At 37.2% G+C, this 57671-nt stretch carries 49 protein-coding genes (1 of these 49 running past the window's edge); 32 read left to right on the forward strand and 17 right to left on the reverse strand.

Annotated features, from left to right (window positions below; genetic code table 11):
* The 13 genes from KKD20_02965 to KKD20_03025 form a co-directional block, all read left to right on the forward strand.
* A partial coding sequence (locus KKD20_02965) for a hypothetical protein (GenBank protein MBU4332055.1) occupies positions 1 to 321 on the forward strand: 321 nt, incomplete at its 5' end.
* A gap of 48 nt (positions 322 to 369) precedes the next feature.
* Entirely contained in the window at positions 370 to 1218 is an 849-nt protein-coding gene (locus KKD20_02970; GenBank protein MBU4332056.1) for a hypothetical protein, read from the forward strand.
* A 65-nt stretch (positions 1219 to 1283) separates the two neighbouring features.
* The gene (locus KKD20_02975) at positions 1284 to 2141 is read left to right on the forward strand and encodes a class I SAM-dependent methyltransferase (GenBank protein ID MBU4332057.1); all 858 of its coding nucleotides are present in this window, start codon (positions 1284 to 1286) and stop codon (positions 2139 to 2141) included.
* A gap of 13 nt (positions 2142 to 2154) precedes the next feature.
* A complete protein-coding gene (locus tag KKD20_02980) occupies positions 2155 to 2928 on the forward strand; it encodes a polysaccharide deacetylase family protein (GenBank protein ID MBU4332058.1) in 774 nt (257 codons plus the stop codon).
* The gene (locus KKD20_02985) at positions 2903 to 4150 is read left to right on the forward strand and encodes a glycosyltransferase family 4 protein (GenBank protein MBU4332059.1); all 1248 of its coding nucleotides are present in this window, start codon (positions 2903 to 2905) and stop codon (positions 4148 to 4150) included. Before KKD20_02980 ends, KKD20_02985 begins: the two co-directional genes overlap by 26 nt.
* Complete coding sequence (locus KKD20_02990) at positions 4147 to 5592, forward strand: B12-binding domain-containing radical SAM protein (GenBank protein ID MBU4332060.1); 1446 nt, start codon at positions 4147 to 4149, stop codon at positions 5590 to 5592. The genes KKD20_02985 and KKD20_02990 overlap by 4 nt, the downstream gene beginning before the upstream one ends.
* Positions 5593 to 5695: 103 nt before the next feature.
* Positions 5696 to 7210: a B12-binding domain-containing radical SAM protein gene (locus KKD20_02995; GenBank protein ID MBU4332061.1), complete on the forward strand. Its 1515-nt coding sequence runs from the start codon at positions 5696 to 5698 to the stop codon at positions 7208 to 7210.
* Positions 7211 to 7266: 56 nt separating this feature from the next.
* Positions 7267 to 10125 carry a CotH kinase family protein gene (locus KKD20_03000; GenBank protein ID MBU4332062.1) on the forward strand — a complete coding sequence of 953 codons (2859 nt, stop codon included), beginning with the start codon at positions 7267 to 7269 and terminating at the stop codon, positions 10123 to 10125.
* Between the two features lies 1 nt (position 10126).
* Positions 10127 to 11821, forward strand: a complete 1695-nt coding sequence (locus KKD20_03005; protein MBU4332063.1) for a CotH kinase family protein — start codon at positions 10127 to 10129, stop codon at positions 11819 to 11821.
* A gap of 151 nt (positions 11822 to 11972) precedes the next feature.
* Complete coding sequence (locus tag KKD20_03010) at positions 11973 to 12746, forward strand: polyphosphate polymerase domain-containing protein (GenBank protein MBU4332064.1); 774 nt, start codon at positions 11973 to 11975, stop codon at positions 12744 to 12746.
* 19 nt (positions 12747 to 12765) lie between these two features.
* The gene (locus tag KKD20_03015) at positions 12766 to 13449 is read left to right on the forward strand and encodes a DUF4956 domain-containing protein (protein MBU4332065.1); all 684 of its coding nucleotides are present in this window, start codon (positions 12766 to 12768) and stop codon (positions 13447 to 13449) included.
* Positions 13450 to 13500: 51 nt separating this feature from the next.
* Positions 13501 to 15111: a glycosyltransferase family 39 protein gene (locus KKD20_03020; GenBank protein ID MBU4332066.1), complete on the forward strand. Its 1611-nt coding sequence runs from the start codon at positions 13501 to 13503 to the stop codon at positions 15109 to 15111.
* Positions 15112 to 15308: 197 nt separating this feature from the next.
* The gene (locus tag KKD20_03025; protein ID MBU4332067.1) at positions 15309 to 16691 is read left to right on the forward strand and encodes a B12-binding domain-containing radical SAM protein; all 1383 of its coding nucleotides are present in this window, start codon (positions 15309 to 15311) and stop codon (positions 16689 to 16691) included.
* Between the two features lie 20 nt (positions 16692 to 16711).
* Here the strand turns inward: KKD20_03025 and KKD20_03030 are convergent, their stop codons facing one another.
* Both KKD20_03030 and KKD20_03035 read right to left on the reverse strand, forming a co-directional pair.
* Positions 16712 to 17482 (reverse strand): class I SAM-dependent methyltransferase, encoded by a 771-nt coding sequence (locus KKD20_03030; GenBank protein MBU4332068.1) that lies wholly within the window; start codon positions 17480 to 17482, stop codon positions 16712 to 16714.
* 151 nt (positions 17483 to 17633) lie between these two features.
* Positions 17634 to 18638: a flippase-like domain-containing protein gene (locus KKD20_03035; protein ID MBU4332069.1), complete on the reverse strand. Its 1005-nt coding sequence runs from the start codon at positions 18636 to 18638 to the stop codon at positions 17634 to 17636.
* A 92-nt stretch (positions 18639 to 18730) separates the two neighbouring features.
* Between KKD20_03035 and KKD20_03040 the strand changes: the two genes are divergently transcribed.
* On the forward strand, positions 18731 to 19597 hold the full coding sequence (locus KKD20_03040; GenBank protein ID MBU4332070.1) for a class I SAM-dependent methyltransferase: 867 nt from the start codon (positions 18731 to 18733) through the stop codon (positions 19595 to 19597).
* Between the two features lie 2 nt (positions 19598 to 19599).
* Here the strand turns inward: KKD20_03040 and KKD20_03045 are convergent, their stop codons facing one another.
* Genes KKD20_03045 through KKD20_03055 form a run of 3 tightly spaced genes read right to left on the reverse strand, consistent with a single transcriptional unit; the run spans position 19600 to position 22757 of the window.
* On the reverse strand, positions 19600 to 20763 hold the full coding sequence (locus tag KKD20_03045) for a DegT/DnrJ/EryC1/StrS family aminotransferase (GenBank protein ID MBU4332071.1): 1164 nt from the start codon (positions 20761 to 20763) through the stop codon (positions 19600 to 19602).
* Positions 20764 to 20803: 40 nt separating this feature from the next.
* Entirely contained in the window at positions 20804 to 21574 is a 771-nt protein-coding gene (locus KKD20_03050) for a GNAT family N-acetyltransferase (GenBank protein MBU4332072.1), read from the reverse strand.
* Positions 21561 to 22757 carry a glycosyltransferase family 4 protein gene (locus KKD20_03055; GenBank protein ID MBU4332073.1) on the reverse strand — a complete coding sequence of 399 codons (1197 nt, stop codon included), beginning with the start codon at positions 22755 to 22757 and terminating at the stop codon, positions 21561 to 21563. The genes KKD20_03050 and KKD20_03055 overlap by 14 nt, the downstream gene beginning before the upstream one ends.
* A 153-nt stretch (positions 22758 to 22910) precedes the next feature.
* Between KKD20_03055 and KKD20_03060 the strand changes: the two genes are divergently transcribed.
* Both KKD20_03060 and KKD20_03065 read left to right on the forward strand, forming a co-directional pair.
* The gene (locus tag KKD20_03060; protein ID MBU4332074.1) at positions 22911 to 24326 is read left to right on the forward strand and encodes a B12-binding domain-containing radical SAM protein; all 1416 of its coding nucleotides are present in this window, start codon (positions 22911 to 22913) and stop codon (positions 24324 to 24326) included.
* Between the two features lie 4 nt (positions 24327 to 24330).
* Positions 24331 to 25743 carry a B12-binding domain-containing radical SAM protein gene (locus KKD20_03065; GenBank protein MBU4332075.1) on the forward strand — a complete coding sequence of 471 codons (1413 nt, stop codon included), beginning with the start codon at positions 24331 to 24333 and terminating at the stop codon, positions 25741 to 25743.
* Here the strand turns inward: KKD20_03065 and KKD20_03070 are convergent.
* The 6 genes from KKD20_03070 to KKD20_03095 form a co-directional block, all read right to left on the reverse strand.
* Positions 25740 to 26390 (reverse strand): class I SAM-dependent methyltransferase, encoded by a 651-nt coding sequence (locus KKD20_03070; protein ID MBU4332076.1) that lies wholly within the window; start codon positions 26388 to 26390, stop codon positions 25740 to 25742. The genes KKD20_03065 and KKD20_03070 overlap by 4 nt on opposite strands.
* On the reverse strand, positions 26374 to 27345 hold the full coding sequence (locus tag KKD20_03075) for a DUF362 domain-containing protein (GenBank protein MBU4332077.1): 972 nt from the start codon (positions 27343 to 27345) through the stop codon (positions 26374 to 26376). The genes KKD20_03070 and KKD20_03075 overlap by 17 nt, the downstream gene beginning before the upstream one ends.
* Positions 27346 to 27415: 70 nt before the next feature.
* Positions 27416 to 28492: a GNAT family N-acetyltransferase gene (locus KKD20_03080; GenBank protein ID MBU4332078.1), complete on the reverse strand. Its 1077-nt coding sequence runs from the start codon at positions 28490 to 28492 to the stop codon at positions 27416 to 27418.
* Between the two features lie 5 nt (positions 28493 to 28497).
* Complete coding sequence (locus KKD20_03085) at positions 28498 to 29352, reverse strand: glycosyltransferase family 2 protein (protein ID MBU4332079.1); 855 nt, start codon at positions 29350 to 29352, stop codon at positions 28498 to 28500.
* A complete protein-coding gene (locus tag KKD20_03090; protein ID MBU4332080.1) occupies positions 29349 to 30218 on the reverse strand; it encodes a DUF3473 domain-containing protein in 870 nt (289 codons plus the stop codon). Before KKD20_03090 ends, KKD20_03085 begins: the two co-directional genes overlap by 4 nt.
* Before the next feature lie 61 nt (positions 30219 to 30279).
* Positions 30280 to 31680, reverse strand: a complete 1401-nt coding sequence (locus KKD20_03095; protein MBU4332081.1) for a sugar transferase — start codon at positions 31678 to 31680, stop codon at positions 30280 to 30282.
* Positions 31681 to 31925: 245 nt separating this feature from the next.
* Between KKD20_03095 and KKD20_03100 the strand changes: the two genes are divergently transcribed.
* The 6 genes from KKD20_03100 (at position 31926) to KKD20_03125 (ending at position 39398) form a co-directional block, all read left to right on the forward strand.
* The gene (locus KKD20_03100) at positions 31926 to 34130 is read left to right on the forward strand and encodes an O-antigen ligase family protein (protein ID MBU4332082.1); all 2205 of its coding nucleotides are present in this window, start codon (positions 31926 to 31928) and stop codon (positions 34128 to 34130) included.
* A gap of 165 nt (positions 34131 to 34295) precedes the next feature.
* Positions 34296 to 36332 carry a S8 family serine peptidase gene (locus tag KKD20_03105; GenBank protein MBU4332083.1) on the forward strand — a complete coding sequence of 679 codons (2037 nt, stop codon included), beginning with the start codon at positions 34296 to 34298 and terminating at the stop codon, positions 36330 to 36332.
* A gap of 53 nt (positions 36333 to 36385) precedes the next feature.
* Positions 36386 to 36844 (forward strand): GtrA family protein, encoded by a 459-nt coding sequence (locus KKD20_03110; protein MBU4332084.1) that lies wholly within the window; start codon positions 36386 to 36388, stop codon positions 36842 to 36844.
* Positions 36845 to 37152: 308 nt separating this feature from the next.
* A complete protein-coding gene (locus tag KKD20_03115) occupies positions 37153 to 38214 on the forward strand; it encodes a GDP-mannose 4,6-dehydratase (protein MBU4332085.1) in 1062 nt (353 codons plus the stop codon).
* 2 nt (positions 38215 to 38216) lie between these two features.
* Entirely contained in the window at positions 38217 to 38948 is a 732-nt protein-coding gene (locus KKD20_03120) for a glycosyltransferase family 2 protein (protein ID MBU4332086.1), read from the forward strand.
* Between the two features lie 114 nt (positions 38949 to 39062).
* Complete coding sequence (locus tag KKD20_03125; GenBank protein MBU4332087.1) at positions 39063 to 39398, forward strand: DUF2304 family protein; 336 nt, start codon at positions 39063 to 39065, stop codon at positions 39396 to 39398.
* Between the two features lie 130 nt (positions 39399 to 39528).
* Here the strand turns inward: KKD20_03125 and proB are convergent, their stop codons facing one another.
* A complete protein-coding gene (gene proB / locus KKD20_03130; GenBank protein MBU4332088.1) occupies positions 39529 to 40293 on the reverse strand; it encodes a glutamate 5-kinase in 765 nt (254 codons plus the stop codon).
* A 106-nt stretch (positions 40294 to 40399) separates the two neighbouring features.
* On the opposite strand from proB, the gene KKD20_03135 reads away from it, so the two are divergent.
* The 8 genes from KKD20_03135 to KKD20_03170 all read left to right on the forward strand — a co-directional run bounded on the left by KKD20_03135 (position 40400) and on the right by KKD20_03170 (position 50859).
* Positions 40400 to 41503 carry a glycosyltransferase family 2 protein gene (locus KKD20_03135; protein MBU4332089.1) on the forward strand — a complete coding sequence of 368 codons (1104 nt, stop codon included), beginning with the start codon at positions 40400 to 40402 and terminating at the stop codon, positions 41501 to 41503.
* A 271-nt stretch (positions 41504 to 41774) separates the two neighbouring features.
* On the forward strand, positions 41775 to 42947 hold the full coding sequence (locus tag KKD20_03140; GenBank protein ID MBU4332090.1) for a glycosyltransferase family 4 protein: 1173 nt from the start codon (positions 41775 to 41777) through the stop codon (positions 42945 to 42947).
* Between the two features lie 55 nt (positions 42948 to 43002).
* The gene (locus KKD20_03145; protein MBU4332091.1) at positions 43003 to 45516 is read left to right on the forward strand and encodes a hypothetical protein; all 2514 of its coding nucleotides are present in this window, start codon (positions 43003 to 43005) and stop codon (positions 45514 to 45516) included.
* Between the two features lie 210 nt (positions 45517 to 45726).
* A complete protein-coding gene (locus tag KKD20_03150; GenBank protein MBU4332092.1) occupies positions 45727 to 46242 on the forward strand; it encodes a YfcE family phosphodiesterase in 516 nt (171 codons plus the stop codon).
* A gap of 35 nt (positions 46243 to 46277) precedes the next feature.
* On the forward strand, positions 46278 to 48323 hold the full coding sequence (locus tag KKD20_03155; protein MBU4332093.1) for a GDP-mannose 4,6-dehydratase: 2046 nt from the start codon (positions 46278 to 46280) through the stop codon (positions 48321 to 48323).
* 46 nt (positions 48324 to 48369) lie between these two features.
* Entirely contained in the window at positions 48370 to 49077 is a 708-nt protein-coding gene (locus tag KKD20_03160; GenBank protein ID MBU4332094.1) for a hypothetical protein, read from the forward strand.
* A 106-nt stretch (positions 49078 to 49183) separates the two neighbouring features.
* Positions 49184 to 50002: a sugar nucleotide-binding protein gene (locus KKD20_03165; protein MBU4332095.1), complete on the forward strand. Its 819-nt coding sequence runs from the start codon at positions 49184 to 49186 to the stop codon at positions 50000 to 50002.
* A 134-nt stretch (positions 50003 to 50136) separates the two neighbouring features.
* Positions 50137 to 50859 (forward strand): NTP transferase domain-containing protein, encoded by a 723-nt coding sequence (locus KKD20_03170; GenBank protein ID MBU4332096.1) that lies wholly within the window; start codon positions 50137 to 50139, stop codon positions 50857 to 50859.
* 261 nt (positions 50860 to 51120) lie between these two features.
* On the opposite strand, the gene KKD20_03175 is transcribed toward KKD20_03170, so the two are convergent.
* Complete coding sequence (locus tag KKD20_03175) at positions 51121 to 51789, reverse strand: hypothetical protein (GenBank protein ID MBU4332097.1); 669 nt, start codon at positions 51787 to 51789, stop codon at positions 51121 to 51123.
* On the reverse strand, positions 51764 to 51964 hold the full coding sequence (locus tag KKD20_03180) for a hypothetical protein (GenBank protein MBU4332098.1): 201 nt from the start codon (positions 51962 to 51964) through the stop codon (positions 51764 to 51766). The genes KKD20_03175 and KKD20_03180 overlap by 26 nt, the downstream gene beginning before the upstream one ends.
* An 80-nt stretch (positions 51965 to 52044) precedes the next feature.
* On the opposite strand from KKD20_03180, the gene KKD20_03185 reads away from it, so the two are divergent.
* Positions 52045 to 52899, forward strand: a complete 855-nt coding sequence (locus tag KKD20_03185) for a hypothetical protein (protein ID MBU4332099.1) — start codon at positions 52045 to 52047, stop codon at positions 52897 to 52899.
* A gap of 336 nt (positions 52900 to 53235) precedes the next feature.
* Here KKD20_03185 and KKD20_03190 read toward each other — a convergent pair whose 3' ends face one another.
* On the reverse strand, positions 53236 to 54810 hold the full coding sequence (locus tag KKD20_03190; protein ID MBU4332100.1) for a hypothetical protein: 1575 nt from the start codon (positions 54808 to 54810) through the stop codon (positions 53236 to 53238).
* Between the two features lie 221 nt (positions 54811 to 55031).
* On the opposite strand from KKD20_03190, the gene murA reads away from it, so the two are divergent.
* Positions 55032 to 56285, forward strand: coding sequence for a UDP-N-acetylglucosamine 1-carboxyvinyltransferase (gene murA, locus KKD20_03195; protein MBU4332101.1), 1254 nt, complete (start codon positions 55032 to 55034; stop codon positions 56283 to 56285).
* Between the two features lie 170 nt (positions 56286 to 56455).
* On the opposite strand, the gene KKD20_03200 is transcribed toward murA, so the two are convergent.
* Together KKD20_03200 and KKD20_03205 are read right to left on the reverse strand one after the other, a co-directional pair.
* Positions 56456 to 57319, reverse strand: coding sequence for a T9SS type A sorting domain-containing protein (locus KKD20_03200; GenBank protein ID MBU4332102.1), 864 nt, complete (start codon positions 57317 to 57319; stop codon positions 56456 to 56458).
* Positions 57320 to 57367: 48 nt separating this feature from the next.
* Positions 57368 to 57671, reverse strand: partial view of a HEAT repeat domain-containing protein gene (locus KKD20_03205; GenBank protein MBU4332103.1) — the 3' portion only. It continues 761 nt past the right edge of the window; only the last 304 of its 1065 coding nucleotides appear in the window; the start codon falls outside the window, past its right edge; its stop codon occupies positions 57368 to 57370.

Consider the following 57671-nt stretch of genomic DNA (forward strand, 5'->3'; position numbering starts at 1 on the left):
GATTATGATGACGCTAGAAAGGAGATTGCCGAAAAAGTCGGACCGGTTTCTGGCGTGAAAACAATTTTGGAATGGGGCAAGCCAAGATATCCAGGGATTTCTGATATTGATTTTTTTGTGGTGTTTGAGCAGGAGTCGCCGAGCATGTGCATCCCCCCTTCAGTCAAGTTGAGCCCGAAGACCCAGTATTTGATGAAGCATAAGTTTTTAGTGATTTCCGACAAGCATCTTGAGGATCTTTTGTATATGGCTCCTTGGATTACTTATAACAATCCAGAAAAATTGCCGGCAATATACAGCAAGGGAGAAGCGAATTTTTAAAAAATAAATTTAAGCGATGAAGAGGAGAGAATTTTAAATTTGATGTTTTTGTATGAACAAAATGAACAGATGGTTGATTTGGCTACGTGTTTTCACAACAAAAGTCTTCCTTTGCGGCATATCTTAGCGTTGCTGAATCTTGCTAAGCGAGTTGTACAGAAAGCCAATGAATATTGCGAACAAAAAATTGAAACAGATCTGGAGGCGCGGCTTGCTAAAATTATTAAGAATTGGTTTAAAACCGATATTAAAGAAATGCTCCCAGAGATTCTCTACTTGGTGGAGGAGGCGGCAAGAATTAGTTTTACTGCTCCTTTTTCCTTTGCTGATGCGATTAAAGATAAGGTAAGCTATGTTAAATTAGATGAGATTGTTGGTTCTTCAAAAAACAGAGTTAAGAATTCAAACAATAATGTATTTTTTACCTCTTTTGCTTATAATAAACTTTTTACCGATTTAGAACTGACTCCCAAGGAAGCGCTTGAGGCCTCGCTTAAGATGTATAAAAAATTTAAAATGCCGGGCAAAAAGGAGGAGATACCCTTATGGATCACCGTTCAACCATATCTTGCCTCGGTAAATCTTACTGCTTATTTTTGTTTAGAGGGCGGTTTGCTTGCCGACCGTTTTAGAAAAGATATTTTTTTCTCTGGCGACAAGTTTCCAGTTTTGGATTATCCGGTTATAGCAAAGCGAACCCGCCTCATCGCCGGATTGGTGGATCATTATATACCCAGAGAAGGCCAAGGCACGCAGGGCAAGGGCATACTTTTTGGCGCTAGTTTTTTTAATTATCTTTACCGAGACGAGACATTAAAGAGAAAATTGCTCATCCGTTATATTAAGCGGGAGTATTTTCAGAAATTAGTTATGCTTTTTAAAAACAATCAAAGATAAATTAAAATTATTTTAACGAATCTCGGAAATATTTTTTTCAAGATAATGTGCAAGGTTTTAAATTTATGAGTAATCAAGAAATTATTAAACGGTTTGATGATTGCGCCAAAGACTATTTAGAAAAGTATTATGGCGATAAAGTGTTGAATCATCAGGGTTATCCTCAAGCTGTTATTCGTCGCCAGTATCTGTTTGAAATGCTGACAACTAAAAGCGGTAATGTTTTAGACATTGGTTGCGGCGTTGGCAATATTGCTTATGATTTTTATCTTCTGGGATTTCGGGTTTGGGGAATAGATATTTCTTCAAAAATGGTAGAGGAGGCGCGCAAAAAGATTCCAGCAGAAACCCAGATTATGGTTGAAAGATTAAAAGACAGAATCGCTGGTGATTCTGTGAAAACTGGGGCGGTTAAGGCGATAATTCCGGAAAAAGAGCCCAGAGTTGAACCGAGTTTATTTTTTGATTGCGCTGACTTTTTGGAAAAAGAATATCCTAACGATTTTTTTGATTGCGTAATCGCCTTGGGATTCATAGAGTACGTAGATTCGCCAGAGTTGGTGATTGAAAAAATTTCCAGAATTGCCAAAAGCGGAGGCGAAGTTTTTATCACCGTTCCGCTTAATTCCTGTATTTATAAGAAGATTAAAAAACCCAAAAAGGAACAAGACAGTGGAAATTTTGCTTATCATTATTTTAGTTACAAGAAATTGGATGAACTTTGCGGAAAGTATGGCTTAATTAAGAAAGATTTTCATTTTTTTCATTTTTTTATTATCCCGCCGTTCATAGATAAAATTTTAAATAAAATAATTGGGGCTGATAAAGTCATAATTTTTAATCAAAGGTTTGAACGGTGGAGCAGAAGGGTTTCTAGCAGATTTTTAGCGGGCGGTTATTTAATCAAGGCGGTTAAAAAATAGCTCCCTTTAATTTATGGCTGACGATTTAGTAAAAAATATTACTTTTAGTTTTGATGACGGTAGCAGAGAAGATTTGAGATTGTTGGAGCTGCTAAACAGATACAACTTAAAAGGAACTTTTTATGTTCCCAAGAATTTTCGTTTACGGACATTGACTGATGCCGATGTGAAACTTATCGCCAGAACCCAGGAAATTGGCGGGCACACGCTTCATCATCAGACATTGACCGAGCTGTCACCCGCACAACAAAGAAAAGAAATATTTGATTCTAAGAAATATTTGGAAGAATTGACAGGCAAAAAAGTGGGCGTGATGAGCTACCCCAATGGTCCTTACAATGCAGATATTATTGAGCTTCTCAAAGAAGCGGGTTATCTCGGCGCCCGGACTGTTAAGCGAGGGCCGTTTAGCTCTCCGAACAGTTTTGAGCTCGCTGTCACTTTGCAATTTTATCCGTTTCCTTTGCGCAAGAAAGATAAAAACTCTTTTCTTTGGGGTCGGTATTTATTTGGCCCTCTTTGGTGGCATAGGGACCTAACAAAATACCTGCTGCCTATCTCATTTTTATCGTGGAAACGGTTGTCCAGAAACTCATTTGATTACATCAATAAACATGGAGGCACGCTCCATTTTTGGGGTCATGGTTGGGAGATTGAGAAATATGGATTTTGGCAAGAGGTTGAGGCGTTTTTGAAGTATGTTTCCGGAAGAGACGATGTTGAATATGTTACTAACGGCGAGCTTGTAAAAAAATTATTTTATGAAGATACTAATATTAATGGATAAACTTCCCCCAGAAGACAAGGGCGGTGCGGAAATCGTTTGTTTAAATTTGGCCTGGGAATATCAAAAACAAGGTAATGAAGTGGGAGTTATCACAACTACTCGCAAGAAGGAATCACAAGGAAATTCTCTGGACCGCGGAGTGAAGGTCCACCGGATTTATTCTAATTACCATAATCGTTGGCAGCCGTATGTCAGTTTGTATAATCCGTGGGTAGTTGCCAGGGTCAGGAAAATTTTGGCCAAAGAAAAACCAGATATTGTCCATGCCCATGTTGTTCATAAACATTTGTCGTATTACAGCTTGAAGATAGTAAAAGAAATGGACATACCATTGGTTATTACTTTGCATGATTGCCTATCAATTTGCTATAAAAAGTTCACTTGTTTTTATGACATTAAGGATTTGGATAATTCGCCTAATATTAATTATAAAGTCAAATCCTTAAAATGTTGGTGGTGCCAAAAATTAAGATATTTTCCTTTGCGCAATTTATTTGTCAGACGTTTTTTAAATACCTATCCTGATAAAGTCATAACAGTCAGTCAGGAGTTAAAAAAATTAGTGGAAGCCAATGGTATCAAAGTATCAGACACAATTCATAACGGTGTTGATGCGGATAATTTTAAGATTGATGATCAGGAAATTGAAAATTTTAAAAAACTTTTTTCTTTGAGCGGGAAGAAGATAGTACTTTGCGCTGGTAGGTTGAATGAAACAAAGGGTTGTAATCAGCTTTTAGCTGCGATGAGGCGGGTTGGTCAAAATTTGACGGATGTTGTTTTACTGTTGCTTGCGAAAAAAGATGAATACAGCGAATCTTTGGTTAAGCGGGCCGCGGAGTCGGGCGTTAAAATAATTCTCACCGGCTGGCTGAACGGCAAAGATTTAATTGCGGCATATCATGCGGCCGATCTGGTAGTGACGCCCTCCATTTGTTTTGATACTTTTGGTATGGTAAACATTGAGGCAATGGCTTCTGAAAAGCCAGCCATCACCTCATGTTTTGGCGGCGGCAAGGAGATTGTAATTGATAACCAATCGGGTTATATAGTTAATCCTTTTGATGTTAATATATTCACCAAGCGGCTTAAAGCGCTGCTAACCGATGCTGACAAGGCCAAGGAGATGGGCGAATGCGGCAGAAAGATTGTGCAAGAGAAATTTCTTTTAGAATACTCGGCGCAAAAATATTTAAATTTATTTAAAGAATTAACCTCATGACGGATGCGATTTTATTTTTCCCAAAGACCGGGCCCAATTCAACGGCTCATCTCCCGATGAGCTTGCTTATGGTTGCGGCCCCTTTAGTTGAGCATGGTTATGAGGTTAAAATCATTGACCAGCGGTTAGAGGATGACTGGCAAGAAAAGTTGGCATCTGCTCTTAACGGCGGCGTTCTATTGGTTGGTTTTTCTGTGCTAACAGGCAAACAAATACTCTACGGTTTGGAAGCTTCTAAGTTCATTAAAGAAAACAGCAATGCTAAGGTGGTTTGGGGCGGGGTCCACCCCTCTTTATTGCCAAGACAAACTCTTGAGAATCATTATATTGATTTTGTAATTATTGGTGAAGGCGAGCAGGTGTTTGAGCGCTTGTTAGAGAAATTGAAAAATAGTGATGCCAATTATTCAGATGTGGATGGCCTCGGATATAAAAAAGATAGTGAAATATACATCAACGAGCAAAAGGATTTTATTGACCTAAATGCTCTGCCGTCGATTCCTTATAATTTAGTTGAAGTTGAGAAATATGTTACCAAAAAATCATTCGCTTCGGGAAATCCTGGCCGAAATGTGGCTATTTATACCAGCCGCGGTTGTCCGCATCGTTGTGCGTTTTGCTACAACCTGAAATTTAACAAACGGCGCTGGCGAGGCAAGTCAGCCGAGAAGGTAATAATCGAGCTTGGACATTGGATAGACAGGTATAATATCAACGCTTTTGAAATTGAAGATGACGAATTTTTTGTTGATTTGAACCGCGTGCGTGAAATCTGCCTAAAAATCATTGAAAAAGGTTGGCAAATAGAAATATTTTCCAGCTCGCGGGTAAATTATTTAGAAAATATGGATGATGATTTTTTAAAATTGCTGTTTCGCGCTGGCTTCAAAACTTTGTCCTTCGGAGTAGAATCTGGCTCGCCAGAGATCCAAAAAGAAATTCATAAGGATATAACGAACGAACAGGTGTTCTCCGCAGTGAGGCGGTTGGGCAAAGCCGGCATCAATTCAAAATATTATTTTATGTGTGGTTTTCCCGGCGAGTCCATTGGGCAGTTGTACGAGACGATTGATTTGATTTACAAAATGAAGCAGGAGGACCGGCGCGTGCGCATTCCGCCTTGGCGCATTTATACGCCATATCATGGCACCGAGTTGTATGAGAAGAGTATTCTGTCTGGTTGGCACCCGCCCAAGAACCTCAAGGCCTGGGCAAATTATGATTTTGAAACAGCGAATATGCCCTGGCTGAACCGAAAAAAGAAAGTTATTATAAAAAACGCCGCTTGGATGTCAAAATATGTTGTTCTTGACAATAATGCCGGCGGCGGTATAAAATATAAACTGGGCCGGTTGTTTGGCAAGTGGATTGATTTCAGGTGGCGGCATCATTGGTTTTTCTTCGCGCCGGAAAGATCAATTCTATTGCTGGTAAAAGATTAGGTTAGTATAATGTTTGATTTTAAGCTAACCGCAGATTAAGGCGCTTGTTCCTCAATTAGGCTTTGTCTAAGTTTAACACGCCTCACATTTAATTTATAGCATTATGAAAGTTTTGCTGGTTAATCCGGCTCGCACCTATTATAAAGGTTCAAAGGGAGTGAGGTTAGGATTGCCTTTGGGTTTGATGTATATTGCCAGTGTTTTAGAGAAAAATTCCATTCCGGTAAAAATATTTGACACTCTTATTTCTGCTTCCACTAAAATTACAGAGCATTCAGACCATATTTATCACGGGGTGGGTGATGATTTTTTTAAAGAGGTTATTGTCAGGGAAAAACCGGATGTGGTAGGGATTACTAGTCCGTTTACGGCTCAGGTTGGGAATTCTTGCGAGGCGGCTAGACTAATTAAAGAAGTTGATCCCAATATTTTTGTGGTTATCGGCGGACCTCATTTTGCAGTTTTGGGCCAAGAATTTTTAAAAGAAAACAAAAATATTGACGCCGCTATGATTGGCGAGGGCGAATTGGTAATGCCGACACTGCTAGAAACAATAGAAAATAACCAACCTTTTAATGCGATTGATGGATTGATTTATCGCTCTATTAATGACAGCGGAGAATCAGTGGTGATTGCGAATAATCCGAAGCTTATAAATGATTTGGATAGTTTGCCATTCCCAGCTTATCATTTGATTGATATGGAAAGATACTTTGACTTTTTGAGAGAAGGTCTTTACGCTCGGCCGGGCCAACAAAAAAGGTCAATCTCAATGATTACGAGTCGGGGCTGTCCGTTTAATTGTGTTTTTTGTTCAATTCATTTGCATATGGGAAAAATTTGGCGCGCTCATTCGGCTGATTATGTAATTTCTCATATTGAGCGGGTGGTTAATAAATACGGGGTGGAGCACATATCGTTTGAAGATGATAATTTTACATCAAACTTCAAGAGATGCGAGAAGATCTTTGATTATTTATTAGAAAAAAAGATTAATATTACCTGGGATACTCCAAACGGAGTTCGGGCAGATACTCTAAATAAGGATTTGCTTAAAAAAATGAAAAAATCGGGCTGTACGGAGTTAGTAATCGGGACCGAGTCCGGAGATCAGGATACCTTGGATAATATTATTAAAAAAAATTTAAGATTAGAGAAAGTTGTTCAAGTTGCCCGATGGTGCAAGGAATTAAAGATTGAACTTAATTCTTTTTTCGTGATTGGTTTTCCCGGAGAAACTAAAGAGAAAATTCAGAAAACAATTGATTTTGCTTTTTTGCTTTATAAAAAATTTAACGTAAGACCGAATTTGATGACAGCTACTCCGTTAATCGGAACCGAACTACATAAGATAGTTGTCAGTAATGGATATCTAATAGAAGAGGTGACGGCTGAAAATTTAGCTTTGGCAACTCAACCAAGAGGTAAGCCCTTAATCAAGACCCCCGAGTTTTCTCCTGAAGATTTAAAGGAGTCTGACAGAGAATTGAAGACACGGTTAGCGAGATTAAATTTAGTCCGAAGATTAATAAACCCCAGGGAGTGGCTTAGGTTGTTGAGATTATTTTTAAGTAGGCCTTCAAGATTAATTTTGTATCTAAAAAAGCTTTGCGGTTGAAATTTGACTTTTAGCGGATAATTAGCTAAAATTATACAAAAGATTACTTAAAAAGAATGCCTAAACTGTTTAGAATATTTAAATATATTCCCGGAACCCAAAACAGGTTTTTTAAAAAACTTATTTTGGTTTTTTTCATTTTAGGTTTGATAGCTGTTATCTTTCTGACAATTTTTGTGGCCGAGTATAAGGATTTTAATGACGTAATAAAGGCCAAGGTTCCGAAGTTGTCTTGGCTGGCTGAGTCTTACAATCTTCTGGATGTTCTTTATTTTTATTCTTATTTTCAGGAAACAAAATTACCTAAATACGAGATAATTATAGAAGAAGAAAATTTAAAAGTCCTTAATGAAAATTTGCCCGATATTAGTGAAATAACTTTGAGCGAGGAGTATAAAAAGAATTCAGTACCAGCGATCTTAAAATATAATGGAGAGGATTTTGAAGTAAAGGTAAGATATCGGGGAGATTCGCAGGTTCATTGGGCATATCCTAAAAAGTCTTGGCGCGTGGAGTTAACAAATAAAACAATGGAAGACAAGGGTTTGATTAACGGTATGGAAAGTTTTAACTTGATTATAGGCGGGGACCGGTCTTTGGTCACAGAACAGCTAAGCTATTACCGATCCAAAAAATTAGGCTTAGCAGTGCCGCACAGCGAATTTGTTGATTTAGAAATTAATGGAAAATATCAAGGAGCATATTGGCTTCTGGAGACCTGGGATAAAACATTCCTAGAGAAAAATAAAGTGGCATCAGATATAAACCTTTATGGCGAGAATGTTGAACGTTATGAACAAAAAAATATCTTTGCCAGTACTGACAGATGGACAAAATATACTTCAGACGAGATGGCGCTTTTTGATAATTTTGCGGAAGTTGAGCAGTTATTGTACTTGTTAGAAATTCCAGACGAAGAATTTTATGAAAAAATTTCCGAACTGGTTGATTTGGACAGTTTCTATAAATGGAACACGATTACTTTATTAGTCGGTGGCGATGGTCAGAAATATTCTAATAACATTCGAATGTATTTTGACAATACGCAGGGCAAGTTCAATTTTATTCCTTGGGATATCAGCCAGGTAGAAAGGCCAGAGCTTTATGATGCTTATGTAAGCCCGATTATAGACCGGATTTTAAGCAATCCAAGGTTTTTACAAGAGAGAAATAATTATTTATGGGATTATGTAAAAAATGAAGAAAATTTAGAGGATGACTTGAAATATTACGATGAGCTTTTTGGTAAAGTTAAAATTTCCTTTCATAAAGATCATTTAAAACTTTATAGTAATTTATTTTTTGACAGACAAGTTAGCAACCGAAGAAAATTGTTGATTGAACAGGTTGAGAACATAAAAAATAAACTTTCCGAAGCCAAGGTTTCGGTGGAAGCGAGGATTGACACTGATTTTAACAGTAGTCGAAGAGTAGTGGCGGACTTAAATTTTTTAACTCAAAATTTTAATAGTTTAAACATAAAAAAAATTTCTTTTAGATGGGATGAGCCGGGAAGTTTTAAATTATATGATGATACCAATAATAATGGGATTTGGGACGATAAGGATCAGTTAGTCGGGAATTTTAAAAGAGATAATAAATGGCACGAAATTGATTTGAATAAAGAAATTTTTGCCAGGCGGGATTATGATGATTATAAGAAATTTAAACAGGATAAGTTTTATCAAGAGAACTTTTTTAATCCCGTTAACATCATTATTACGCCATACCGTCTTTTCATAGTTTCGCAAGTACCTAAATTTGTGCCAGAAAATTTTAAATTTAAAATAGAGAATTCTTTAACCGGCAAAGAGGCCGATTTGACTAAGCGCTTTATTGACCTGGCCACTTTTGCTAATTTTGAAGATATTTTTAAAAATAGAGAGCAATTTATTTTGGATAATCCGATTTTTAAGTTGAACGAAGAGGGGATAGTTTTACAAACTGGAATTTATCAAATTAACAAAGACATAATAATACCCAAGAATACAAGCTTGACAATTCAAGTCGGGACGATTTTGAACTTTGCTTCTTCTACCTCCATGGTCTCTTATAGTCCGGTTAATATTTCCGGTACTAAGAATAATCCTATTATTTTTACGGCTCAAGATAAAAACAGGCCTTGGGGCGTCCTTGGTTTGACATCCGGAGCGGACGGCAGTATTATTAATTATGCTATATTTGAACACGGAAGCGATGATTATATTAACGGAATCTATTTTTCCGGCATGGTTTCTAGTTATTTTGCCAAAACTGCGATTGACAACTCTACTTTCCAGTATGCCCAAGCTGATGACGGTTTAAACATCAAAAATTCTAGTTCTACTATATCCAATAGTTTTTTTCACCGCAATAGCGCTGATGGTCTAGATTTGGACTTTAGTAATTCTCGCGTGGAAAATAATCGTTTTATTGGCAATGGCAATGATGGTTTGGATCTCTCAAGTCATCAGCCATTTATTTTGAATAATTATATTGAGGGATCGGGCGATAAAGGAATTAGCATTGGCGAAGATTCAAAAGCGATTATTATTAATAATTTGATGAAAGACAATAAAATTGGCATTGAGATAAAAGACCTTTCCGAACCGCAAGTGATTAATTGTACTATTATTGGCAATGAGATTGGCATAAATTCATACCAAAAGAAGGCAATCTTTGGAGGCGGACATGGAAAAGTTTACAACTCTGTAATCTGGGCAAACGATGAGCAAATTACGTTTGACAATAAGTCCACAATCAGCATTAACCAAACTGACGTTGAGGGCGGTTACGAGGGTAATGGCAACCTGAATTTAGATCCAAAATTTGCTGATGATTTTAAAACTCAAAATAGCCAGATGAGGATTAATTTGGATTATTTAAAACAATATTTAGAGATTTTGCCCAAAGAATTATTTATGGGAATATATTAGTATGCGTTTGCGATTTAGATATTTTTTCAGATTAACAAAATTTATATTAGCGCCGCTCGTGGTGTTGTTTATGATTGCGGCGGCGGTTTTTGTTATAGAGGCCAAGGATTTGCGGAGCCAGCCCGTTTTTGCCCGACTGATTGCGTTTATAGATGCCAGAGGCATAAATAAGGTTTTAGATATTTTTTATCTTCATCATTCTTTTGAAAAGCGGAAATTGCCTACCTTCAAGCTTACTGTTGAGAAAGATTCCGAAAAAAAATTAGATGAGATGGCCCGGGCCGCGATTGCGGCGGATTTTCTCTTTGATGAAAATAAAGAATTTGTGCCGGCGACTCTTGTTTATAACGGTCAAAAATATCAAGTTGATATCCGTTATCGCGGGGACGGAGATATCCACTGGAAGTTCCCCAAAAAGTCCTGGAGGATTCGACTGAAAGGTGGCGAGCACATAATGGGTTTTAACAATTTTGATTTGATTGTGCCCCGGGACCGGGGATTTGTTCTGGAAAATTTGAATAACTACCGAGCCGGAAAGCTGGGATTGCCGTCTTTGCGGGACCAGTTCGTTGACCTTGAAGTTAATGGCAGTTTTCATGGCCCATATTGGCTGGTAGATCATGACTACAGTGAATCATTAGAGGTTAGCAAGCGGCCGGCTGATGTCAATACTTACGGCGGTTATGTGCGGGGAAGGCCTCAATGGGAAGATACAAATGATACGGGCCGGTGGCAGAAGTACAGCGAGGACAAGGTTTCGCAGTTTGATAATTATGCGGAAATGGATAAACTTCTCGACTTTCTCAAAAATACAGAAACAGAAGAATTCTATTTGAGGATTGGGGAGCTCGTGGACCTTAGAAGTATGTATGCTTGGCAAGTCCTGACGGAACTTTCTGGCAGTGATCATAATGGGTTTGGAAATAGCAGGTTATATTTTGATAACACTTTGGGTAAATTTAGTATTATCCCTTGGGACATAGAAGGCGGCGGGGCTCCACCTGACTATGCCTCCAATCTTTTGCTTGCCCGCATTTTTAAAAATCCTCAATTTTTACACGAGAAGAACGAATTACTGTGGAGCTATGTATCGGACGCGGCTAATTTGAAGGATGATTTGGCCCATTATGACGAATTATACAACGAAGTTAAGACATCCTTTTATAAAGACCGCAAGAAGCAGGTAAGCAGTTACCAGTTTGATAAAGAGGTTAGATACTGGAGAGATACCTTAGAAGCACAATTTGAGGTTGCTAAAGAACGGTTTGCTCGAGCCGAGGTGCTTATTGGGACGGGTGCTATAGAAGGGACGACACGTTTTGATGTCATAACAACGAATTATGCCGGTTTAGATTTTAGGGGAGTGTCATTTAAAAGTGATGCAAGCCGGGATTTTCAAGATTTAGCCTTATATTTTGACAGTAATTACAATGGTAATCTGGATTCTGCTGACGAATATATTGATAAATTTGAATTTGAGGATAATAGTTATCGCGTTCAATTTTCAAAAATTCTTTTTGCCGAAAGGAACTACCCGGATGATTATCGTGATTTTACAGCTTCCAAAGCAGAAATTTTACCGACCAGATACACTTTTTTTGTTGTTGGCGCGCCACTCGCGGCCTCTTTGACTTTTGATATCACTAATGTTTTTACCGGTGAACAAGCAACGAAGTTGACAAACCAGTTAAAATAAGCTAATGTGTGACATTAAAGCAATTATGAAAATACAAGAATAACGACGAATAGTTATTTTTATATTCTTGTATTCTTGTTATTTTCATAGCAGGTATCCCTCTATTTTTATAATTTCATAACTTCAATGCTTTAATGTTTTTTAATGAAACATGAAACCCACTCTTCATTTCCAAAGATTTGAATTTAAATATCCAATGCATAAGCCAACGGCCGAGAAGATAATTCCAGCCCTATTAAAATATATGAGCTGGGATCCTTTTGTTTCGGGAAGGGGAGATAAATCTTACTTGGTAAATAGTCTTTATTTTGACAATAGCGGTTATGGCTGTTATTTTGAGAAGGAGTCGGGCGAGAAGTTTAGGAAAAAATTTCGTTTACGAGTTTATGAGAGCGAAGTTAAAGATGATACGAACATTTTTGTAGAAATAAAGAGAAAAAATAACGCTTTGATAATAAAGGACAGAGTGCATTTGCCAGCTAAAGATGCGAGGAGGATTTTAGTGAATAATAAATTGAATAGCTATGTTGGGCAAATCAGCGACGATGACATGATGGTTTTAAAAGAATTTTTATGGACTAAGAATTATAATTGCATGATGCCCAGAATTATGGTAGCATATAGGAGGAAACCGTTAGTAGCCAAGACAGACAGGAATGTTCGGGTGACATTTGATTATGACATCCGCGCAAAATTAACAAACTGGTTTAATTGTAATAATTTTGCCTGGAAAGAGGTTTTGCCAGGCAGTTTAATTTTAGAGATAAAATATAATAATATCCTGCCTTTTTGGCTGCACGAGATTATCCAAAAATATCAACTGGAGCGGGTCGCTTTTTCAAAATATTGTAATGCGGTAAGGGCTTGTATGCCGCAGATTGACGATGGAAGCGGAAGGGACAGCGGAAACTATTTGGGTGTATAACTTTTAATAATAAAAAATTATGCTAGACAACTTGTTTGGATCGGGAGGAGCAACAACTTTATCCGTTGGAACAATTATTGTTAACATCACACTCACTTTTTTATTGACGTTTATTATCGCCCTGGTTTATAGAAAGACCCACAAAGGATTATCATATTCCCAATCATTTGTGTTTACTTTGGTGCTTTTGGGGGTATTAATTTGTGTAGTGATGATGGTAATTGGCAGCAGTGTAGCTCGGGCCTTTGGAGCCCTGGGCGCATTTTCTTTAATTCGTTTTAGAACGGCAGTTAAAGACACCAAGGATACGGCTTTTGTGTTTTTTGCGGTAGCTATCGGAATGGCGATTGGAACTAATAATTATCATATTGCCATAATTGGCGTGATAATTATTTCTTTTATCATATTAATTTTGTCCCGTATAAATTTTGGCTCAATCAGGAAATATGATTACATTCTAACTTTTATGAGCGATAGCGATAAGGTCGCTGATGGGGCCACAAAACCAATTTTTAGCAAGTATCTGAAAACAAGCAATCTTTTGAATGTCTCGGCAAAGGAACATGGCAAGATTTTGGAAATGACTTTTAATGTTAAATTTTTTAGCGAAGACGACAGGGACAACCTTCTTAAAGAACTCAATGCGATTGAAGGCGTGAGCGAGGTAAATTTAATTAGCGCTAAGAATGACATTGAGTATTGATAGATTAGGATTGTATTTTTGTAGGTTGGGATTAAATTATAATTTACTTTCATGAATATCTCATACAAAAGAAAAATAATCATCACTGCCCTGATTATTTTTTTATTGGCAGTGGCAGTGCGGTCAGCGCCGGTGGTTTATAAGAGGTACTCACATAAATTAAGTTATTATCATTTAGTTGCCGCGCGCAATCTGGCGGAAAGTGGAAAGTTTGCGGTTGAAAGCGAGAAGAATGTAGTTTTATCCAGCCACCGCATTGGGCAAGAAGGAGCAACGCCAAAAAATATCGCTCACGAGTACACGCCGGTTATCTACGGCTGGATTTTTAAACTCTTTGGTTTTGGCCAAACCTATCCGCTGTATATTAGCATGGCTCTTTACGCGCTTGGCAATGTTTTGCTTTTTTTCTTGATTCTAAAAATTTTCAATTATCGAGCGGCAATAATTTTTAGCATTATTGACATTTTATGCCCAATTATTATTGTCTGGTCAAACGTTGCCGGTTCTTATGATCTGGCAATGTTTTTTTTCATTTTGGCGCTATTTGCATATTTTTATCAAGAGAAAGCAAAGCCACATTTATTGGTAATTTCCGGTTTGCTTTTAGGGGTGGCGGCATTATGCAGAACTCCGTTTTTGTTTTCCGTTATTCCCCTCGCGTCATACGAGTTAATCCAAAATCGTTCGCTCCGCCGTTTTTTTATTTTTACCATCCCGTTTAGCCTGGTATTTTTAGGGCTTTTTGGTTTTAATTTTTTATTTAGCAGCCATAGCGGTGCGCCGGTTGGAGCCGTAAATTTTGACGGGCATTTATTTAGAGACCCTTATACTTTTCATTTTGAGAAAGAAAAGTATTTTCAACAAGTCGGGGCGTCCAATAATGCCGATATGATCGGCTACCTTAGAGCTTATGGCCAACATTTAAGCTTAAAACAGCAGTTATGGTTTAGAATTAGCTCTGCTCGTTACTATTTAATATATACTTTTAGATTGATTACTTTTGGCGGCGTTGTAATGGTTTTTTTAGCCGGACTGGGTTTTTATTACCTATTTAAAATTAAAAAAAATCTTTTTTGGTTGGCTTTAATTTGGTTGATATCATGTTTCGGCATTCACATATTAATTGGAACCTCAAACCACGATCATTTTTTGGAAGTTCGTTTTCCGGTAATTCTTTTAATGACTGGCGGTTTTCTGTTATTTTTTCAGTTCATTGAAAAACAAAAAATTCCAACCAAGACCGTAAATATTCTTTTTGTGCTGATTATGACCGTGGTCGTTTTACACTTGACAGAAGCAAACAAATGGTCGTTTCACGAGATGTATAGTAATTCAGAAAGTAGCCAGCTTAAAGAGGTTATTGACATTTTGAAAGAACATCGGGATGAAATGAGCGATAGCGATGTTGTTGCCGTTAGTTTTTCTGAAGTCGCGCCAATTATTTTTAATTATTATACTAATAAAAGTTTTGTTTATTTCGCGCCGGAGACAATCCAAGAATTAATCAAACAGAATAAATTGCAAGATGGTTTTGATTATTTTGGGGTAACTAAGATTGTTGGCTATAGTCCAGCTTTTTCAGATGAGATTATGAAAAATGCTCGAGTTGGAAATATTACTTCATATGTACCCGAAGAATGTACATTGTATTCGACGTATTAAATAAAAGAGGTTACGCACTTTGATTATTTTTGGCTAAAATTAGTCAATAATAAAATTATTCGAGGTGTTAATATTAGCAAAATTTTTAATACTGCGTAACTTCGGTAGATAAAAAAGCCATGGCTCGTATTGTACTAATAAACCCACAATTTAATTTACCAAGAAATACCTATGATGAATCTTTGAACATGGGTATTATGTCAATTGCAAGCTATCTTGACGCTCATGGTTTGGATACAAAAATTCTTGATCAGGCGCGGCAGCGGACATTTTGGGATAGCTTGGGTAGGGAGTTAGCAGATGCTGAATATGTTGGTTTATCGGTCATGACGACTCAAATTCCAAATGCTTTAAAAGTAACCAGAGAAATAAAAAAAAATAACCCAAATGTCAAAATTATTTGGGGTGGTATTCATCCAACGTTATTCCCCCGAGAAACAGTTGCCGAACCATTGATTGATTTTGTTGTTTATGGAGAAGGTGAAGTGCCATTACTTAAGCTCATACGCGGCGTTTCCATGGCAGAAATTAAAGGTTTGGGATATAAACATGATACTAAATGTATTACTAACCCCCCAGGCGAGCTGTTTGATCTTAACGAGCTGCCGGTGTATAATTGGAATTTATTGCCTCAAGAGATACTTGAAAAAATGTCGCTTGTTCCGTTGGCAATGAGTCGTGGTTGCCCCCACCGATGCGCCTTTTGCATAAACACCATTACCAAAAACAAATGGCGAAGCATGTCGTTGCCCAAAATTATTGAGAATTTGCGATTGGTTAAAAAATCCCCCTATCTTAGAGGTAAATATGCTTCGTTTTCATTTGAAGAAAATTTTTTTGTCAATAAAGAACGTGTCAAAGAGATATGTAAGGCGATTATTTCAGAGTCGCTTTTAGTAGAATGGGAGGCTCCTTGTCGGGCTGATTATATTCGTGAAGGGTTTGTTGATGATGAACTTTTAACCTTATTAAAAAGAGCCGGTTTACGGCGGATGGGCATTGGCGCCGAGTCGGGTTCAAATAGAGTACTTGCTCTTATTAAAAAAGATTTAACAGCCGAACAGACAATTTATGCCAATCAAAAATTAGCTGAACATGGAATCAGTCCTTATTATGGTTTTATGGTGGGTTTACCTGGTGAGACTTGGGATGATGTGATTGCTACGTTAAATCTTATCGATCGAATCAAAAAAGATAATCCCCAGGCAGAAATTATGGGACCCCAGCCATTTCGGTTATATCCGGGCTCAGAATTATATAATGAGTGTATTAATTTGGGCTGGAAGTCGCCGAAAAGCCTTAACGAATGGAAAAAAGTAATTAATGAGGAGCTTAATTATTTAAATATGAAAAATTATCCTTGGGTTAAAAATCCTGCAGTTATTGAAGCAATTGATGCATATGCCCGCTTTGGTTCAAATTCTTTCCGACAAGCCATGGCATTAGGTGTTAGCGCTCCCCGCATTTTTAAATTTTTGTTTGCTGTTATATGTAAAATTCGTTGGAAACTAAGGTTTTTTCGTTTCCCTTATGAATACCTTTTAGCGAAAAAATTAGTGACACTTTTTTCGCGAAATTAGTAGATAATATCAAAAAATCGTTATTTCTTTCTAAACACTATTTCTATCTTAGCAGCATTCAAATCGCGAGGATTTATATTTTCTAAACCCATTAAAATATCATCATGAATTTTAACCTTAATTTGAGCTGCCTGGCTTTTGATGCTTTTTATTTCAAAATCGTATTTTTGGGCTAACTTCCTGTAATGTGGCAGGAGCTTTCGATTCATAAAGCAAGTTTTTTGATCGTTCACTCTTTTCCATGTTTTTGGGGAGTATTGCAGATGACGAAATTTATTATTGAATAAGAATTTTAGAAGTGGCAGAGAGCTGAATGGGTAATACAGATGGTCAACAAAATCTACGACATGGTACATAGTACCACTATTTTTTAGCCATTGATTAAAATTTTTAAAAATTTGGTTTAAGTCTGGTATATGTTCAAGTGTTGTATGTGAGAATATGGTATCAATTTTCCCATTGTAGTCAGATAACAAATTTTTTTCATCAGCACCTTTTTTATAGATTTTTATTTTTCCAAAAAGTTCTTCCTTAACAATTTTATCAGGGAATAATTTTTCAATCTCAACTGCATACTGCGTGAGTTGCTTGGTTGCATTTTTGTCAATGCAGGGTTCTATGACAATAACTTTTTTGGCACCAGAATAGATGAGGTACAAAGCCGTATAGAGTTGATTACCAGCCCCAACTTCAATAACAGTTTTGTTCGGGACGGACAAGGCATTAACATATTGTTCAGCAATAGCTACAAAAGACTTGGCACTTTTTGGTTTAGCTATTTTTTTTTTCAAGAAATAAAATAATTTTGGATTAAATTTTTTTCTAATTAAACGATATATAAGGTCAGGTATCATTTTAGCCAAATATAAGATTAAATTTTTAAAAAATTGTTGGATAGAGAAGGACTGTAGAACCAGAAAGACACAAGTGAATAGTTTAGGACTAGGAGTCTGGCAATGAGACCGGGGAGCATGGTTTCTTTTTTAACATTATAACAGCATATATTATCAATGTCATTAGTGGAATAAATAGCAACATAACGACTCTTTGGCCGACGAGGAATGTACTAATATCTTCAGGAGCAATAGCAATTACTTTAAGAATAACAAACCAGCCAGCCTCAAAAATACCAATTCCACCAGGAGTAAAAGATATAAATAAGGCGAGCTGGGTGATAGGAATACTCATGATGACAACACCGAGAGGAATGTTGATATTAAAAGTTTTAAAAAGAAGATAAAAGAGTAAACCTCGAGAAAGAAATTTCACAAATGAAATAAGAACCAGTTTAATAGAGAAGGGCTTAGTAAAAACAATACTTTGGGTTTCATCAAGTAGTTTTGCAGTATCAATCCTTTTTTGCAAGAAAGGGATTTTTTTTATAACCCTTATAGCTAGTTTGTAAAGAATAAAAAGGAGATGACTGACATCTTTGTTAATAAAAATGATAAAAACGATAAGTAACGCAATAGCCAAACAAGAAAGCGCCAGTGCTAAGCCCAGGCTGATAATGTTAAGAAAAAAGAGAAGAGATGGTACGACTACCAGTAAAAGGTTTATAAGATCAAAAATTCGTTCAATTAGGGTAGCGCTAGTTGCTTTAAAGAGAGATATTTTTTTAGAAGCTTTCAGAGCGGCGACCCTGGCGGTAAAACTGACTGGTTCATGAATAGTAAAGGAGCCGATCAAAAAGCTAAGTGTGTAGTAAAAGAAATATTCGATAAAAGACATGACTTTTGCTTTTTGGACATAGTTAACAATCAGCCCCCAGCGGTAGGAGAACAGGCCACACATAATAAGAGAAGTAAAAAAAGAAAGAGTAAGATACGTAATATTTACTCCCAGCAATGAGCGCCAGGAGAAGTCTTTGTTAATATAAAGTATGAAGCCAAAAATTATAAGACCAAGGAGCAATAAAAGAATTTTTTTAGTAGTTATCTTTTTCATATTCTAGGAGGTTTGCTATAAAAGAAGCATTGGGTTATAATTCGAGAAAGAAGAAGAGATGTCATGAGATTTTTTATAAGTTCTAATAAACAATGATAATAGATCAAGAATTGACAAAAAAAATTGAAGCTTACTGCGATTCTTATATTGAAGGATCTGGTAGTATCGCCGCAGTATGCGGAGCAGGAGGAAAAGATCGTCATGTCCAAGCAATAATAGATAACTATGTGGGTAAGATTTTGATTAGATTATTAAAAAGGATAGATAAAATCAGCAATAAAAAGATTTTAGATTATGGTTGCGGTCTTGGGGGTTCAATTGTGGCATTTGAAGAAGAAGGGTTTAATGCGATTGGGGCCGAAGTTGATGCAAAGGCAGTGGAAATTTGCAAAATGAGGGTAAAAAATATTCAGAATATAATTCAAATTTCAGAAAACGGCCTGCCTTTCAAAGATGCCAGTTTTGATATAGTAACTAGCCAATTAGTGATAGAACACACGAAGGATCCCAATAAGTATCTCTTTGAAGCACTAAGAGTTTTAAAGCCGGGGGGCAAATTTTTACTAATCGCGCCTAATTATCTTTTTCCCTGGGAGGGTCATTATCGGGTGTTTTGGTTGCCGTATTTATTTCCTGTTTCTAAGAGATTATTTAAAGTTTACTTAAAGTTACGAGGAAGGGATTCTCGGTTAATAGATTACGTCAATCTTAAGATAACCCCAGGTTATATAAAAAAAACACTAAGGGGGATAGGCTCTTTTACTATTGAAGACATGAGTGTTGATATTTTCAAAGAGAAACTGACAAGCCCTAAGGAAATTCCACTACCAATGGTTGCCAATTTTTTTAGTAAGACCAGAACCAATCCTTTAGTAAAACTTTTCATCAGTTTTTTTATTGCTACCATCAAAATTAGCAAACTCTATTATCCAATGATATTGGTGATAAACAAGACTTAGACTTATTTTAAGCACGATTGAAGGACTTTTTCTGTTGTTCGAGCTACGTATTGAGCATCCGAACCAGACATTTTAGGAGTGAGTGGCAAAGATATAGTAGCCTTTGAGACTTTCTCACTTACAGGAAAATCACCAATGTGATAGCTCAAATCTTTTTTATAGAATGGATGGAGATGAATAGCTTTATAATGAATTGCGGCACCGATGCCTTGCGTGTTAAGCTTTTCAATAATCTTATTTCTTGCAAATTTAAATTTTGATAGATCTAGAATGAGCACATAAAGATGCAAGGCGTGGCGGTTTTTTTGAATATCAGAAGGTCGGTATTGGAGCCTAAGATAGTCTAGTTTTGAAAATACATTGTCATAGATTTTGGCATAGGCCTCTCTTGTTTTGAGGAATTTATTGATTTTATTAAGTTGATGGAGGCCCAAAGAAGCTTGGATATCCGTCATGTTATATTTATAGCCGGGATAGATAATTTCACTTAAGATTAATTTTTTACTCTCATATCTTTTCCAAGCATCAGTGCTTAAGCCATGCAATCTTAGTATTTTAATCTTTTCCGCTATTTTTTCATCATTAGTAGTAATCATACCACCTTCACCCGTGGTTATATTTTTGTTTGCATAAAAGCTAAAGCATGTCAGGTTACCAAAACTACCAATTTTTTTTCCTTTATATTTGGCACCTACTGCATGAGCCGCATCTTCAATAATTATTAAATTGTATTTTTTAGCGATTTTTTTTATTTTATCCATATCGCAAGGCAGTCCTCCGAAATGGACCGGAATAATCGCTTTAGTTTTTGGAGTAATTTTAGCCTCAATTAAATTCGGATTGATATTTAATGTCTTAAGTTCAATATCCGCGAGGATTGGTCTGGCGCCCACATGTTTAATGACATTTACTGTGGCGGCAAATGTTAGAGGAGTGGTGATTACCTCATCTCCCGGACCAATATTTGAAACTAACAGCCCAAGGTGAAGAGCGGCAGTGCAGGAGTTTACTGCCAATGCATATTTAGCTCCCACATATTTCGCAAAGTTTTTTTCAAACCTAAAACACTTCGGGCCGGTCCCTATCCAACCTGATTTTAAAGTGTCAACCACCTCATTAATTTCCTCGTCACCAATAAAAGGTGCGCCAAAAATTATTTTTTTCATAATAATCCTTTTATAAAAGTAAATAAAAAAGACTAAAATCCTAAAGCCAGAAATGATAAAAATTTTCTTTTTTTTCTAATCGGTATCCACATTTTTCATATAATCTGCAAGCTGCAGTGTTTGCTTCTTGAGTAATGACCTGTCCAAACTTATATTTATGAGAGATGAACCAGGATTGAGCAGACTTAACTAAAGATGTACCTAAACCCATTCCTCTCGCATTGGGGCTAACAGCAATTAAACCAATGTCTCCTCTATTATTTTTTTTGCCTAAGGTAATCATTCCAACAATTTTGCCTTTTTTTTTGGTAACTAGTACAGCATCTGCTATGGTTTTGTTCAGTGAATTGGTTATCCAAATTTTATACAGAGCCTCAAATTTTTTTTTGCTGATTTTCTGATCAACATTATATCTTGAGTAGAGACCGGCTTGGATTGCAAGATTTTTTAGTTCCGTATTTGGTAAGTTTTTATTGTGTTCCTCGACTTTGATATTTAATTGTAAATGTTTAACGGGTATTTTTTTTAGATTGATGATGTAGATTACTTTACGATCTGCAAGAAATCCGTTTAGGGTTTCTGCCGCTTTTTGAGAAGCCTCATCAGTACTATCAGATGCCCAGTAGACTAAAGAAACCCTACTCTTCCTTAAACTTGTAAGGATTTTTTTCAGTGAATTTAAGTTTAGTTTATTAGGTATGATTTTTGCCACAGTAAACCCGAAAAAATCAGTGTCCCATTTAAGTATCTCCCATTCTGGATTTTGTTGATTTTTAATAGTAGTTTTTTTCAATTTTTTATGTGGGTTCATTTTTTTCTATTAAAGATTTATAATATTTTGCAATTTTAGGTATAATTTTTTTTTGTGAATGATGCAAGGTAACATAATCCAAGGCATTGCTTTCTATTCCAATTTTAAGATTTTTGTCTTGGATTAATTTAGTAATAACTTGAGCTAGGTCGGCAATATCTTTTTCTTTAACTAAAAATCCATTATAGCCATTTTTAATAATTTCTGGCAGGCCGCCAGTAGCAAAAGCAACGGCAGGCAAGCCAGAAGCCATGGCTTCCAGGGGAGTAATTCCTTGAGGTTCGCCTTTTCCTTGATAGGTTATAGACGGTATCACCAGGATATCGGCAAGATTATATATTTCAGGTAATTTTTTGTGGGCTATGCTTCCTAAAAAAAGAACTTTTTTTTCTAGATTATTCTCTTTAATCTTGTTTTCTAAAATTTCTTTTTGAGAACCGTCTCCAACATAGACAAGTTTGAGAGGAGTGCTCGGATTCCCTTTAATTATCTTTAATAATGCTAATAGGGGGTAGATTACTCCTTTTCTTTCAGTCATTCTGGAAACGCACAGAACAACAAAATCTTCTTTATTAATAGAAAGTTTTTCCCTATTTATTTTTTTGAGCTCTAAATTGGGACGAAAGACAGAGGTATCTATAAAATTGTTTATCCTAACGATTTTTTTAGGATTGATATTTTTTGAGATAAGATCATCATCTATGTATTTTGCGGTCGAGGTAATGAGTGTTGCTCGCCCGTAGGCCTTTATTATTTTTTTTAAAAAATATTTTTTAAGGGTTTTGTCGCGGCTTAAATATTCTGATGATTCTATAAAGCCGTGAGCAGAAAGAATCAGCGGTTTTTTTAATAGCCGAGTTAAGGGATAGCTGACATTCGCCGCTGAAAAGTCCATAGCATGAACTATGTCGTATCTTTTACTGATGAAAGCTTTGTAAATATTAAAAAGCAACAAAGATTTATTTAATTGATAGGCAATAATGGTTAACAGTGATGATTTTTTTAAAAAGCGGGTAATAGTTGTGACAAAATTATTTTTTGTGGTGGCCATCTTTTTTATACCGAAAGCACTGATTATATCCACATCATGCCCTAAATCTTTAAGTCCTAAAGAAAGGACGTTCATGTATACAACCAATCCTCCTTCATGGGGCCTAGTATTTGTGCAAATACAAATTTTCATAATATTATGCTATGATTTAAAATGAAACATAAACGCATTAGTGGTGAGTAGCACTTAATCGGCAAATAAATTGTAAATCTCTTATAGTATACGATTTATTCGGCGCTACGTCAACACATTGACAATGGAATTAGAGCATTATATAGTTAAGCTATGAAAATATTATTAATAAATGAACCCTTGCGCGACAGTATCGCTGATAATGACCAAGTTAACCTAGCCGAAGAAAGCCACATGATTCCTCCTTTGGGTTTGCTTTATATTGCTTCAGTTATTAAAAAAAAATCAACTCATAATGTTAGGCTTTTTGATTGCCAAGTTGATAAGTTATCATATGATGGTATTCGAGAAGCAGTAAAGAAAATTAAACCCGATGTCGTGGGCATGAATACGCTCACCTTTACCCTTATTGAGGTTTTGGAAGTGGCGCGACTGGTGAAAGAAGTTGATCCTAAAATAAAAGTTATTTTAGGCGGGGTTCATGTAAACATTTACCCCGAAGAAACCATTTCATTTCCTGAAGTGGATTTTTTAATACTTGGCGAGGGAGAGAATGTTATTGTTGAACTGTTAGATGCGATTAGCGATGAGGACAAGCTACGGCAAGTGACTGGCGTTGTTTTTAAGAATTCTCAAGGTGAAATTATAAATACTGGAAAGCGCCCGCTTATAACTAATCTGGATGAAATACCCTTTCCAGCGCGCGAGTTAACGGCTTATCAGAAATATACAGGCTTGCTCTCAAGCGAGTCGCCAATTACCAGTATGTTAACCTCCCGCGGTTGTCCATATAATTGTTTATTTTGTCACCGTCCCCATTTTGGCAGAATTTTTAGGGCTAGGAGCGCTGGCAATGTAGTAAAAGAGATGATACTTTGTAGGGATATGGGTATTAAAGAAATTATTATTTATGATGATACATTTACGATTGATAGACAGCGTGTGGTTGATATTTGTAAGCAGTTAATAGATAATAAGGTGAAGATTAAATGGGACGTGCGAGCTCGCGTAGATACAGTTGATAAAGAATTACTTAATTTAATGAAAGAAGCTGGCTGTGTGCGGATTCACTATGGTGTGGAAGCAGGGACTCAAAAAATATTAGATGTTTTGCGTAAAGGAATAACACTTGATATGGCTTATGATGTTTTTAAAATGACAAAGCGGGCCGGTATCGGAACTTTGGGTTATTTTATGATTGGCTCACCTCGGGAAACCAGGGAAGATATTATGGCTACGATAAAATTTGCTACTAGTTTGAAGGCGGATTATATTTTTGCTGGCATCACTACTTTATTTCCAGCAACTGATTTATATCAGATGGCGCTTAAGGAAGGTGTGATTAAAACAGATGTATGGAAAGAGTTTGCGCGTAGCCCACAAGAGAATTTTGTTCCGCCAATCTGGGATAAAGAGCTTTCGCAAGAAGAACTTGGCGAATTGATTAAAATGTTTTATAGAAAATTTTATAAACGGCCTAGCTATATTATTAAGAACCTATTAAGCATCCGGTCTCTCGAGGAGTTTAGGCGAAAATTTTCAGCCGGGTTTAATATTTTAAGAATTTGATGATATGTCTACACTACTCGTAAATCCTCCCTACAGCGAAAAGATATACCAATCTAAGAAAGCGCCTTCGGTTCAGCCGCCGATTGGCTTGGCCTACTTGGCGGCTTTTTTAGAACAGGAAGGCGAGAAGGTAGGAATTTTGGATGCCAATGCCGAACAGTTGAGTGTTGAAGAAACCGCCAGGCGTATTTGTGATTCTGGCGCTAAATTTATTGGATTTGGCGCGGTGACTCCGATTATTCCTATTGTTTATAGAATTGCCGGGTTGGTGAGAAAGGATTCTGATGCAGTAATTTTTGTTGGCGGTCCCCATGTCACTTTTATGGACGATGTCACCCTAAATGACTGCCAGGCAATTGATTATATTGTTCGTGGTGAAGGTGAGCTTGTGATAAACAATTTAATAAGGACGGTTAAAGTTAATGGTGATATTTCTAGAGTTCGGGGGATTACTTACAGAAAGGGTGATAGTATTGTAAAGAATGAGCCGGAAAAACTTATTACTGATATTAATACACTCCCGTTTCCGGCCCGGCATTTACTGCCATTGGATTTATATCGGCCATCGCCGTTATTTGATCGTGGTTATAAAGGCAAGAGCTATGCCCGGATTATGACGACCCGGGGTTGTCCGACTCGCTGTATCTTTTGTGTTTCTCCTCATTTCTGGGGTCGAGTTCGGATACGCAGCGCCGAGAATGTTTTTGCTGAAATAAAACATTTGTATGATATTTATGATGTTAGACACATAGATTTCTTGGATGACACTTTAACTTTGGCGCCATCACGGATGGAGAAAATCTGCGACCTAATGATTGAACATAGTTATAAGATTAATTGGACTTGCTATTCCCGTGTTGATACTCTTAGCGAGGCGCTGGTCAAAAAAATGAAAATGGCTGGGTGCTCTGTTATTCAGCTCGGGGTAGAAAGCGGGAATCAGAAAATTATTAAAAGAATCAAAAAAAATATCCGTCTTGAGGATGTGGAGCGGGTGGCGCGGATTGTTAGAAAAAATAATATTAAACTGATGGCAGACTTTATGATTGGCCTGCCCGGCGAGACCGAGGAAACAGTGATCCAAACGATTGACTTTGCTAAAAAAATAAAGCCCAACATTGCGGCTTTTTGTATTACTACACCCCTGCCAGGTACTGAATTATACTGGGAGCTTCGTCGTGAAGGCAAGATTAAACCAGGTTATATCTGGGGCAATATGGGTTTGCACTATGGTTCAAACTATAGCACTGAATATTTATCAAGCGGTCGGTTAAGTGAATTATATCACTTAGCTCATAAGAAATTTTATTTGCGTTTTAAGTTTTTTGGACAGTCGTTTGTCTGGCTTTTAAAAAACCCGTATGATATAAAGAATTATTTTTACTTGGCAAAAGATTTGCTTTTAAAGAGGGTTTAGTTTTTTTTAAATCCCATTACAGTAATTGGCGATAAAAAACCAAAGAGAAAAATATTATTCTTTTTTACTAATGAAAAATTATTTTTCGAGAGAATATTAACTATTTCCTTTGATGCAGTAAAAGTCGTCAGAGCGCCTTTGGTATGCAGGCGCTCTTTTATTTTCTTGAAAAAAGTATAGAGATTATTTTTATTTTTAATCTCAACAAGCAACAGGTGATTTGTCACTCGAGCCAGTTCAGTCAAAGCTTTCAGAAGAGCATTTTGGGGCAATAAATGCAAAGTGTTAAGGCAGACACAGAGATCAAACTGATTATCAGAGAATGGAAGCTGGGTGAGGTCAGCCTTTAGAAATGAGACATTGGGTTGCCCTTTCGTTTCTTTTTTGGCAATGGTTATCATATCTTCGGCAAAATCAATGCCAATAATTTTGCTTTCAGAGAATTTTTGTGCCAGTTTTGTTGTTAAATCCCCCCGGCCGGAACCCGCGTCTAAGATCGTCTGTGGTTTGGATCCAATCATCAGGAGTAGTTTTCTGCGCGCCCATTTTTGAGCTTTAAAGGCAAGGGATTTTGGGGAATCATAGTATCCTTTTTCTTCTTGGGCCGCTTTATTGAAAAATTTTTTTACATCATTTTCTTGATTCATCTTTGTGTCTGAAAAGCTTAAGCATTTTTTTTATTATAAAATAAAATTTATCATAAACCAGCCAATGAATAATTTTTTTGCTTACCAGCCAATTGAAAATTTGATAGTTGTACATGTCGGCGGCCAGACCATGGCTTGGTTTTTTAAAAGAGTGAATTTTTAGTTCGCCAATTATGTTATTTGGTTTAATCGGGCCGATACCTAATGATTCGCCAATTTTAAGGTGGCTGATTTCTTGGGGAAAAAAACCCATCATTTGGGTAGCAACACTATCAGTGGTGACGGGGTTAAATCCGGCGATAAGAGTGTCTAGTTTAACACATGTACCCAGAACTGGGCCAGTGCCTTCCATAGCTTGGGTGGCGTCAATTAGGGAGAGATGGGGACTGATAGCTTTGGCGAGCTGGGCGATGGATTTATGCAAGCCTTTGAGATGAATTTTATGGATTGAAGTTTCGCTAGCCAAGCCCATCAAATTTTTCATTGACAAAGAAGCCAGGGTTGCAGTGTGGGTTTTCATCACCGGCAGGGAGATTATGTAGTCAGCTTCGAATACTACTTTATAGATTTCTAAAAATTTAAGGGGGCTGGCTGGGATTTCCACTCGCCTTGTTAATTGAGTATTCAGATTGACCACCTTAATTTTATCGTTTTCCAGTTTTCTAAAACCGCTGCGTTCAATCGCCTTTTTGGTCATTATTTTTGAAGAAGTGCCTTCGGCGATAATAATATTTTTGCCTAAAGCAAGAAGCGCGGTAGTCAACTCTCGGGCGACTTCAAAACTGGTGATAGCGCACGATGTGTAGTCGTCCACGGCCGCAGCGCGGAGATTGACTTTGATAAGAATATTTTTTTTATCTTTTAAAATTTCAGGTAAATTAAGAGCGTCAAAGACTGATTTGACGGCTCCTGGTTGTTTGGCGATAACGACAGTTGAATTCTGGTATTGACTCATAGACTATTTAAAAATATAAAAATACAAGATTACAAGAATATAAAAATAACGAGAATTTATTCCTGTATTTTTATCTAGCGAGTCGTTTTCTAATTATGGGTCCTAGATGTTGAGCTAGGGAGATTGGTATAAAATATTTCCAGATAAATGAGATAAATTTGAAACCGAGGTTGTGAGTTGTTAGATTTTGTTTCGAAGGTTTTGCCTGCCCGCCGTAGCCTTGGCGAAGGCGGGAGTTTTCTGGATATAAATAGAAAATATAATTATTTTGAATTTTTGCGCCCCATTTTTCTTTATACCTTTTTTGATTTTCGTAACGAACTGGTCCAAAATCAAAGCTTGTGTAGCCGTGTTCACAGCCCCACTTGATAAATTCCCAATGAGCCAAATCGTTAGGGCGGCAGTTCCAGAATTTTTTTAAAGAAGGATTTTTGGTAATGTGGATATTTTTTCCGCAAGTAAAACCCATTAGTGCGGCCACTACCAGCCCGTCTTTAGTGACTAGATATAATTTTAAGTCATTACTAAAACATTTTAGTTTGTTTAAAAAGTAATCAAGAGAATGCGGCGGCGTACCAAATCGTTTCATTGATTTGAGGTACAGAGGGTAAAAATGATTTTTGATCGCTTCGGGTGAATTGTTTTGAGAACACTTTAGGTTTGCGGACTCTGATTTCTTGATTGCTTTGCGGACGCTATAGTCAAATTTTTTGAAAAGCGAGTCGGGGTCTTTATCTAAGATAAGAACAGCCCTGGAGTCATTTGGTTGCTTTTGGAAATGTTTCTGTAAAGAAGAGGATTGGATGTTTAATCCAGAGATAATTTTTAAATAATTAATATTTTTTTCTTGCAAAAAGTTTTTTAATGCCTGGACGATTTCAGCTGGACTGACGATTGGATTTATTATAATTAAATCTCCATAGTCGGCAAAGGGCATGGAGATTAATTTTTTGTTTTTGCGAACGGCTGGAAGCAAGGCGATGATTTGTCCTTGATTTTTGATGAGGAGATAATTTGGCTTGTAATAGTAAGTTTCTTTTAGAACATTTTTGAAATTTGTGGTTTCACTAAAACGACAGAAGGGAGATTGTTGAATCAATTTGTCCCATATTTTTTCAGTATCGTTGGATAAGAGTTTGATTTCCATAAGGTCTATTTTAACTCTCTTCTGATAGCAGCAATTTGGTCAACCATAATCCCAAAGAAGAATATTAAGATGGTTGAAACGAAAAGAAGTATTGTTGAGTCGGAAATATTACGGCTTAAGATATCGTTTACAAGAAGAAAAATTGTTAGCAGAAAGAGGACAAAAGTAAGGGGCAGGAAGATTCGCAGGGGCGAGAATAAAGTGATTAGTCTGACGATGAGCATAAAAGTGTTTACAGCATCAGCTGGCTTGACACTGCTTTTCCCTTGGCGTTTGTTTATGGTAATTGGAACGTATTTAACGTTTAGGCCGGTCTTAAAGAAGGTGAGAGTAATAGTTGTTGTTAAAGAGAAGCCATCGGGAAAGAGGTGGGCAAAACGCAAAAAATGTTTTCTTTTTATTAATCTAAAGCCAGAGTTTAAGTCTGGTATTTTGTGTCCCGAAAGATAGTTTGCCGCCAGGTGCAAAATTTTTTTCCCCGGCTGTCTAAGCCACGGCCCTTGGTAGCCTTGCCGGGCGCCAATTATCATATCATACTCGTTTGTGTGTTTTAATAATTCAGAGATGTATTTTGGATTGTGCTGGCCGTCAGCATCATAAAACATAACCCAATCGTATTTGGCATTTTTTACGCCGGTTTTTAAGGAAGCGCCATAACCTTTATTATAGGGGTGGTTGATTGGTTTAATGCAGCTGATTTTTTTTAAGAGCTCTTTTGTTTGGTCGTTTGACCCGTCGTTAACAACAATAATTTCGTGTTCAATATTAAAATCAGCCAGCTGACATTTGAGTTGGTTTAGAACTTCGTTTATTGATTTTTCTTCGTTATAAGCCGGGACAATTATTGATAGCTGTTTCATGGTGATGTTTTCTCTTGGCTTAGATATTGGCCCAAAGATATAAAATTAAATTTATCTAATAATTTTTCAAATTTTTTAAACGCATTTTTTTTGTTCCAATAGAGCAATTTTTTTTTGTGCCAGGGCGCCGAAACATTTGGAATATGAGGGTCAAGCTCATGTTGGTGAATATAGATAACCGGAATAGTTTTTTTAGCGATGGATTTCAGTAAGAGTGAAAAGAAAAAGAGCGGGAACAAACGAAAATAGATGCCGCCAGCAACCGGGATATTTAAGCCAGCTATGTTTTTAGCGGCAATAGGAAATTCAAGAATTGAAGATTCACTATCAGATTTTTTGACATCATTAAAACTAATTTTGTATGGTTGGCAAGAGATCATGGCGTTTTTTTTCATAACCTGAAATGCGGGGAATATGCTTGAATCACAAATGTAGTGATATTTTTGAAGGATTGGCAGGAGCCATTTAGTGCTATTGTTCAAAGAACATCGCGGGGCGCGGAATATTTTAGGGGATGTGCCGGTTATGGCCGTTAATACAGCCGTGGATTTTTTTATTTCTTGTTCGCAGGAATCTGGGTTCATGTCCCACAGGGCGAGATGAGAATATCCGTGATTTGCGATTTCATGACCCGATATTATTATTTTTTTTATCAGTCCCGGGTATTTTTCCGCTAACTGCCCCAATACAAAAAAGGTGGCAGTACATTTTTTTTGCTGTAATAGTTTGAGAAGTTTTTCAGTTGCCGGGACAACCGTATCAGACAAATTATTTTTGTTTTTGGGGAGATAGTTTTTTAAAAATTCTGAATTATGCCAGAATTCCAAATCAATCGTAAGGATAATTTTTGGTTTTTTTGGGTTCATTATTTTTAAAGAAAAGTTTTTTTTAATTCTTGTCTCGCGGTATATTAGAGTAGCGTTGGACCTATTGTCCCCTAAATTTTAAAACAATATTTATAGTTTTTAAAATAATGCTTAAATCCAGAAACAAAGAATAGTTTTTAATGTAATATAAATCATATTGAAGTTTTTCCAAAGTTTCTTTTTTGGAGCCGCCGTAAGCTGGACCTTCAATTTGAGCCCAACCGGTGAGACCCGGCTTAACCAGTAATCGTTGGCGATAAAACGGTATTTCTTTCTCTAATTCTTGGACAAATTCCGGTCTTTCCGGTCTTGGCCCCACAAAGCTCATCTCGCCGCGGATTATATTAATAAGCTGAGGAATTTCATCAAGGCGGCTTTTGCGCAGGAATTTTCCAACAGGGGTGACGCGCGGATCATCTTTTTGGGCCCATTTGGGGCCGTGTTTTTCGGCATTAATGTACATAGAGCGGAATTTCATGGCGAGAAAGGCTTTTCTGTTTTTGCCGGTTCTTTTTTGTTTGAATATAATCGGGCCCTTGCTGCCTATTTTAATGGCTATTGCAATAAGAGGAGCGATTATGATTGAGGGGACAAGGACAACGCATCCCAGAGTAAAGTCGAAAATTTTTTTAAAGAATTCATAGTAAACTTTTTTATGGGTGGTGATATTTTCTAAAAGCCATATTTGGTTTATGGTCGTAAGGGGAATTTTTCCGATAACGACTTCATAAAAAGTTGGCAAGTCAACAAAAGCCACTTTAAGGGGGATACAGTCTAAAAGGGTTTTTTGTAAGTCATCGGCTTTATGAATATCCGAAGTGATAATAAGCTGCTCAATTTTTTCTTGTTCAATAATGCTTTTTAGGCTTGACAGGTTATTAATAATTTTTATTGATTGCGGCAGATTAATTTCATTTGATTCACAATTATCTTTATCAATAAATGCAACTAACTTGTAGCCCAACTGCGGATGGCTAATAATTTGTTCAGCAAGATTCAAAGATTCCTTATTGATGCCGATTATGGCGACATTGCTTAGCAGGCGGCTTGATTTTAAGGTTTTATTAAATAAATTACGCCAAAGATAAATCAAACCAAAAGAAATGATAATATTTAGAAATAAATTGGTTTTTGGAGTAATAAGCAGCTGGGGGATAAAGTAAAAAATCAGAACAGTTAAACCAGCGCTAAAAAGGTAAGCCCTAATCAAAGTTTGATAAAAGTTTGATTTATTAACCGCGGTTTTAAGTTCGTAAAGATTATGGATGTAAAAGATAATAATCCAAAAAAGATACACAAAGATAAAAGGCAAAAAGTGCAGCTGCCAAATCTCTGAATTAAAATCAAAATTAAACTCGTTGCGGTACCTTATAAGCAAAGTTAAAATCAAAGAAATTTCCAGGATTAGAAAATCACCAATAAGGAGAACAAGTTTTTTAATCAGGGTTGTAGAATTATTCATAAGCCCATTATAGCTAATTTTTACAGGTTTGTCAATTTTGTTTTCCTTGTATAATTTTGTGGGGGATGATATAATTAGAATGCATTAAAGCATTAAAAATATAAAAATAAAATAATATAAAAATAAATGAAGAGGTGATTTTATATTATTTTATTATTTTATTTTTATATTCTTGTATTTTTATAATCGTTCTCGTGCTTTAATGTTTTAGTATTTTTATATTTTTAAGTTTTTATATTTTTATTATGTCCCGTCTTGAAAGTATTTATGTCAATATCATAAAATTTGGAACCTATGTTATTCTTTTTGTTCCATTGCTTATCACTAAGCAATTTTATTTTCCTTATATTTTTGGCAAGGCAATTACTATCCGGTCTATCGTTGAGATAATGGCAGTTGTTTATATTCTTTTGGTTTTGCATAATCCTCGCTTCAAGCCGCGATGTTCGTTATTATTCTGGGGGGTTGTTGTTTTTATGGGCGTAAAAGTCTTAAGCACCCTTATGGGCGTCAATGTCTATCATAGTTTTTGGAGTAATTACGAGCGGATGGAAGGGCTTCTGACCTTGCTGCATTTTGGAATATTATTTGTGATTGTCAGTGGTGTTTTTAAAGAAAAAAAGGAATGGCTGACATTATTTAGAATAGCCGTTAGCGCCAGTTTTTGCGTGGCTTTATATGGATTGGGACAAAAATTAGGCCTTTCTTCATTGCTTCATTCTGACATTGAAAAAATTGACAGTACTATTGGCAACTCGTCTTACGTAGCAATCTATCTAGTAATGAATTTTTTTATTACTGTCTACCTGTTTATTAAAGACCGGAATCTTTTTTGGCGGATATTTTATGGAATAATATTGCTTCTGGATGTAATAATTATTTTTTTCACAGCCAGCCGGGGTGGTATGCTGGGACTATTGGGCGGAATTTTTCTTTTGTTGATTTTTGTAGTGTTTTTTACTCCTATCGGGTTGGTCAAAAAAGGCTATAAATATTCAGCAATAGGAACAGTTATTTTTTTAATTTTGACTGTAGGCACAATTTATTTAAATAAAGGCAAAGAGTTCATAAATAATATTCATGTTTTAAGAAAACTGACCACCATCTCTTTTGCTGACAGAACCATCCAGGATCGTTTTATTAATTGGAATATTGGCTGGCAGGGCTGGAAGGAGCGGCCAATATTAGGTTATGGTCCGGAAAATTATTATGTGTCGTTTAATAAGTATTATAATTCACGGACAAGTGAACCTTGGTTTGATCGGGCCCATAATATCATTTTTGATCAGCTCAATTCCAGTGGGATTTTAGGCCTTGCCAGTTACTTGTTTATTCTTTGTGTTAGTTTATATTATCTTTGGAAAAAGAGAAATAGGGATTTTTGGCTTTCAGTTAGTTTTATTGGGCTGATTTTCGGTTATTTTTTTGCTAACCTTTTTGTTTTTGATAATTCCAGCACCTATGCGATATTCTTTTTAGTTTTGGCTTTTATAAACTTTATAGTTTCGGGTCAGGAAGATGCCGAAGACGAACAAGCAGAACCTTCTAGAAAATCAGTTAGTGTTTTTATACCCTTGGGTCTATTAGCTGTTCTAACGTTTAGTTTATATTTTTTTAATATCCGCCCGGCGATTGCCAACAATATCGGCATTGAGGCCTACAAATATTCGCGGGTTAATTATTCTAAATCAGTAGATTTATTTAAGAAAGCCTTGGCTTACAATACTTTTGGGAATCCGGAAATGAGTTTGCGCATAGGCGATTATGCGCTTCACCTTTTTAATGAGCTTGATGAGGAAAAAAGGGAAGTAAAAGAAATTCTAGATTTTGCAATCCAGGAGCTGGAGGCAAGTATTAATGAGGAGCCTTTAAATGCTCGATATTATTTGTATGTTGCCAGTCTATACAATGTGCGTTCCCGGGTTGAAAACCGGGAAGAGAATCTAAATATGGTTCTTAAACATCTTAACAAAGCTAAAGAATTAAGCCCAGAGCGCATTGAAGTTTATTTTCAACTGGGACAGATTGCTCTTTCTGCTGGTGACAGAGGACAAGCAGTGAGAGATTTTGAAAAAGCGTTTAAGATTAGACCCGATAGCAATGACACTCAACTGAATCTTATGTTGGCCTACCTTTATGTTGGAGATAAAGAGAAAATTGATAAACAATTTGAAATTTTAAGAGATTTTGGTTTTGTTGTTTTGGGCGGTAATCAGGTTGAGAAATTAGTTGCCGCATTATATGCCATAAAAGAACTTGATAAAATTATTCAACTTTTAGAAGCCTACCTGGCAAGTTATCCATCGTCAGAGTTTTACGCTAAATTAGCTACGGTTTGTTTGGAAGCGGGGAATAAAGAGAAGGCAAGAGAATATACATTGAAAGCGATGGAGTTAAATCCGGACTTGAAAGAAGAAGGAGAAGTTTTTTTAGAACAGTTGGAAGAATAATTAATAGAGTTAATATGGTAGTTAATAAAGTAGTTAATAATGGCGACGGCAGGTCTATTAACCTTATTAACAATTTTATTAACTCTATTAACAACCGTATTAACAATTTGAATAATCAAAATAAGGACTTCAATTCCTTAATTGATAAATGAATGAATAGTAACTATGTCTAAAAGATTTTTTTTATTCATATTTTTTTTGATAGCATCATTCTTCACCAGCAATGCAGTTTTTGCTTATCTGCCAACTGATCCGGGTTTTAGAACCGAACAGTGGTATTTACAGAAAATTAAAGCTTCTCAAGCCTGGGATTTTACTAAGGGTTCGGAAGATATTGTGATAGCAATTTTAGATTCTGGCGTAGATATTGACCATCCCGATCTTAAAGATAATATTTGGGTTAATGCCGGAGAGATATCAGGGGATGGGATTGACAATGATAATAATGGTTATATTGACGATATCCATGGCTGGGATTTTGTTGGTAATGACAATAATCCTCAACCTGATATTTTGGGCGTTCCTTATAACGAAGCCGGAGCTAACCACGGTACGATTATAGCCGGAGTCTTGGGTGCCCGGGGAGACAATGCTAAAGGTATTGCCGGTATCACCTGGTATTCAAAAATTATGCCTCTGCGGGTGCTTAACAGTGTTGGACTTGGTGATTCTGGTGCCGCGGTCCAAGCCATTGATTATGCAATAGTCCAGGGGGCGGATATTATTAACATGAGTTTTGTGGGGCCAGACTATAGTTCGGCGATGTACCAAGCGGTTCGACGGGCCTGGGAAAAGGGTATAATTATTGTCGCAGCCGCGGGCAATGATTCAGTTGAGCAAGGTGATGACTTGGATACCTATCATAGTTTTCCTGTGTGTTATGATGGGGCGGACAATATGGTCATCGGGGTGGCGGCAGTGGATGACAAGGACCGTAAGTCGGTTTTTTCAAACTTTGGCAATACCTATGTAGATGTTGCGGCACCGGGTGTTTCTTTTTATAGCACTCTTTTTCAGGACTTTTCTTCTCCTGATTTTCAGAATGAATATGGCGGCTATTGGTCTGGGACTTCGGTGGCTACGCCCTTAGTTTCCGGGGCGGCTGCCTTGATTAAATCCTTAAGTCCAAATTTTTCCAATAAAAAAGTGAGAGATATTATTATTGCAAGCGCAGAGAATATAGATCCTGCTAATCCAGATATCGCTGGCAAGTTGGGTGGGGGTCGGCTTAATCTTTACAAAGCCTTAGATTTGGCCTATAGCCAGCTTTTTAATATAGATTTGACTAAAAATATTATCACTGGCGCCGGCATTGGCGGCGGACCACATGTTAGAGTTTTTCAATCATCAGGCATAGCAATAACTAGCTTTTTTGCCTATGATGAAGGATTCCGGGGGGGTGTAACAGCAGTTGGTTGTGATTTGGATGGCGATGGGACGAGTGAAATTATCGCTGGCGCCGGCATTGGCGGCGGACCCCATGTTAGAATTTTTGACCGTAAAGGAAAGCTTATCAATCTTTTTTTTGCTTATGATGAGCGATTTCGCGGCGGGGTTAATGTTGCTTGTGGTGATTTAGATGGTGACGGCAGGGACGAAATTGTCACTGGCGCCGGCATTGGCGGCGGACCCCATGTGCGTATTTTTAATGGGGATGGACAGTTGGTTAATCACTTTTTTGCTTACAGTGAAAATTTTCGCGGCGGGGTGAATGTAGAAGTGGGGGATTTAGATAACAACGGCCGAGCCGAGATTTTCACTGGGCCCGCTTCCGCCGGCGGTCCCCAGGTTAGAATTTTTGATTGGCATGGGGCAGTGGTTGGCCAATTTTTTGCTTATAAAAAGGATTTTCGCGGGGGAATAGATATTGGCCTGGGTGATTTAGATGATAATGGCAGCCAAGAGATTATTGTCGGTGTTTCTCGCGGGGGCAGTTCTTATATCCGGGTTTTTGATCAATCATTTATTTTACGTTATCAATTTTTAGCTTACTTAGATGAATTCCAAGGAGGCGTCAATTTGGCTGTGGCTGACTTAGAGAGTGATGGCCGGGCCGAGATTATTACTGGTGCTGGCCAAGGCGGCGGTCCCCAAGTGCGGATATTTAATATAGAGGGCAAACCCTTGTCGCAGTTTTTCGCTTATTCTAAGTATTTTCGTGGGGGAGTGAACGTGGGGACGATGAAGAGTAATGGGGAATAAAGTTATAAGTTATTGGTTAGATATTTATTAATGTTAGAAGGATTGTTTTCAACATGGAAATCTTTAGAAAAATCATCAACTTAATTAGAGCCCATCCTTATATTCAAACTCACCACAAGTTAAAGCAATTTATAAAATTTGCTATTGTGGGGGCTTGTTGCGCTGTGATTGATTTTGGTATTTATTTAATTTTAACCCGCTTTGCCAATTTTAATTATTTAATAGCCAATCTTATATCTTTTTCATTGGCCGCAACTGCCAATTTTATTTTTAACAAGTTTTGGACTTTTCGGGATTATGCAAAGAAGAGGTTGCATGTGCAGTATATTAAATTCATTATCATTGCAGTTTGCGGTTTATTTTTAAACGAGTTGATTTTATATTTGCTTACTGACAAACTGGATTTGCACGATATACTTTCTAAAACAGCGGCAACAGTTATTATTCTTTCTTGGAACTTTACCATGCAGCGGGCCTGGACATTTAAAAATGCAGGTGAACTTTTAGAATGACTTGTTTTTTAGAATATTTGAGGCTATAATGATAGTAACTTATAGTAATAAGCTCGGCTCGCTTCGCCCATTCGGCCCCGAGCTCTCCTCGAGTCTGAGCGACCTCGGAGTCGAAGACATGGCCGAGGGGTCGCCTTCGCGTAACACAATAGTAATACGATGGTAACTCATTGTTTCCTACAATGTATTACTATTGTATTACGCGAGTCCTGACGAAGTCAGGACGAGCTTATTACTATAAGTTACCACCCTCTGTTCACTGCAATTATTTTTTAAATTTTGAAATTCTAATTTTTAATTCCAATCATATGCCTGAAAATTTTGTTTCTGGAAAAAAAAATGTTTTAGTAACAGGCGGAGCTGGCTTTATTGGCTCCCACCTTTGTGAAAAACTAGTTAAAAATAATCATGTACTTTGCCTTGATAATTTTAGCACGGGGCAAGAAAGTAATATTGATCATTTGATTCAAAATCCTGATTTTAAGTTCATTAAACATGACATTACCGAACCAATAGATTTAGAAAAATCCCGCGAGGCCCAGATGTTTAAAATTGAATTTCAGGGTATCCAGGAAATTTATCATCTGGCTTGTCCAACCTCTCCCAAGGAGTACAATAAATACCCAATTGAAACCTTACTGGCTAATTCTTACGGCGTAAAAAATACTCTTGATTTGGCAATTAAATATAAAGCCAAATTTTTATTTAGCTCGACTGATGCTGTCTACGGCGAACCCCAACCGAACCAGGAGCCTTTTAAAGAAGATTATTGGGGCTATGTTAATCATTTGGGTCCCCGGGGTTGCTATGATGAGGGTAAACGATTTGCCGAAACTTTAATTGTTAACCATCGAAAAAAATTTAATATTGATACTAAAATTGCAAGAATTGCCAATACTTTTGGTCCTTTGATGAGACTTGATGATGGCCGAGTGATTCCGGATTATATTAATTCGGCATTAAAGGGCAAGCCAATACTTATCCATGGTGATCAAAACACGGTCAGCACCTTTCTGTATATCAGCGATTTAATTGATGCCCTAACCAAGATGATGGCCTCCAGCGAACCGGGACCTATTAATATTGGGAGTGCCGAAGAATATAGATTAGAGGATATAGCTAAACAAATTATAGATCTGGCGGGTTCAAAATCAAAAACAGCATTTGAGGCTCCGCCGCCATATACCACAGTTCAGAATGTGCCAGATTTAACTTTAGTCAAAGAAAAGCTTGGTTGGTTTCCACTTGTGAAATTAGAAGAGGGTTTAAAGGAAACTATTGAAAAGATGCGAGGCGCAAAAGTGATCAAACCTCTGACTCCCTTTGATATAGTTGGCGCCCCCCAGCCTAAAGAGGAAGAGGATGAATAGATATGAAAATATTTATCATAATTCCAGCTTATAATGAAAGAGAGGCTGTTAATAGGGTAATAGAGAGAGCTCAATGTTATGGGCAGGTGGTGTTAGTTGACGATGGATCAACAGATGATACACTAAAAAGAGTTCAGAGTTGCGGGGTGCTCACACTGCGGCATTGCGTTAATTGTGGCCAGGGCGCAGCTTTAAAAACCGGCATTGATTACGCTTTAGCTAGTGGAGCCGAGATTATTGTAACCATGGATTCTGACGGTCAGCACCGGCCAGAAGAGATTCCTCAGATAGTGAAGCCGATTGAGAGGGGTGAAGTAGATATTGTTTTGGGTTCTAGATTTTTGGAAGTTAGCACAAATGGCACCCCGCACAACTCACTTCGTTCGTATGCAGGGCGGGCAAAAGACCACAAAGACTGCATGAAATTTAAAATACCTTTTTCAAAAGAGTGGTTGGTCTTAAAACCAGCGATTTTTTTTGAAAGGCTCTTTACGGGGTTAAAACTGACTGATGTTCATCAGGGGTTCCGGGCAATGTCCCGTGAAGCCGCCAAAAAAATTCAAATAACCCAAGATAAAATGGCGCATGCCACTGAAATTATTTCAGAAATTAAAAGAAATAAATTACGTTGCAAAGAAGTGCCGGTAACTGTGGTTTATAATGAATATGGGCAGGGGATGGGAGGTGCCTGGAAGATTTTGAAAGATTTGTTTTTCAAGAAAATAGTATATTGATTAATTGTTACATTGCTAAATTATTGCATTGCTGATGTGGATGATTGCTAACAATTTAGCAATTTGACAATGTAACAATTGGAACTAATTAATAATGGGCTAACAATTCTAACCATGTTACCTCAACAAATCATTGCTATTATTTTAATCCTAATCATTTTTTCGCGCATCGTTGTCCGTTTCCGTCGCAAGGAGATTTCTAAAAAAGAATTTGGCATTTGGACGGTTTTTTGGTTGTTGGCTTTGGGGGTAGTTTTATTTCTGCGCCAGGTCGATGCCTTTGTCCGGAGTATTGGTATTGTCGGCCGGGGGATTGATGTTATTGTTTATGTTTCCATTGCATTGATTTTTTATTTAATTTTTAGAATTATTGTGCGTTTGGATAAAATTGAACGGGAGATTACCAGGGTGGTGCGGAAAGTGGCGCTGGATGAGGCGGACAAAAAGTAGGGGTTTATTGCATAAACCCCTATGGATTTACATTTGGAATATGAATATAAAAAAAGACCGAGGTCATCGCTTCTGCTGATGAACCTCGGTTTTTTGGACTTTTTGGTGGAAAGGAAGATATAGAAACAATCTATTTCCTTGTCAAAAACGTTGTTCCGGGGTAAGAATCTCTGGGCCCATTTATCCTTTTTAATAAAATACTAGGTTCCTTGCCGTTAATTAGGGCTACTTCCACCTCTTTTGCGGTAGCGAGTTTTGCGGCTTCTATTTTGCTTAGCATCCCACCGCGGCTAATCGTAGAATCTGTTTTTTTAGCCAGTTGGATAATCCCTTTATCAATCAGAGGGACTTCTTTGATTAGTTCTGCCTCTGGTAACCCATAATCACAGAATAGACCATCTACATCAGTCATAATAACCAGTATATCAGCTTTAATTAGCACTGCTATTTTAGCAGACAGTTTGTCATTATCAGCCAGATCTTTTAAAGCTTTAAGCTCCTCATCCATAACGGCGTCATTGGCATTGACTATGGTCACTTCCCCCCACTTAAATCCTTGCAAAAGTCTTTCTTGAGTGCAAAACTTATGATCATCTTCAAGATCGTAATAGGTGTAAAGGGCTTGGCCAATGCGAATTGACAGTTGGTCAAAAAAACGGGAATAGACATTCATTAATCTATTTTGACCCACCATAGCGGCTCGCGCCGGGGGGTATCCCTTGTCTTTAATCATCCCGGTAGCTACGGCTCCAGAGGTGACCAAGATAATTTCATGACCTTGTTGATGTAATGTCCCAATTTGCTGAACAAGATGGCCAATAAAAGTTTCATCCAAGCCACTGGTCGTTTGAGCACTGCTTAACAATGAGCTTCCCACTTTGATTACTATCCTCATTGATTTCCTCCCGTTTAGTTATTTTTGTGTAGGAAAAACTTGTTTAAAGACCTTATCACACCTCACAAATCTTGTCAAGACCCTTCTAAAATGCTACAATTATCCTATGAAAAAGGCAGCCGTGATAATTGTTACATACAATGCGGAAAAGTATATTGAGCCACTTTTTGAGAGCTTAGCTAAGCAAGATTATCCTAAAGATGATTTTAGGCTTTTTTTGGTTGAGAATAAATCCGAGGATAAAACAATAGCAGAGATTAAAAAATGGGTTGATGCAGAGATAAATAGGAATGGCTCTAATATTTCTAATAAATCTAATATCTTGAATAAGGATTTTTTGGATGTGGAGATTATTGAGAATAAGAAGAATCTGGGTTTTGCTGGGGGATATAATGTCGGAATGAATAAATCGTTGGATAGGGGATTTGATTATATTGTTTTATTAAATCAGGACATGGAAGTGGATGAGCACTGGCTAAGCGAGATGGTGAAAAAAGTAGAATCAGACAAAAGTATCGGTGCAGTGCAATCCCTGATGTTGCTCACTAAAAAACGAGACAAAATAAATTCAACAGGTGAGCGTTTAAATTATTTAGGCATTGGATATAGTGGTAATTATCAATTATTAATTATCAATTATCAACCCAAGGATAACATAATCAGCTATGCTAGCGGTGCAGCCGTATTATTCAAGTCAGACGTGCTCAAACGCGTTGGCTTATTCGACGAGTCATTTTTTATGTATCACGAGGATTCAGATTTGAGCTGGCGAGTTCGTCTGGCTGGTTATGACATTGTTTTAGCAGATAAGGCGATTGTTTATCATGATTATAAATTTAATCGTAATCCCAAGACATTTTATTGGACCGAGAAAAATCGTTTAACGTTTCTTTTGAAGAATTTTGAATTTAAGACATTAGTATTAATTTTTCCAATATTTGCGGTTATGGAATGCGGGATGTTGTTGCACGCGTTAGTAACCGGCTGGTTTTGGCAGAAGATCAAAAGTTATGGCTGGGTTTTGCGAAATTTAGGCAATATTTTAAAGTCAAGAAAAGAGGTGCAGGAATTGCGCAAGGTGCGTGATCGTGATTTAAAAAAGTATTTGGTGGCAGGAATAGAGTTTGGAGGGCTGGAGAATGTATTGCTTAAATATGTGGCTAATCCAGTGTTAAAATTATACTGGTGGGTTGTGAAGAGGCTTATCTAAATCACGAATATTAAGGCTGTTTGAAAATTGTTATTCCGAGCGTAGCGAGCTTTTTTTTCATTCCGAACGGAGTCCCGCACGCATGCGGGGCGCAGTGAGGAATCCCTTAACTCTAGAAAATGGAAGGATGGGGTGGAAAGCCTGCGGTGAAGGGATTCCTCGCTGCGGCTCGGAATGAAAAAAAACTTCGTTCGAAATAGTAGAACAGTGTTTTCGGACAGTCTCATATATTCGTTTTAATTCGTGAATAATTCGAGTAATATTAGTGCTTATGAAGATAGCTATTATCACCTCTACTTTCCCGCCCTACCGCGGCGGCATCGGCAATGTGGCCTATCAGGAAGCCCGGGAATTAGCGCGGCTTGGCAATCAGGTGACAATTTTTACACCCAGGTATGATACGACCCAAGATAAAGTCCAAAAGGTTGATGGCCTTATTGTCAAGCGGCTTTTTTCATTGCTCAAATTTGGCAATGCGGCTTTTTTGCCGCAGCTTTTGTGGTCGTTGGGGGATTTTAATGTTTGGTATTTGCATTACCCGTTTTTTGGCGGTGCGGAGATTGTATGGCTTTTAAAGAAATTCAAGAAGTCAAAAAAAATAATTATTCGTTATCATATGGATGTGGTGGGCAGAGGATCGTTAGAATTTTTTTTTAACGCTCACTCCCGCTATATCATGCCCAAAATTATCAAATCAGCGGACAGGGTAATTGTCTCGTCCTATGATTATGCTCATCATTCCAATATTAAAGAATTAATTTCAGGCAATCAAAAAAAATTTACAGAGATTCCTTTTGGGGTGGATTTGAAAAGTTTTATTCCCAGCTCAAAAGACGATTTATTTTTAGATGAATTAGGCGTGGCAGCAGAAGATAAGATAGCCATGTTTATAGGGACCTTGGATAAAGCCCATTATTTTAAAGGAGTGGAAATTTTGCTTCAGGCGTTTAGTTTGCTCGAAGACCGGCCTTACAAATTAGTAATTGTTGGCGAAGGAGATTTGCGTTCACATTACGAAAAGATGGCTGAAAAATTAGGTATTACTAAAAAAGTAATTTTTGCCGGCGCGCCCAGCGATAGAGATTTACCGGCATTTTATAACATTGCTGATGTTGTGGTTTTGCCTTCAATTGATAAAAGCGAGGCTTTTGGTTTGGTTTTAATAGAAGCCATGGCTTGCGCCAAACCCGTGATAGCTTCTGATTTGGCTGGGGTGAGGAGCGTGGTTGAAGATGGCGTTAATGGGTTTTTAGTTAAGCCCAAGAATACTGGTGAATTGGCTAATCGGATTGATTATGTTTTGAGCAACATTGAGACTGCTAAGCAAATGGGGGGGAGAGGTCGGGAGAAAGTTGAGCGGGTTTATAATTGGGAACGGGTTGGGCAAGATTTATCACGAATATTACACGAATTATTCACGAATTGCAATCGAATTTATATATGAATAATTAACTTAAATTATCTCTAATGAGCTCTGATAACTTGGATAATATTTACGCATGCTAAATAAACTCATTTCTCAAATCCAACGCGACAAAAACTATACTTTCACCACTTTAGCGATTTTGTGCGTGGTTTTTTTGTGGTTTGTAATACAGGTGGTGTATCCGTCAACTTCTGGGGTTATTGGTTTTGGCGGGCGATTGGTTGCTTTTAGCGCCTTTTTATTTTATTGGTTTATTGGGGCTTCTTGGTTAGCAGGCATTTTTAAAAAGATTGTCAAATTTAGTAATGTTTGGTCATTTGTTTTTGGAATTTTCTTAATGCTTTATTTAATTAGTTTTGTAATGGCATTTTGGATTGTGTTTTATAAGATAACGGTAGTGCTCATGGCGATGAGTTTGATGATTTTGATTTTGGGCATTTCTTTTTTATATAGGAGAGTAACTAGTCACTCGTCATTCGACCCTGAGCTCATGACCGAAGGGTCACTAGTCACTGGGGATTCTTTTTCTCCAGAAGAATCTAAACAAGAATTAGTGGTTACTAATAATACTTCTTTTGGGGATTCCTTAATCCTTGGCCACTGGGTTTGGCCGTCATTAGCAGTAGCCGCTATCATTGCCATCGGACTTCTATTCCTCGCTCGTACTGGCGACTATATGATTACCCCTTGGTCTGATGTGAGTCCTTTATATTTATACTTTTATGCCTTCATCTCTTTTATTATTTTTCTCTTGATTTTTTCTCGGACGCGGTTAAGAACCCTATTGATTATTATCATTCTTCATTCGTTTTTACTGCACTCTTATTTACCAATTGTTTATAAAACAGGTTTTGGCGGCGATAAGTGGCGGCATATTGCGGCCGAGAGATCGCTCCAAGCTGGAGAGGTTTATTCGCCGAGTTTGTTTGGCGAAGAAAAGCTGACGATGAGAAAGATTGGTCCGTTTTCAGTGCCCGAGGTTTTTATTGTTGGCAATAAAACCTCTTATGCTAATCAATGGGGTTTAACTATTGCTTTATCTTGGATATTAAATATTGATGTCTTTTGGATTGACCTTTTGCTTGTATTCGCCTTGTGGTCAATTTTTATTCCCTTATTTTTGATTAAAATCGGTTCTTTTTTTATCAAAGATAAAATATTTCTCGGACTGTTAACGTTTGTGCCTTCGCTTTTTTATCCTTTGCAGGTTTATGGCTCTATTACCATTCCCGTGGCGTTTGGTTTTTTGTATTTTGTTTTTATGCTTGCTTTGTGGCTTTTATATTTGCATAAAAATGAATGGGATAAGCGATTTTTTGGGTTTTTATTGATATTAACGGCTTTGATGTATTTTAATTATTTTATTTATTTTGTTCTAATACTGGAGATTGGGGCTATAATTTTTGTATTTAAAAAATATATATTACCGCGCCTCTTGCAGGGTCGCTCGCCTTCAAAAAAGTTTATATTTTACTTGTTGTTTTTGCTGGGATTTTGTGTTGTCTTTATTCCTGTTCTTGATAAACTAATTGGCCTATCTAATTTTGATGTGGGGGGCTTGATTCATTTTTGGAAAATCCCAAGACAGTTGGAAGAATTTTTTCTGGGTAAACTTTTGGGGTTGGGTGAATTTGTTCCTTTTCCAACATTTATTTCTCAAGGCAATTTTATATTTATGCAACTTTCCCGATATTCTTTATCCAGCACCACTTTTTTGAATTTTGTTTATTGGCAAAAATATATCAGCATTTTTTTATGGCTTTTGATTGTTTATGGAATGACCCGTATTGGCAAAGTCAAGGCTATGCGTGTAGCGACTCTTTGGCTTATTTTTATTTTTATCCTTTTAACCAATCATTTTTTATCAATGTATTACATGGATGGGGTGCGGTTATTGACGAAACGTCTGGATTTAGTCATTGCGTTTTTTCTATTGCCCATGCTCGCGCTCGGAATTTACCGGATAGTTTTTCGAAACTCAAAAATTGTCAGTCATAATGCCAAAATTATTGCCCTGGGCTTGCTTTTGGTGGTTTCTTCAAGTGTTGCTTACGCTTCCGGGCCAAAATTGGAAGTAGTGACCGAGGATGAACTGGAAGCCGCGGAATATGTGTTTAAAGAAATTAAGAAATTAAGAAACAAGAAACAAGAAACTAGTGAACTAGAAATTGGGGACGATCCCAGCGACCAATTACTAATTAATAGTGACGAGGTTAATAATGTTAATAGAGTTAATAATAAATGGTATTATTGTGTGTTGGCTAATACTTGGCCGCTTTTAGGATTAGAGGCAGTGTCTAATAGGCGTGTTGTAACCGGGGGCTTTCCGGTTTATACTGAATACGCGCAACCGGAACGGGTGCAGCTTTGGAAAAAAATGATTAGCGAGCCCTCAATTCGGTACTTAGAAAAAAGCCTGGAGATTACCGGAGCTGATCATTGTTATTTTATGATAGAGAAAAAATGGTTTGATGTTGAGGAAAAAAAGCAAGAGGAAAAATTGGAGCGGACTATAGAGATGCTGGGGAAGTATGAGAGGTTTGGGGAAGTGTATGTATTTTATTATGAGGGTGAGGACCACGAATAGCACAAAAGACCACAAATTTTGCCATTATAGTTTGGTTTGTGTATAATGCAATTAGTGATATTTATCCATTTAGCATCTTTTCATTTATCATCTTTTTATTAATTTATTTGTTTATTAATTTATTGAATTTATTAATAAACTAATAAAAGCGAGCGAGCGCAATAAATCAGTAAAAAATATGATAAATGGATATATGGAAAATGAAAATGTATGAAACTCGGCGTTATCTCCGATACCCACGGGGAAATAGAAAAAATTAAAAAAGTCCTTGAAATTTTCAAAAAAAGAAGCGTAGAAATGATTATTCATGCCGGGGACATGGACAGGGTTAGAAATTTAGAAGTGTTTCAAGGCATTGGGGTGCCTTTAAAAATGGCAATTGGCAATATAGATGAAGAGCCTGTTTTGTATCCGCCGAAAGCCAAAGAATTAGGCCTTGATTTTGAAATGAACAGTTTTTTGAATGTAGAAGCCGGGGAAAGGCGATTGTTTTTATTTCACGGTAATGTGTTGGGCGGGCTTGAGCAGGTATTTGATACCTTGATTACTTCTCGCAAATATGATGTTATAATATACGGACATACGCACAAGCCGCGGAATGAATATAAAGATAATGTATTGATTTTAAACCCCGGTAGTTTACAATCAATTCAGTTGGGGATTAAAGATTCAGCGGCAGTGTATGATACAGAGACTAACAAGGCAAAGATTATAGAGGTTAATTAAACAAGCAATCGAATAAATAAGTAAAGTAGATTATTATGAAACTTTTAATTACCGGCGGGGCCGGGTTTATCGGCTCCAATTTTATCCGTTATATTTTAAAAAAATATCCAGGTTATAAAATTATTAATCTGGATAAATTAACTTATGCCGGGAACTTGGAGAATTTGCGTGACTTATCCGCCCCTGGCGGAGAGAATGATCCCAGATATAAATTTGTTAAAGGTGATATTTGTGATGAGAAAATTGTCAGTGAAGCGGCCAAGGATGTTGATGCAATAGTGAACTTTGCGGCAGAAAGCATTTCAGAAGAAACCTACTTACCGATTTGGAACAGAGGAAATATAGAAGTTACTACCCTGAAAGAACTGTTTGAGAAAGTTGTTCATCAAAATAAGACAAAGGTGGTGGTCCGAAAAGACAGAGAAATAATTAATTTTGCTCATAAAAATTATAAAGTTCTATCATATAAAGGTGGTATTGGCTATTGGATGCCAATTAAGCAAATGAGTAGACATAAGTATAAAGGCAAATTAATAAGACTGAGTCAAAAATGGGGAGAGATTACTGCCACACCCAATCATTCAATTTATGACTGTGATTTTAATTTGACCACCCCCCTTAAAAATCCAGAACTTTTAGGTTTAAGAAACATAAACCACATTTCCAAAAAAAAGAAATATCTGAATTTTTCAGGTAAAAAGTTAAAGGTCCTATTAAGAGTTTTGGGAGCCTACATTTCTGAAGGTTGGACAACATATAATAAAAGGAATGGGAGCTATCATTTTGGTATATCTAATACTGATGAAGAACAGATAGTATTGCTAAAAGATGATTTATTATCGCTGGGTTATAGACCGAATATTACCAAAACAAAGGGTGGATTATTTCAGCTAATAATTAGTAATAAAGGTTTTTTTAATTTTGTTAGAAAAGAGGCGGGATTTAGATCAGCAGGTAAATTTATTCCCTCTTTTATTTTTCAGCTAGAGACTTCTCTACAACAAGAATTTTTGCGGCTGTTAGTGTGGGGAGATGGGCAAGAGATAGTAAATAAAAATTATAAAACCACAAGATATGTTACTAAATCTAAAAAATTAGCTACAGGGCTATCTTTATTGCTTTCTCTATTTCATTATAATTATTCTGTAGGTTATGATAAAAGATTCAATGCTTACATCATTGTTTGGGGTAATGATTATACGATTTCATTAATAAATAAAGAATATACAGAAATACCTTACGACGGTTATGTTTATGATATTTCAGTAGATAATTTAAAAAACTTTGTTTGCGGAGTAGGGAATATAGTTGTTCATAATACGCATGTGGACCGCTCGCTTTACGAACCTGGTAGTTTTATTAAAACCGATGTTTATGGCACTTGGGTTTTGCTTGAGGTAGTGAAAAGGTTTAAGATTAAAAAATATTTGCAGGTCTCAACTGATGAAGTTTATGGTGATGTTTCTAGCCCCAATTTTTCAAAAGAGACGGACTTGTTGCACCCCTCGTCTCCTTATTCTGCTTCTAAGGCTGGCGGTGATATGCAGGTATTGGCAAGTCACCGAACTTTTGACTTACCGATTTTAATTACCAGAAGTTCTAATAATTATGGACCTTTCCAATATCCAGAAAAAATTGTACCTTTGTTTATAACGAATTGTCTGGAAAATAAGGAAGTGCCGGTTTATGACGGGGGAACGCAGATCAGGGATTGGTTGTATGTTGAGGATAATTGTACGGGCATTGATACGGTATTACACAAAGGCGAGTTTGGCGAGATTTATAATATCGGCGCTAATCAAGAGCCGGAAATTACTAATTTGGAGTTGACCAAAACAATATTAAAATTAACCGAGAAAGATGAATCTTTAATCAAACACGTTACTGGTCTTAGGCCTGGTCATGACCAACGTTATGCAGTGGACACTACAAAGATTCGTAAATTAGGATGGGAACCCAAAATGAGTTTTAAGGAGGGCATGAGTCAAACGGTTTATTGGTATGTTAAGAATCAGGATTGGTGGAAGAAGATAAAGAGCGGAGAATATCTTGAGTATTATAAGAAGCATTATCGCGAGTGATTGAATAATTAAGTAACTAACTAATCGAGTAATTAGGTAATTATTTATGTCAAAACCAAAGATATACCCATCGGTTGTTACTTGGGGAGCGGATTGGAGACAGCAATTAAGAGATGTTAAAAAATTGAAATTAAGGGAGGCGACTGTTTTTTTGACTGGAATTGACAAAGATGCACATCAAGAATTCTATAGATTTTTAAAAAATAGCGGGATTAAAAAAATACCTCATATTCATTTGCGGCATGATTTTGATGAGGACGAAATTAAAGACTTGACTAAAGAATATGGCGTAGATTATTTTACGATTCATTTTAAAACAGTTGAGCATTATTTGAATTGGAATAAAAGCTTGAAGGATAAAATGTGTGTTGAATATAATGCTGATGAATGGGAAGGAGTAAAAATTAACGATTTTGAATTTATAAAAGAGATTGCCGGGGTTTGTGTTGATATTGGGCACTATGCCGCTGAAAATTTGTTGAATCGGTTTAATACCATCGAATTGTTTAAAAAAGTGATTGACACTTATCCCGTTGTAATAAATCATCTAAATGGCAAATATTTTGTTAAAAACAAAGATGGATGCGATGAAATAAAGCGAGGACATTTAGTGGTTGACATAAAAAAAGATTTTGAATATTTGGATGATGTGCCTAGAAAATTATTTACTAAAAATGTTTATCTTGAATTAAGGAATACGATACCGGAACAGATTGAGATAAGGGATTATTTGTATGGGAAATATTTTAAATAAAAATTTCTACCCGACTTTAGTCGAGGGTTCGCGAAGCATTAGCTTCAGACGAAGGCAACTAAAGTTGTCCGACCCTGACCTAAAGGTCGGTAGAAAGTGAAAAACCATGAAATACCTAATTTTCGGCAATGGCTATCTTGGCCAACAATTTCATAAATATTTTAAAGGCTCGGTGATGAGTGAGGTTTTTGTTAAGAAAGAGGAAGATGCTTTGCGTGAGATTGAGAAACATGAGCCGGAATGGGTGCTAAATTGCGCTGGGATAACTGGCCGGCCTAATATTGATTGGTGCGAAGATAATAAACAGGAGACATTTGAGGGCAATGTTTTATTACCCTTGATGATTGCTAAAGCTTGCAAAAAAGTTGGGGTTAAGATGTTGCATTTGGGCTCGGGCTGCGTATATTCCGGCGATAATAATAGGAAGGGCTGGAGCGAAAAAGACGCGCCAAATTTTAGCGGCAGTTTTTATTCTAAAACCAAGGCCTTAAGCGAGGATATGTTAAAAGATTATAATGTTTTGCAATTGCGTTTGCGGATGCCAATTGATAATGATATTTCCAGTGAAAGAAACTTCATTAAAAAAATTACTGGTTATAAAAAAGTGATTGATATAAAAAATTCCATGACTATTGTTGATGATTTACTGCATGTTGCTGACACTTTGATGTCAAGAAATAAAACCGGAATTTATAATATGGTTAATCCCGGACCGATGAGCCATAGAGAAATTCTTGATTTGTATAAAGAGATGGTTGACTCAAAGTTTAATTACGATATTATTTCAGTTGATGAGTTGCATAAAACGACTAAGGCGGAGAGGAGTAATTGTGTTTTAAATATGGAGAAATTAACGAAAGAAGTGGAGTTAAAGCCGTTGAAAGAGCGTTTGACTGAAATCTTTCAGAGAACACAGGAAAAGTAACTTATAGTAATAAGCTCGCTCACTGCGGTTCGCTTCGCGTAATACAGTTGTAACTCAATAGTCACTCATTGTAATATTTTAAATTTAATCTGCCTTACAGCTTATAGCTTTAAGGCTTTACAGCTCAAAAATTTATGAAAGGAATAATTTTAGCTGGAGGGACTGGTTCGCGCTTAATGCCGTTAACCAAAGTTACAAACAAGCATCTTTTGCCGGTTTACGACAAACCGATGATTTATTATCCGATTATGACTTTGGCCAACGCCGGGATTAAAGATATTATGATTGTTTCCGGCAAGGGGCACGCCGGGCATTTTTTAGAGCTTTTAGGCGACGGGGATGAATTTGATGCTAGATTTTCTTACGCGATTCAAACGGAAGCAGGAGGCATTGCCCAGGCGCTTGGACTTTGCCATGACTATGCCGACCAAGAAAAAATCGCCGTAATCTTAGGAGATAATATTTTTGATTATGATATTAGTAAGGCAATGCGGGATTTTGAGAAACAAGAAAAAGGCGCCAAGGTTTTTCTTAAAGAAGTGAACGATCCGGAGCGTTTTGGAGTGGCAGAAATTCAGGGTGAAAAAATTGTAGGAATTAAAGAAAAGCCAGAGCAACCAAAAAGTAATTATTGCGTGACCGGGCTGTATTTTTATGATAATCAGGTTTGGCAAGTTATAAAAACTTTAAAGCCCTCTGGCCGCGGCGAGTTGGAAATTACTGATGTTAATAATTTTTACATTGAGCAGGGGATAATGACTTATGAAATTTTACAAGGAGATTGGACCGATGCCGGGACTTTTGATTCGTTGCTTCGGGCGAGCAATTTGCTGGCAGAGAAAGAGAAGAATAAGTGATTTAAGCATTGAACCATTCGCACGCCTGCCCGCCTCTGGAGGGAATGGTTCCAAGATTGCAACTGTTTAAAAAGAAAAAACCACTCCGGTAAACCGTGAGTGGTTGTAGATTTTATGATTGGTATCCTACGATTGATTTTGGAATCTCGATTATGCCGCTTTGATGGCCTTGGTTAGTTTTTCAACTTCTCACGTAATCAAAATTACCAGAATAGTTAGGATGATAAGCTATTTAAGCAGCGGTTCCTCCCATCTTTGTTTTTATTCTTCCATTCTGCGCAGACACTCCCAATATAACAGTTCGCAATTACGGCAATCTACACAAACTGAGCTCCAGGGCGTGCTGCACATGCGGACACCTCTACCCTTATAGCGTTTCAGTATTTCCAGTAAGACTTCGGTTTTGATGCAGTAATAATCATTAAGAATACTTTTCCGCCATTCGTAGTCTTCTGACATAACCACATTTGCCTGATTATAATAACGCATAAATGTCATAACAACCGGTACTCCTTGAGCCAGGTAATACTCAACTAGTGAATCCTGAACTCCCAGGCCCCAGCTATTTGTTCTGATGCGCACAAACATTACATTCTTTGGGCACTCAACGAACAGGGACTCTCTGCCATTACAAGTAAAGACTACTGGTGCCGGAAAGTCAAAACGAGGATGCGAGGTGTTGAAGAAACGGTGTTCATACTGGTTAGTGGATTCAATAACATATTCTCGTTGAATATTGCTATCATGACCACTATTAATACGAACAATTTTCCCTGCCGCTTCTTGGGGAGTAGGAAACAATGGCTTGTCTAGTGTCCGATAGAATCTCCCACCATTATAGAAGCACTCGGCACATCCCATGGGACATTCTCCGGTCTGGGGGATACAGTCAATCAAATTAGTGTTAGCCAGCTTGGGGTTTCTGTCCATAATCTTCTCCTTTGAGCACAATTGTTTCAGGATATTTCGGAAGAGGTTCATTAGGAATAAAGCCCCGCTTCAAAAGTGCTTCCCCAACAGCCCAGAGCCGAACATTTAGGAACCGTTCTCCCATTGAGGGGTCATTATTCTGCTCGGTGCGCCCCTTCCTTTTTGAACGAGCCATAGTTTCTCCTCCTTTTTTGAGTGGTTTTTGTAGGTTTATTTCGTTGGCTTTATATTATTCTTTTATAATCTTTTTGTCAAATGGATATTCTTCATCTCAAAAAAATTCTCAAATTAACTAAAGCTGGGTTGATTTTGTTTTTTGTTTTTCTCTTTTGCTATTTATTTTATAAAGATTTTGTACCTTCTGGAAAATTAGTTATCATTAATAATTTTCAAAATAAATCGCAATTGATTTCTGATTTATATCCTGATGTGCGGGTGGAAAAAATTAAGCAAGACGAGCAGGGAAATTTTTATCAAACAATGTTTATTGATCCAGTATATTTTAAGATAAACCCGCCGCGGGCGTTTAGGAAAGCGACGATAAAAATTGTTTATAAAAATAAAGAGCAATCATTGTTTCAAATTGGTTTAAAGCTTGGGGAAGAAGGTTGGGTATTTGATTTTAAGACTTTGGAATTTCAAAAGATCGATGATTTATCGTGGTATAAATTGCAAAAAGATAATCTTATCCTTTTACAAAAATCCAGGCGATACCGAGAGATCGACGATTTTTTACTGGAGCCGCCCACCCAGGGCCGGATTGCTCAATTTGGCTATACTTTAGAGCTTGCCAACCCGGCTGATTATTTATTAACAGCCCTTAACACAAAAACTGATCTTAATCATATCAGTTATATCATTGCTCGATACATCCAACCAGAGGTTGACGACAGTGATATCAAAACAGCCCAGGCTGAGTTTTTTATTGATCGTTCTTTTCTTGTTGATGGGAAATTAGTATTTATTTTTTCTGCTCCGGAAATGGATGTTAATAAGCGCGAAATAGACATTTACGAAATTCAAGTTGCTCTAGAACGGGAACCCCTTAAATTGGGCAACACTATCAGACAAGCTGGGGGATATTTGAAGGATATCATAGTAAATTTTTAATAGGTTTTCATTGTTACATTGTTTTATTGCTTATTTTTCTTGTTAACAATGTAGCAATGAAGCAATGTAACAATGGGCGCCATTGACTAGCCATTAACTGAGTAACCTGAAAAGCCATAATTATTCAACAATCAAAACTAAACATCTTTCTTTGGTTTTCGGCTAAATTGTTTAAGCAGTGTTTTGTGATTTGTTTGGCTGCGCTTTTAATATTTCTTATTATTGAAGACGCCAAATGCGGCTTTGTATTGAATTATTTTGATCTGGGCAAGCTTTTTGTTTTATGTATTTTTTTGGGTATTGGCGCCTTGTTGACGAGTAAAAAGGGCGAATTTCTTAGTGAATTGTGATTTTGTAGATTCCGTTTTTGTCGCCTATTTCAGCGTGAAGATAGATAAAATTTTTGTCCTTGTTGGGAAACAAATTGTAAATTTTTTTCACCTCAAGTAAATTAACAATGTTGCGTCGATTTCGGCTATCAAGCTCCAATGCATAGATTATATCTTTGCCGGCATTTTTCAGGGAGAGCAGTAAATAGTTTTGTTCTTTTGTGGATATAATTTTTTTGATTTCCGAGCTAAACCGGCTAAGAATGTATCTGGTGTCTTGCAAGGGTTTGCCATTGGAGTCGTAATTTTTTAAATCAGTTTGCCAAATTTCAAAATCATTATAATAAATCAAAGTTTGTGAAGCGGGTAAATAAAGGACATCTTTAGCTTTTGTTTCATTAAGAATAACTTCTTTAGTTTTGGTATTGATAAGCCAGATTTTTTGTTCGTGCCCTCTTTGGAAAAAGTCACCAGCAAGGGCTGATGATCCCCGCCCGGGAAAATCATCAGCCCTTGCTGGTGATTGAACTAATAATAATTCATCATCAATTTTAGAAAGAGAATACAGCGTACCTTGGTTTTGGGAGGAACCAAGCGGTAGCTCCAAGAGACAAGTCTTGGAAATCGCTTCAATTCTTAGGCTGCTGCCGTCTGTAGTCAAACCTACATAATTTAGGCACCAGTTCTCTTGCCATTTTTTAAGATAGAAAATATTCCAATCCTTGGCTATTAAAAAATCATCAAGACTTTGAGTTTTTATTTGCAGAAAAGGTTTTATTTTTTTTGTGAAAAGATTTATTTGATAGGTAGTGTTTTTTCTGGCGCCGTAAATAAGATTAGGATTTTGATGGTCCCACTTTAGATTGTCTAGCGGCGTATAGTTTTGGAAAGAATTTACTGATGTATTTTCTCCGGTTTCTGCATTGATGATTATATAATTTTTATATTCTGGTTTTTGTTCAGTAATTAATATTTTTTGGCTGGTATTATTCCATTTGATGTCAATAATTGAATCATGAGTTTCAAACAGGGTAGTCGTTTGTTCGGTTTTGATATCCAGTAGTTTTAAGGTGTTATTTAATAAGAGAGCCGTTTTTTGCTGATCCGGGGCAATCTGCACCTGGCTGATGTTTCCTTGAGTGAGCGCTTGAATTTCCGGCTGCAAACGGAAGAGCAGCACTTGGTCAGCAAAAGTTGCTTCATTGCTGGTGATAGTTAATCTCTTGACCCAGGGGTGATAATCAGGTTTTGTCAGTTTAATAAGATATTCATTAGGAATAAGATTATTAATAATCAAAGGTGTTTTTTGAATATTTTTTTGCTCTTGGCTTTGGGTGGCAGCGATGATTCTAAATAAAGTCCTCCAGGCGCTGCCTGAAAATAGATTTTGACGAGGTTGGTTGTCAATATAGACAGAAGCAGCTTTTGGGTAAGTTTCAAGAATTAAACTGCCGGTTTTAACAATTTCGTGTTTTTTAAAATCATAACGAAAACCACTGCTAGCGAGAATTAGCAAAGGCGCAGTGATTAGGAAAAGTATGATGATTGAGAGGTAAATTAAGCGGCGGAGAGTGATGTTCATATTGATTGACAAAAGGAGGTTTTGGGGGTAGAGTAAAGATGATGGATGTGAAGTAAGATTTTTCGTACATTGTATATAATGTTCAATTGTCCGATTGCTCGATTGATAAATTGTTTAGAATGATTTTGTAACAATCGAACAATTGAACAATGAAACAATGAGCAAGGGGCATATTTAAACAACAGAAATCAAAATAATAGAAAGTTTTACGCAACCCCACCATGTCTAAATTTATCATCACCGGCGGTAAAAAGCTTTCCGGTGAAATCCCAGTTAATGGCGCAAAAAATGCAGCTTTGAAAATTATTCCAGCTGCCTTGCTTTTTGATGAAAAGATTACTATTAGCAATGTGCCTAAAATTGAAGATGTGACTCGGCTGTTAGAAATTGTAAAAGATTTGGGGGTGGAAGTCAAGCAAAAAGGCAACACGGTTAAAATTCAAGCGGGTGATATTAAATCAGGTGAACTTTCCCGCGATTTGGTGCCAAAATTGCGAGCTTCTAATATGCTGATTGGTCCCCTGCTTTTGCGGGTAGGCGAGGTCGTGATTCCTCATGCCGGGGGTTGCGCTATTAGCCGGCGCCCGATTGATGTTTGGGTAAATCTTTTTAAACAACTTGGCGCAGAGGTGGAACAAGGCCCCAAATTATATACTTTCAAAGCTCGAAAAATGCGCGGCGCCAAATTGGTGTTTCCTTTTATTTCGGTAACTGCTACTGAAGCCTTGATGATGACAGCCGTATTGTTGTCTGGAAAAACAACTATTGTTAATGCAGCCATGGAGCCAGAAATCCCGGCCTTGGCTGATTATCTTAACGAATGCGGCGCAAAGATAAAAGGCGCCGGTACTAGCGAGATTGTGATCGAGGGCGTTAAACAGCTTAAAGCCCGACCTTTCACCGTGATACCTGACAGAATTGAAGCTGGCAGTTTTGCGTGTCTTGGAGCGGCTACTCGAAGTAGAATAAAGATCACTCATTGTAATCCGAATCACCTTGAGGTGCCTTTGGCGATTTTAGAGCAGATGGGCGTTAATTTTGTTGTTGGCAAGGACTACATTCAAATTAAAGAAGTTAGCGACCTAAAAGCAACAAAAATTAAAACCCATGAATATCCAGGTTTTCCTACTGATTTGCAATCTCCGTTTACTACTTTATTGACCCAAGCCAAGGGGGACAGCTTAGTTCATGAAACGATTTTTGAAGGTCGGCTTTTTTATACTGATATTTTAAATCAGATGGGAGCCGAGATTATTATGTGTGATCCTCATCGGGTAATTGTCCAGGGGCCAACAAAACTCTATGGCACTAAAGTTGCCAGCCCGGATATCCGGGCCGGTATTGCTTTAATCATTGCTGGCTTGATTGCCGAAGGCGAAACCGAGATAGATAATATTTATCAGATTGATCGGGGATATGAAGATATTGAAGGGCGGCTGAAAAAGCTGGGGGCGGGGATAAAGCGATTGGAGTGAGATTTCTATTATTAGAAAACTGATATAGCGCGAGCGGTAGAAGTTGGTGATTAAGATTCGCGGCAAGAAAGTGATTATTGACGATTGGAAAAAATAAATTTAAAAAGAAAAGCCGGGAGCTTGTAAGCCCTCGGCTTTTTGATTATCCGTCATCCGGCGGAGAATCTATTTTATTTCACCAGCACCATTCTCCTCGTCTCTTGATAATTTCCTACGCAGAGGCGATAGAGATAGGCGCCAGTTCCAAATCCGCTTCCATCCCAAGCCACTTCGTACTGGCCGGCTCCCTGACGACCCGCCACCAACGTTGCCACTCGCTGACCAATGGCGTCATAAATGGTCAACATGACATCACTGGCTTCTGGCAGATTGTAGGTGATGGTCGTAGCCAGGTTGAAGGGGTTGGGAAAGTTTTGTTGCAGAGCAATCTTGAAAGCAGTTGTTGCTTTCGCTTTTTTTACCACCTCCTTGCTTGCTTTTCCACCATTAATATATATTACGGTATAAACAATGCCAATATTGTTTTTATATAGAACCGATGCTAAAACCGGGGTCCCGCTCTGTATATTAAAAAACAGAAACGAGTGAATGTAGCTTTCCCCATTGGGCGCGAAAACCCTGGCGTTTAACTCTCTTGAGATAAACTGGGCGATATTATTGTCACCACTGCCCGTTGAACAGGCAATAAGAACAATATCAGGACTTGGGTTGAGATAAGGACTGATTTTTTCCCAAACATCAGCATCTCCAATCTCTATCCTCCAGGGATTATCCTGACCCGCAACTATTTTGTAACTAATACCTTTAGTGTTGCCATGGCCACCGATGACCAATAAATCTATCATACCAGCGGGTTTATAGCCATAATTCTCTCCCATGCTTATGATATTAGCTACAAATTTATTCCTACAATCTGCTTCAACGATTCGCAGGTCAAATCGCACATCCAGGAATCTCTGGATTATTTCAGGGTTTTGGTAAAACGCCCGGCTGTAATCCGTTTTAGGCAAAGCAATCACCGCCAGGGGCCGCATGTGTGAGCCAGGCTCATCAGTAAAGGCTTGCCTCTGATTCCTATGCTCCTATAGATGAGAAAGAACCTTTACGGTGTACCTGCCAAAAAAAGAGATATTATATTGTTTGAATATATATCGGGCTGGCTCTGATGTCCCATACTTTTCATGCAATTGTTTTAGCCGATATAAATCCTCACCAATATTATTATCTCCCAACCCTTTTAAAGGATTGCTTTTCTTTAATTCCTTGAAAAAATCACCGTCCAAGCCAGTATAATACTTCACTGGCTTTTCAAATTCTTGCTCATCTAAAACCACATCAAAGCCTATACTGCGTAGACCGTCGCCCGCTCTTTCTCGCCCAGATTCG

The sequence above is a fragment of the Patescibacteria group bacterium genome (assembly GCA_018896645.1).
Taxonomy (GTDB): Bacteria; Patescibacteriota; Patescibacteriia; order UBA2591; family JABMQE01; genus JAHIMF01.

Bases quoted from the DNA above. Each gene is read 5' to 3' on its own strand.
- KKD20_03090 (MBU4332080.1), bottom strand. From the start codon at position 30,218: ATGAACCCAAAAAAACCAAAAATTATCCTTACGATTGATTTGGAATTC.
- KKD20_03140 (MBU4332090.1), top strand. From the start codon at position 41,775: ATGAAGATAGCTATTATCACCTCTACTTTCCCGCCCTACCGCGGCGGC.
- KKD20_03025 (MBU4332067.1), top strand. From the start codon at position 15,309: ATGTCAATTGCAAGCTATCTTGACGCTCATGGTTTGGATACAAAAATT.
- KKD20_03185 (MBU4332099.1), top strand. From the start codon at position 52,045: ATGGATATTCTTCATCTCAAAAAAATTCTCAAATTAACTAAAGCTGGG.
- KKD20_03110 (MBU4332084.1), top strand. From the start codon at position 36,386: ATGGAAATCTTTAGAAAAATCATCAACTTAATTAGAGCCCATCCTTAT.
- KKD20_03080 (MBU4332078.1), bottom strand. From the start codon at position 28,492: ATGGAAATCAAACTCTTATCCAACGATACTGAAAAAATATGGGACAAA.
- KKD20_03065 (MBU4332075.1), top strand. From the start codon at position 24,331: ATGTCTACACTACTCGTAAATCCTCCCTACAGCGAAAAGATATACCAA.
- KKD20_03000 (MBU4332062.1), top strand. From the start codon at position 7,267: ATGCCTAAACTGTTTAGAATATTTAAATATATTCCCGGAACCCAAAAC.
- KKD20_03045 (MBU4332071.1), bottom strand. From the start codon at position 20,763: ATGAAAAAAATAATTTTTGGCGCACCTTTTATTGGTGACGAGGAAATT.
- KKD20_02985 (MBU4332059.1), top strand. From the start codon at position 2,903: ATGAAGATACTAATATTAATGGATAAACTTCCCCCAGAAGACAAGGGC.
- KKD20_02995 (MBU4332061.1), top strand. From the start codon at position 5,696: ATGAAAGTTTTGCTGGTTAATCCGGCTCGCACCTATTATAAAGGTTCA.
- KKD20_03005 (MBU4332063.1), top strand. From the start codon at position 10,127: ATGCGTTTGCGATTTAGATATTTTTTCAGATTAACAAAATTTATATTA.
- KKD20_03100 (MBU4332082.1), top strand. From the start codon at position 31,926: ATGTCCCGTCTTGAAAGTATTTATGTCAATATCATAAAATTTGGAACC.
- proB (MBU4332088.1), bottom strand. From the start codon at position 40,293: ATGAGGATAGTAATCAAAGTGGGAAGCTCATTGTTAAGCAGTGCTCAA.
- KKD20_03105 (MBU4332083.1), top strand. From the start codon at position 34,296: ATGTCTAAAAGATTTTTTTTATTCATATTTTTTTTGATAGCATCATTC.
- KKD20_03145 (MBU4332091.1), top strand. From the start codon at position 43,003: ATGCTAAATAAACTCATTTCTCAAATCCAACGCGACAAAAACTATACT.
- KKD20_03060 (MBU4332074.1), top strand. From the start codon at position 22,911: ATGAAAATATTATTAATAAATGAACCCTTGCGCGACAGTATCGCTGAT.
- murA (MBU4332101.1), top strand. From the start codon at position 55,032: ATGTCTAAATTTATCATCACCGGCGGTAAAAAGCTTTCCGGTGAAATC.
- KKD20_03180 (MBU4332098.1), bottom strand. From the start codon at position 51,964: ATGGCTCGTTCAAAAAGGAAGGGGCGCACCGAGCAGAATAATGACCCC.
- KKD20_03160 (MBU4332094.1), top strand. From the start codon at position 48,370: ATGTCAAAACCAAAGATATACCCATCGGTTGTTACTTGGGGAGCGGAT.
- KKD20_03020 (MBU4332066.1), top strand. From the start codon at position 13,501: ATGAATATCTCATACAAAAGAAAAATAATCATCACTGCCCTGATTATT.
- KKD20_03070 (MBU4332076.1), bottom strand. From the start codon at position 26,390: ATGAATCAAGAAAATGATGTAAAAAAATTTTTCAATAAAGCGGCCCAA.
- KKD20_02990 (MBU4332060.1), top strand. From the start codon at position 4,147: ATGACGGATGCGATTTTATTTTTCCCAAAGACCGGGCCCAATTCAACG.
- KKD20_03010 (MBU4332064.1), top strand. From the start codon at position 11,973: ATGAAACCCACTCTTCATTTCCAAAGATTTGAATTTAAATATCCAATG.
- KKD20_03075 (MBU4332077.1), bottom strand. From the start codon at position 27,345: ATGAGTCAATACCAGAATTCAACTGTCGTTATCGCCAAACAACCAGGA.
- KKD20_03095 (MBU4332081.1), bottom strand. From the start codon at position 31,680: ATGAATAATTCTACAACCCTGATTAAAAAACTTGTTCTCCTTATTGGT.
- KKD20_03050 (MBU4332072.1), bottom strand. From the start codon at position 21,574: ATGAACCCACATAAAAAATTGAAAAAAACTACTATTAAAAATCAACAA.
- KKD20_02980 (MBU4332058.1), top strand. From the start codon at position 2,155: ATGGCTGACGATTTAGTAAAAAATATTACTTTTAGTTTTGATGACGGT.
- KKD20_03040 (MBU4332070.1), top strand. From the start codon at position 18,731: ATGATAATAGATCAAGAATTGACAAAAAAAATTGAAGCTTACTGCGAT.
- KKD20_03190 (MBU4332100.1), bottom strand. From the start codon at position 54,810: ATGAACATCACTCTCCGCCGCTTAATTTACCTCTCAATCATCATACTT.
- KKD20_03085 (MBU4332079.1), bottom strand. From the start codon at position 29,352: ATGAAACAGCTATCAATAATTGTCCCGGCTTATAACGAAGAAAAATCA.
- KKD20_03170 (MBU4332096.1), top strand. From the start codon at position 50,137: ATGAAAGGAATAATTTTAGCTGGAGGGACTGGTTCGCGCTTAATGCCG.
- KKD20_03175 (MBU4332097.1), bottom strand. From the start codon at position 51,789: ATGGACAGAAACCCCAAGCTGGCTAACACTAATTTGATTGACTGTATC.
- KKD20_02975 (MBU4332057.1), top strand. From the start codon at position 1,284: ATGAGTAATCAAGAAATTATTAAACGGTTTGATGATTGCGCCAAAGAC.
- KKD20_03150 (MBU4332092.1), top strand. From the start codon at position 45,727: ATGAAACTCGGCGTTATCTCCGATACCCACGGGGAAATAGAAAAAATT.
- KKD20_03115 (MBU4332085.1), top strand. From the start codon at position 37,153: ATGCCTGAAAATTTTGTTTCTGGAAAAAAAAATGTTTTAGTAACAGGC.
- KKD20_03155 (MBU4332093.1), top strand. From the start codon at position 46,278: ATGAAACTTTTAATTACCGGCGGGGCCGGGTTTATCGGCTCCAATTTT.
- KKD20_03120 (MBU4332086.1), top strand. From the start codon at position 38,217: ATGAAAATATTTATCATAATTCCAGCTTATAATGAAAGAGAGGCTGTT.
- KKD20_03125 (MBU4332087.1), top strand. From the start codon at position 39,063: ATGTTACCTCAACAAATCATTGCTATTATTTTAATCCTAATCATTTTT.
- KKD20_03200 (MBU4332102.1), bottom strand. From the start codon at position 57,319: ATGCGGCCCCTGGCGGTGATTGCTTTGCCTAAAACGGATTACAGCCGG.
- KKD20_03055 (MBU4332073.1), bottom strand. From the start codon at position 22,757: ATGAAAATTTGTATTTGCACAAATACTAGGCCCCATGAAGGAGGATTG.
- KKD20_03015 (MBU4332065.1), top strand. From the start codon at position 12,766: ATGCTAGACAACTTGTTTGGATCGGGAGGAGCAACAACTTTATCCGTT.
- KKD20_03135 (MBU4332089.1), top strand. From the start codon at position 40,400: ATGAAAAAGGCAGCCGTGATAATTGTTACATACAATGCGGAAAAGTAT.
- KKD20_03035 (MBU4332069.1), bottom strand. From the start codon at position 18,638: ATGAAAAAGATAACTACTAAAAAAATTCTTTTATTGCTCCTTGGTCTT.
- KKD20_03165 (MBU4332095.1), top strand. From the start codon at position 49,184: ATGAAATACCTAATTTTCGGCAATGGCTATCTTGGCCAACAATTTCAT.